Here is a 56,107-nt window from a genome sequence, read left to right as displayed (position 1 = left end):
CGCGCGAGATCGTGAAGACCGGCGACATCGTCAAGGTCAAGGTGCTCGAGGTGGACGTGGCGCGCAAGCGCATCAGCCTGACGATGAAACTGGGCGAGGCGCCGGCGCGCCGCGATGGCCCGCGCGAGAACCGCTTCGAACATGCCGGCCAGGGCCAGCGTGCCGGCCGGCAGGGCGCTCGGCAGGAGGCCGCTGCACCTTCGGCCATGGCCTCTGCCTTCGCCAAGCTGCAGGCTGCCAGGCGCTGAGGGCAGGGCTTCGCGCGCGGCACCCGTGGACACCATGGAACTCGACGTCCTGCTGTCACGCGAGCCGCAGCTGCCCAGTCTGCCCAAGGTGGTGGCCCTGCTGCTGAGCGAACTGGCGCGGCCACAGCCGGACCTGCGCAAGCTCCAGCAGTTGTTCAGCGCCGACCCGGCCCTGGCCATGCGGCTGCTGCGCCTGGCCAACCAGGACGCTGGGCCTGACGGTGGCGGCGTGACCAGCATCGCGCAGGCCCTGGCCATGCTCGAGGCGGGCGCTCTGCGAGAGCCCGCCTCGGCGGCGGCTCGGGATGGTGCCAGCCGCCAGCTGCCGTTGACGCAGTTCTGGCGCTACAGCGTGCACGTGGCCAAGCTGTCGCGCGCACTGGCCGCCAGCGTGCGGCAGAACCAGGCCACGGCGTTCACGACCGGCCTGGTGCATGCGATCGGCGAGCTCCTTCTTTACGCCGGCGCATCGGAGGACATGGCGTCGCTGGACCTGATGTCCAGCCCGGTCGATCTGCGTCGCGCCAGGCTGGAGCAGCGCATGTTCGGCTACTGCTACGCCGACGTCGGCGCGGCACTGGCCCAGCAATGGCAGTTCCCGGCGCCGGTGGTCGATGCCTTGCGCCACCAGACGGCGCCATTCGACAACGAGGTCTACGAGCCGCTGGCCGGCGTCGTGCACCTGGCGACCTGGCGTGCGCGTGCGCACGAGGCCGGACTGAACGAGCGCGCGCTGGCCACAAGCTTTCCCGGTGAGGTCGGCCTGGCGCTGGGCCTGGACATCGACATGGTGCTGCAGCAAGACCCCATCGACTGGAGCGCCCGCGCCGAACCCCACCATCTCTTGTGATGCAGCCAGACCCCACAACCCTGCTGACACCGGCCATGCGCGGCGTCATCGACCGCATGGTGCGCGCCGGCCACCCGCCGCTGTACACGCTGGCACCGCCCATGGCGCGCAAAGCCTACGAGGCCGGCGCCGGCGTGCTGGAAATCCCGAGCCGCGCACTGGCGCGCACCGAAGACTTCACGCTGCCCGCACGCGACGGCTACGCCATTCCGGTGCGGCTGGTCGCGCCGGCATCGGCAGCGCCGCTCCCGGTCCTGGTCTACTTCCACGGCGGGGGCTTCACCATCGGCAGCATCGCCACGCACGACACGCTGTGCCGCGAGCTGGCGCATCTGGCAGGTTGCGCCGTGCTGTCGGTGGACTACCGGCTGGCACCGGAGCACCGGTTCCCGACCGCGCAGCACGATGCCTGGGATGCGCTGCAGGGCCTGGCCGAGCGGGCCGGCTCGCTGGGCCTGGACGCGACACGGCTCGCGGTCGGCGGCGACAGCGCGGGCGGCACCCTGGCGGCCGTGTGTGCGCTGCTGGCGCGCGAGGCGGGCCTGCCGCTCGCGCTGCAGCTGCTGTTCTACCCGGGTTGCACAGCGCACCAGGACACGCCGTCGCACCAACGCTTCGCCGAAGGCTTCGTGCTGGACGCGGCCAGCATCCGCTGGTTCTTCGACCAGGTGCAACCCGATGTGCTGGCACGGGCCGACTGGCGCTTCGCGCCGCTGAACGCAGACGAGGTGGACGGCGTGGCACCGGCCTGGATCGGCCTGGCCGAATGCGATCCGCTGGTGGACGAAGGCGTGCTGTACGCCGACAAGCTGCGCGCTGCCGGCGTGGCGGTCGATCTGGAGATCTACCGCGGCGTGGTGCACGAATTCATCAAGATGGGCCGCGCGATCCCGCAGGCGCGCACGGCCCATGCCGATGCGACGCGTGCCCTGGCGGCGGCGCTGCACATCCAAGGATCGACATGAAACGCCAGGACTTCCGCTTCTTTCACCGCCTGCGCGTGCGCTGGGCCGAGGTGGACATGCAAAAGATCGTGTTCAACGCCCATTACCTGGCGTACTTCGATGTCGCCGTTTCGGACTACTGGCGCGCGCTGGCCTTGCCGTACGAGGAAAGCTTCGCGCTGCTGGGCGGTGAGCTGTTCGTCAAGAAGGCTACCGTCGAGTACCACGGCTCGGCGCGCAACGACGACCAGCTCGACGTGGCACTCAAGTGCGAACATCTGGGCCGCTCGTCCATGCGCTTTGCCGGCGCGATCTTTCGTGGCGACACCTTGCTGATCACAGGCGAATTGGTCTACGTGTTTGCCGACCCTGTGCAGCAGACCTCCAAACCCATCCCCGATGCACTGCGCACGCTGCTGCAGGACTTCGAGGCCGGTGGCAGCGCCACGCGCATGCAGCTGGGCGCGTGGTCGGCGCTGCAGGCCGCTGCATCGCAGGTGCGCACCGAGGTGTTCGTGCAGGAGCAGGGGATCGCACGCGAAGACGAGTGGGACGAGGCCGATGCCACGGCCGTGCACGCCGTGCTGTTCAACCGGCTCGACCAACCGATTGCCACCGGCCGGCTGCTGCAGCACGCACCGGGCGTGGCCAAGATCGGCCGCATGGCCGTTCGGCGTGCCGTGCGCGGCTCACAGCACGGCGGCCAGATCCTGCAGGCCCTGGTGCAAGCCGCGGCCGCGCGCGGCGATGGCGAAGTGCTGCTGCATGCGCAGCGCAGTGCCGAGGGCTTTTACCGGCGCATGGGCTTTGCCGTGCGGGGCGAACCATTCGACGAGGTGGGCATCGCCCATGTCGAAATGGTGCTGCCGCTTCAGATGTCCTCGAGCAAGGGGTAGGGCAGGGCCAGCAGCGACAGGGCCGGGCCGATGGCGCTGCCGGCATGCAGGCCGCCTTCGGCCGCCGCGGCGATCTGCAGCGAGACGATGGCATCGACGCCACCGTCCGGATGCGCGGCGGCCTGCACCACGACGCCGCAAGGCTGCTCCGCATCGGCGGCCTGGAACACCTCCTGCCCGGCGGACAGGTCTGCGTCGGCATGCACAAGGTATGCGCGCCGCTTGAGCGTGCCGCGGAACTGGCTGCGTGCCACGATTTCCTGGCCCGGGTAGCAGCCCTTCTTGAAGCTCACGCCGCCAACCGATTCGTAGTTCAGCATCTGTGGCACCAGTGCCTCGAACAACGGCAGGCCGATCAGCGCCACACCGCTGCGCACCTCGGTCCACTGCCAGATCGCCTGCGAAAGCGCCGGGCCGGCCGGCGGGGGAGCATCGGCCGGCAGGACCAGCAGCGCGCGGGCATGGCCGTCGGCGGGGTACAGGCTGACCGCGTAGCCTCCATCGCGCTCGTGTCGATGCCATGGTGCCGGCGGCGCAGACTGCCCCTGCAAGGCCGCATCGCCGATGAGGCCCAGCAGCTGGAATTGCGCCGTGGCGTCACGCAGCTTGGCCTTGGCCCGCAGCACGAACATCGACAAGCGCTTGAGCGTCTGCGCGAGCAGGTCGCGTTCGCAAACCAGCAACACCTGGTCAGCCGACCAGCGCAAACCGATGAAGCTCGCCTGCATGCGGCCCTTGGGCGAGCAGAAGGCCGCCAGGCGGGCCTGGTCGGGCGCCATCAGCACGAAGTCCTGCGTCAGCTGCCCATGCAGGAATTGCGCTGCCTCCTCGCCCTGCACGGCGATGACGCCGAGATGCGCCAGCGGGGCGATGCCATTGAGTGTGGGTTCCATGTGCTGAATTATCATGGCCGGCTGTTTGTCTTCCGGGTTGTAGGGCTGTGCGTCGTTGGCTGATAGTGTTGGTGTTGGCAGCCTGCGGCGGTGCGGCCGCCGCATGGTGGTGGCTGGACCAACCGCTCGCCCTGGCAGCATCGCCGGCGGACGTGACGATCGCGCCTGGCACCAGTGCCCGCGGAGTCGCGCGTGCGGTCGAACAGGCTGGCGTTCGCGCGCCGGACTGGGCCCTGTTTTGGTGGTTCAGGCTGTCCGGCGACTCTCGCCAGATCAAGGCCGGCAGCTACGAGTTCGCCGCCGGCACCACGCCGCGTTCGCTGCTGGACAAGCTGGTGCGCGGTGAACAGGCGCTGCGCAGCGTCACGCTCGTGGAAGGCTGGACCTTGCGCCAGGTGCGTGAAGCGCTCGCCAAAGCCGATCACCTCAAGCCCGACAGCCGCGCCATGAGCGCCTCCGCCCTCATGGCAGCGCTGGGGCGCCCGGGGGTTGCGGGCGAGGGCCGCTTCTTTCCGGACACCTATGCCTACCCCAAGGGCAGCAGCGACCTCGTCGTGCTCAAGCAGGCCCTGCTCGCCATGGACAAGCAGCTCGACGCGGCCTGGGCGCAGCGGTTGCCCACCGTGGCGCTGCAGACACCCGAGCAGGCCCTGACGCTGGCCAGCATCGTCGAGAAGGAGACCGGTCGCGGCGACGACCGTGCGCAGATCTCCGGGGTGTTCCACAACCGCTTGCGCATCGGCATGCGGTTGCAGACCGACCCCACGGTGATCTACGGGCTCGGTGAAGCGTTCGACGGCAACCTGCGCCGGCGCGACCTGCAGGCCGACACGCCATTCAACACCTATACGCGCGCCGGCCTGCCGCCCACGCCGATCGCGATGCCGGGGCTGCAGTCGCTGCTGGCCGCAGTGCAGCCGGCGTCCACGCAGGCGCTGTACTTCGTCGCGCGTGGCGATGGCAGCAGCCATTTCAGTCCGACGCTGGACGAGCACAACCGCGCGGTCAACCGCTACCAGCGCGCACCCTGAGACACTGACGCCATGCAGCCACGCGGACTCTTCATCAGCTTCGAGGGCATCGACGGCGCCGGCAAGTCCAGCCACATCGCAGCGCTGGCCGATGCCTTCCGTGCACAGGGCCGCAGCGTCACGCAAACGCGCGAGCCTGGCGGCACGGCCATGGCCGAGCAACTGCGCGCACTGGTGCTGCACGAGGACATGGATGCGCTGACCGAGGCATTGCTGGTGTTCGCCGGGCGCCGCGACCATCTGCGCCGCGTGATCGAGCCGGCAATGGCGCGCGGCGAGGTCGTGCTGTGCGACCGCTTCACCGATGCGACCTTCGCCTACCAGGGCAGGGGGCGCGGCTTCGACGAGGAGGTGTTGCGCACGCTGGAGCGCTGGGTGCAGGCATCGCCCGCGCTGGCCGAAGACGCACTTCGCCAGCCGGACATGACGTTGTGGTTCGACCTGCCGCCCGCAGTGGCAGCCGAGCGGCTCGCCGCGACGCGCGCGCCCGACCGTTTCGAGTCGGAGCCAGCGGCATTCTTCGGCCGCGTCTCCGAGGGCTATGCCGCGCGTGCGGCCGAGCACCCGCAGCGCTTCGTGCGCATCGATGCCGAGCGCACGCGCCACCAGGTCTGGCAGCAGATCACGCAGGCCATGGTGCGCCGCGGCTGGCTGGCCATCATGGTCGCGGCGCAGGGTGGGCCGGCATGAAGCCCGCCCGGCCGCCCGACGAGACTCAGCACCGCAGCGCGCCACCAGCGAGCACGCCGGCCGTGGCGCCCTGGTTGCGCCAGCAGCGCACCGACTTGCTGGCCCAGCGCGGCCATGCCTGGTTGCTGCATGGGCCTTCGGGGCTGGGGCAATACGACCTGGCGCTGGAGCTCGTGCGGGCCTGGCTGTGCGAGCGGCCGGGCGAGCAGGGCGCTTGTGGAACCTGCGCAAGTTGCCATGCCATCGACGTGCGCACGCATGCCGACCTGTGCGTGCTGCTGCCCGAAACCAGCATGCTGGCCCTGGGCTGGCCGCTGGACGAAAAGGCACAGGCGGAGGTCGACGACAAGAAGCGCAAGCCCAGCCGCGAGATACGTGTGGAGGCCATGCGCGATGCCGTGGAGTTCGTGCAGCGCACGAGTGCGCGCGGCCGCGGCAAGGCCGTGCTGGTGTACCCGGCCGAGCGCATGAACCACATCAGCGCGAACGCGTTGCTCAAGACGCTGGAGGAGCCACCCGGCAACGTGCGTTTCGTGCTGGCCACGGGCGCTGCGCACCTGCTGTTGCCTACGATCCGCAGCCGCTGCATGGGCCATCCCATGGCCTGGCCCGCGCAGCACGAGGCGGCGGCCTGGCTTGCTACGCACGCAGGCATTGCCCAGGACGACATCGCCGTGCTGTTGGCCGCGGCCGGTGGCCGCCCCGATGAAGCACTGCGCATGGCACAGGCCGGCCGTACGGCGCGCAGCTGGTCTGCTTTGCCGGCCGCCATGGTGCGTGGCGACGTGACAGCCGTCAGCGACTGGTCGCCGGCCGACTTGATCGATGCGTTGCAAAAGCTCTGCCACGACTTGGTGACCGCGGGGAGCGGTGCCGCGCCACGCTTCTTCGCGGCGACCGATTTGGCCGGCACGGCTGGCATCGACGCTCTGCTGCGCTGGGGCCGCAAACTGCAGGACAGTGCCCGTATCGCAGAGCATCCGTTGAACGGCGGGCTCATGTTGGAGGCGCTTGTGGCTCAGGCGAAATCCACCCTAAACTCCCGCCCATGAGCAGCCCCCCGTCCTCCCCGAGGCCCAGCGTGATCCAGCTGGCGATCAAGGAAAAATCCGCCTTGTACGCCGCCTACATTCCGCTGTTCTCCGAAGGCGGAATGTTCATTCCGACTTCGCGCGAATACCAGTTGGGCGACGACGTCTATGTTCTGTTGTCATTGCCCGAGGATCCGCAGCGTTACCCGGTCGCCGGGCGTGTGGCCTGGGTCACGCCACCCCGGGCCGCCGGCAATCGCACGCAGGGTGTCGGCATCCAGTTTCCCAAGGACGAGAAGGCCCGGCAGCTCAAGGCCAAGATCGAAGAATTGCTGGGCCCCCATCTCGCGTCCGACCGGCCGACGCAGACCATCTGACGCGCCATAGTGCGCGCTCGACCGCGCAGCATCGCGGGCACTTTCCGATCCAAGCCCATGTTCACCGACTCGCATTGCCATCTCAGCGACTCCGATCTGCTCGCGCGCCTGCCGCAGATCCTCGAGGACATGGAGGCAGCCAAGGTGCACCGCGCCATGTGCATCTGCACGACGCTGGAAGAGTTCGACACGGTGCATGGCATCGCCATGGCCCATCCGCACATCTGGGCCACAGTGGGCGTGCATCCGGACAACGAGGACGTGCAAGAGCCCAGCCTGCATGACTTGGTGCATCGCTCGCGCCTTCCCAAGGTGCTGGCCATCGGCGAGACCGGCCTGGACTACTACCGCCTGGGCGATCGCGCGGTGGCCGACATGCACTGGCAGCGCGAGCGCTTTCGCACGCACATTCGCGCCGCACGGCAGGCGCGCAAGCCGCTGGTCATCCACACGCGCAGCGCTTCGGACGACACATTGGCGATCCTAAAAGAGGAGGGCGAGGAGGGCTCGCCAGGCGCGGCAGGTGGTGTCTTTCACTGCTTCACCGAGACCGAGGCGGTGGCCCGCGCCGCGCTGGACTTGGGTTTCTACATCTCTTTGTCTGGCATCCTGACCTTCAAGAACGCGCAGGACCTGCGCGACATTGCAGCATTCGTCCCGCTGGACCGTTTGCTGATTGAGACCGACAGCCCGTACCTTGCGCCGGTGCCGCACCGCGGCAAGACCAACAACCCATCCTATGTGCCGTTCGTGGCGCAACAGGTAGCGGCCGTGCGGCACGTGGCGGTAGAGGTTGTGGCCCGACAGACCGACGCCAATTTCGACATCTTGTTTCACCCCTCGACGCCATGAAAGTTCAACGCCGCTCGTTCTGTCTGTCGCTCGCGCTATGGACTGCCGTCACTGCGCACGCCGGGTCCTATGAGGACTTTTTTGCCGCCATCAAGCAGGACGATGCCTCCGGGCTCACAGCATTGTTGCGGCGAGGCTTCGATCCCAACACGCGTGCGCCAGATGGCCAGCATGGCTTGTACCTGGCCATCCGCGAGCCCTCGCCACGCGCGTTCCAGGTGCTCGTCGACTGGCCGAAGACAGAGGTCGAGTCATTGAACGACGCCGGCGAAAGCCCGTTGATGATGGCCGCATTGGGTGGGCGGCTGGATTGGTGCCGGAAGTTAATCGCCCGCGGCGCCGCCGTCAACAAAACCGGCTGGGCGCCACTGCATTACGCGGCGACCAAAGGGCATCTCGACGTAATGCGCCTGCTGCTCGAGGAGCACGCCTTTATCGACGCGGAGTCGCCGAACCGGACGACTCCCTTGATGATGGCCGCGCGCTATGGCAGCCTGGATGCGGTCAAGTTGCTGCTCGACGAGGGCGCCGATTTGATGATGAAGAACGATCAGAAGATGACGGCCATCGATTTTGCGAATTCGGTCCAGCGTGCGGATGTGGCCGAGCTGATCGGCAAAACAGTCCGGCAGCGCCAACCCCGCGGCAAGTGGTGAGACGGAGCCAGGTGTGTCAAGAAGCTACATTTTTCCAATGCAGTGTGAATCGTTATCAATTTGTGCTCGCCCAATTTATTGACATGGTCGTATAGTCACGCGCGCCGAATTGCGCGCAAGATTTTTGGGGACAACATTGGAAGCGATCGACCATCACCTGCCAGCCGTCTACGCCGTCGTCCTGGTGGTGGTGTTGCCGGGGCTCCTTGCCCTGATGTTCAGGTATTTCGCCAAGCGCAAGCAACGCCTGGCGCGGGAGGCGATGCTGCGGGGCAACCGCCTGCATCGTAAGTGGCTGGAGCAGAGCAAGGAGATGCACGAGCCTTGATCGCCACGCTTAACCCGCGACGGGCCACGACGTCTATTTCATACGATGATTATTCTCTGATTCGAGATAATTAATCGGGAATTGGTTCGGTAGAGCCAGGTAATCCGATTAATGGCCTTTAACGGCCATGGCCTTCAAGCATTCTAACTCTTGCTGAATTTGGTTAATCCAATTCAGCGGAGTTTCGTATGTTGACGTTTACAGTCGTCGCCCCTAAGGGCGGCGTGGGCAAGACCACACTTTCGGCAAACATCGGTGGTCTGCTACGCGATTTCGGCTTTCGCGTTCTCTTGATTGATGCGGACGTCCAACCGTCCCTCTCGAAGTACTTCGACCTCGCGCAGGTAGCCCCCTACGGGCTGACGAAACTCGTGTCCGAAGGGTTTCTGACACCCGACTGCGTTTCGACGGTGCAACTGCCGTTCGGCGAAGCAGGGTTCAAGGGTGCACACCTTCTGAACCCGACGCCAGCCCTGGACATCGTGTTGTCAGACACGAGGGAGGGCAAGCTGCAGGACTGGCTGGCACAGCGGTTGGACCGCCTGGTCCGCATCTCGATGGCGCTGAACCAGGATGCCATCGCAACCCTGTACGACTTCGTCATCATCGATACCCAGGGCGCTCTTGGCCATCTGCAAGACGCTGCCGTCAACGCGGCCGACATCCTGATTTCCCCAGTCACGCCGGACGTTCTGTCCGCGCGTGAGTTCATCGATGGGACAAGGCATCTGATCGCCAGGCACGAAGAGGCGGCCAACATGGGGTTCAAGGTGCCGGCCATGAAAGCCGTCATCAACCGCACCGAGAACACGCGTGACAGCCGCGAGATGTCCAGCCTCATTCGTGAGGCCTACCTGCATCTGCGTGGACGCGTCAGCACCGTCCAGACGGCAGTGCACAGCGCGGTAGCGTTCCGCAAAGCGGCGACCGCGAAAGTTCCTGTCCACTGGATCGACCCCCTGCGCGCGGCCGACGCCATGCACATGCTCTTGTGGGAGCTGGTGCCGTCCCTGCAGGGGCAATACGCCCCGAACCACCGAAATTTCGGTAACCCTGATGCCGTCCTCGACGGCTTCGGCCCCGACTCGCACGACCCGGACGGGCAGTGAGGGGGGCGCCATGCGTACCCCCGAGACCCTCACTGCCGCGCAGCGAGCTGCACGGCTGCGGGATCAGGCACCCGACGGTGATTCGGCCCCTACCTCATCCCCACACGAACCCCACCCCGTGACCCCAAAGCCCACCAGCCTGGACAAGGCGCGCGCCTCGCTCATGTCGCCGTTGTCCCAGCGCCCCAGCGCTTCCGCCAATCTGGACCCACGGGCCGAAATCGAGGGCTCGATCTCGCTGCTGTCGATCGACGACATCGAGTTCTACGACCACAACCCGCGCGTTGGCGACAACCCCAAGTACGCCGAGATTCGTGATTCGGTGATTGCTGACGGCATTACCAACATCCTGACCGTCACGCGACGCCCGGGTGGACTCAAGTACTTTCCATACGGTGGTGGCAACACCCGTCTCAAGGTCGCGAAGGAACTGCATGCGCAGGGCGACCCTCGGTTTGCGCAACTCCGCGTGGTGATCAAGGCGTGGAAAACCGAGTTCGACGTCATCGCCGCGCACCTCGTCGAGAACGAAAACCGTGGCGATACGAGCTTCTGGGAAAAAGCGCTCGGCGTTGCCACTTTCAAACGGGAGTACGAGCGCGAGTTCGCGGAACATTCTCTGATCGGCACCGAGTTGAACCGCGAGCTGGGCAAGCGGGGAATGAATTTCGGGGTCAAGATGATCCAGAACTTTCTGTTCTCGGTGGAATATCTATCGCCTGTGGGCCCCTGGTTGCGGACGCATGACGTCAACACCGTACTACGCCCCAAGCTGGCCGAGTTCCTCGACCTCACAGGGCGATTCGACAAGATCGAGGAGGCTGGCGATCTCGTTCGCAGCTACCTGGAACGCACGGCCAACGGACTGCGGAGCCTGATCGAGCGCAACGGTCTGCGCGATCCCTCCGAGCATGTCGCAGTCGAGCTGGACGCACAGCGGGTGGTCCAGGACATGGCACAGGCCCTGGCCGACCTGCTCGGCCTGGAACGCGAGCGCTTCGTGCTCCTGAGCGCTGCGCTGGCGTCCGATCCACGGCTGCAAGCGAAGGACCTGCAGGCTCTGAAAGCCCAGCGAACGGAAGCACCAACCGCAGCCCGCTCCCCAGCTTCGGGAGCGTTTCCTGGAACCTATCAGGTGTCACAGCCGGACACTGGGTCGCGCCATTCGACGATGGGCGGCGACTCGCCACCGTCGAGCCCCCCTGCGCAACGTTCCCTCGGCCCGATGGCCGGCGTGGTGGGAGGCACTGCGAGCGGCATGCCTGGCCCCTCAGAGACGTCCGATGGCTCGCCGCCGCATGCCGTGCACGGCGAGCCATCGGACGCCTTCCAGGACGGCGCCGACGGCACCGATGGCGAGTTCACATCGACCGACGTGCGCCGCAAGCGCCTACGCGATCAGATGGTCAGCACGATCACGCAGATCAACAGCTTCGTGCCGATCCACGACTTCATGAAGGGGATCGACGCCATGCCGTTTGGCTTCTTCGTCGACCTTCCCGACAGCCTGGCTGAGATCGACGGCCAGGATGTCTCGGTGCACGCAGAGGACCGCGGAATGCTGTGGCAATTCCTGGCCTCTGTGTCGGGTCAGCTCCACGAACTGCACTGGCAACAGGTGGCCGATGAACCCTACATGCAAGGCACGCGCTGGGCCGAAGTGCGCAGCCAGGGGGCAGCCCACTTTGTCCACACCGTCGCCCACGCGGTGTACGGGAACTGCCAGATGGCCGACCCCACACGCGGCATCTTCGAGTTGTACCTGCCGTCCGGTGCGCTGTGGACCTTGTTGAGCGACAGCCGTCTGGCGCAGTTGCTAGGGCGTGTCATCGAAATCCGGCGATTGCTGCAGCAGTTGGAGCCGGAAATGCACCACGAGCGCGGCATGCAGTTGCGCTTCTCACCCACCGACAGCGGGAGCCGCCCATGATCACAGTCTCCGTCAAGGACGACAGCTTCGTCAGTGCGGCTTTGCAGTACGTCGTCAAAGTGATCGACACCGAGGCCGGGCTGGACGGATTGCTGCTGCAGGGGTGTTCCGCAAGCCTGCTGGACGATCTACGGCAGCGCAAGGCGCGCGACTTGGTCGAAGTGGCGTCGCAAGTGCAGTCCGTGCAGATCTGGCTGTCTGAGCCCGAGATCAGGGGCGCACTGCACCGCTTGGACCGCAGGCGGGAAGACCAGGAACTGTTCGAGTATTTCATCCGCCACGGGGCCAGCCTCAAGATGATCTGCGACCTTTGGAAGCGGACGCACGAGGAAGTGGCGCTGACGCGCAAGTCCCTGCTGCCCGACGCCGGCACCGGTGCGGGACGGACGCCCTTGCCCAAGGACCAGGCCGTGCGCGAGGCCATCCATGTGGCCTGGGACGAGATTCTCAAAGCCGACCCTGGCGCCCAGAAACGCCAGTGCGTGCATGCGCTGCATCAGCGGTTCCCTGACTACACGATCAGCACGCTGATGTCCACGCTCGGGGAGTTCGAGCAGCCTGACCGGCCTCGATCGAGGCGCGACGTCGCACAGGGGGAGATCGACGCTCTGAAATCCCGGTCCGGGCCCTTCCGGTTTGCGTCCTGATGGGACCACGTATGGAGCGAGCCATCATCAAGTCGGGCAGTCAGGTACGTGCGTTCCTGCCCCGGGCAACAGAACCGCAGGGCAGCGATCCGCAGCAGGACGATGGCCTGCAGGAAGAAGCCCGGTTCCTTCACTGGTTCGGTCAGGAAACGATCGCGTTCAACCGTGGCTATGTCGAGATCACCGGCAACGTGGTCACCGCGCTTTGGCTGTCCTACGTGCTGGAGAGGATGCCCCAGCAGGTACGGGCTGGCCGAGCCAGCCTGACGGACGAGCGCTACAGCTTCACGATGACGGGCAGCGAGTGCGAGGAGGCGACCGGAATCACCCGTGCACAGCAGGCCAGCAGCCGTCGCCACCTGGTAGAGCTGGGATTGCTGGAGGTCGCCGCCACGCGCGGCAAGGTCGTCACGTACGTCGTGCACCTGGACCGCCTGCGTGAACGCATGAACGAGCATTCGCAGCCGCTACTGGCTGCCTTGCGTCAGGCGCGTCTCAACCCCGCGGCCCTGCCTGTCGCTCTGCGCGGACGGTGACGAGCATGCACGGCGCGATGTCCCAGCCATCACGATCCACGTGGGACTCGGCCGCCGAAGCCGACGGCCCGGTGCCCGAGACGGCCTCCAGGACGTCGCTGGCGGCAGACAACGAACAGGTGCTGCAGCATCTCAACGCCCGTGGATTTGTGCCGTTCCATCCGGCGCTGGCCCAGCACCTCGGTCACAAGGCAGCCTTGTTCCTGGGCCTGTGCCTGTACTGGACACGGCACAGCGCACGCCACAACCCACACCGACAAGGTTGGATCCACCTGTCAGCCGTGGAGATCCTGGATGCCACGACGCTCACACGACGCGAGCAGGACACCGTGCGCGCCATGCTGGCCTCCACTGGCCTCTTGGAACAACAGTTGGCGGGCAGGCCCGCCAAGATGCATTTCAGGCTGAATCTGCGGCTGCTGGCCAACCGGCTGGAGATCATCGACGCGGCCACCGCGACGGTGGAGACGGCCTGGGCTTGGTTCGAGAAGAGCGTGAGCTTTTACCGTCCGCTGGGCGACCTGGCTGGCAGCGCTGCGGGCGGGTTGTACCTCTCGTTTGCTCTGCGCCAACAGCGCAAGGCGTTGCTGGCTGGGCATCTGGCCGAGTTCGTGCAGTTGCAGCCGGAGGAGATCGAGCGCACGCTGTGTCTCTCTCCGAAGGTGCAGCGCACCGTGCGCGATCGTCTGCGTCGACTGGGATTGTTGATCGCTCCTCCCACTGCGGCGATGCAGGCCCGCATCAACATCCAGGCCATCCTGGCCTGCGTGCGAGGCCAAGGGATTGCGGTACTTCCGACGGCAACACCTGCGACTGTGCAGCGGGCCGTCGTCGGTGCGCGGCGCGCGCCGTCCGAGCGGCGTGCGGCGTCCGTACCCACACGGTCCACGCTCCTGATCGACCAGCCGGACCTCCTGATGTCGGCTGGCAAGGACCAACCGGCCGGATCTGGCACGAGGTACGACCGGAGCATGCAGTTGTTGAGGGTGGTCGCGGGTGCTCGTCTCGCCGTCCCAGATCCACCTTCGGCTCAGGGGCAGGTTGCGGATTTCCAGCAACTTCACGATCTGGCGGAATCTCCCGTTACTGGCGAAGCAACGGCGACTGTGCCCAGCAACGCCAGTGCCCAAAGCGCCAAACTGGTCGACGGCCCGGTTGCCCAAACCGCCAAACTTGAATCCTTTTCCAGTGCCCAAACCGCCAAACTAGAACGGGCTGGAAGTGCCCAAAGCGCCAAACTTGAGGTGCCCAAAGCGCCAATCTATATACAAACTGAATTTACAAACACAACAACGACAAACAGGCGCGCGATCGATCCGCAGCGCGATCGGTCAGCAGCTTGTCGTCGTCGTGATGTGGAGATATCAGCCAATGCCGTTGGCGACGCCGTCGCATCGATCCAGCCGGAGGTCGACGATCCAGATGGCATGGCCAGCTTGATCTACCCCGGCGCACTTGCACCGACGGTTCTGCCCGGACTGCGCGATGCGCTGCGACAAGCCCCGGCCGCCCAACGCCAGCAGCTGCTGGACGAGTTGCACGGCCAGTTGCAAAACCCCGTCAAGACGATTCACAACCCCGTCGGCTGGATGCTGGGGTTGATCCGCAAGTGCCGCGAAGGCGCGGTGTTGGCGCTCGCCGAGCAGGTGGCACGGGATCGTGATCGCCGGACAGCGGTGCAGCAGCAGGTGCAGGCCGCGATGCCGACGCACGACACCCAGGTAGCCAACCCGCAAGCACGAGAGGAAGCGCGGGCGCGCTTGCTCGCTTTGCGTCAAGAACTTATTCGGAAAGGAGCGCGCTCATGACGACAAGAACTCAGGACATGGGACAAAACGACCCACCTGGCACGGCGTGCCTTGTGGATCAAAACGAGCCACGTGGTATGCCATACCGTGTGGATCAAAACGAGCCACGCCGCGTAGCCGGTGCTATTCAGGGAGCGTGGGCATGAACGGCTCCGACCTCTTTGTCCATCTCGTCCTGCGACTGCGGCACTACCCGAATGCTGCAGTGTTATGGGTTCTGTTGAAGGAGCGGGCAGACATCAAGGAGTTCAAGACGACGTCGATGCTGCTGTCGTATATCCAACTGTCCGGGACCATAGATCGAAACGCAGCGAAGCGGGCCATCAAGAGCCTGGAGGCGTTGGGCCTGATCAACGTCCGCATGCATAGCAAGACCGCCACACAGGTCACCGTCAACCGCGAGGCTGTCCTCGATCTGCTGGATTCGGAGCTGGAAGAACGGCTGCCGGGTCTGAGCAAGAAGGTGTTCCCGTTCCTCGAAGCGTGGACCCTGGACCAGCAGCGCAGGACTGCGGCGCGCGTGTCGGGTGGCATGGCAGCCAATGCCCGCGGCCCGGCCGACGAACAAGCCGACAACGAGTCGGACGACGACGCCAGCCCTGCTGGCATGCCCCCCCGGCGTTCTCGCCACTGAGCACCGACAACGGCGCCCAAATCCCTCTTCAACAGGAGATTCCCATGGCTACCGCATCCGCATCTGCCAAGAAGTCAGTTCCCAAGTCCGCCATCAAGCTGACGTCGCCGGTTCCAGTGGCGATCCCGGTCCCGCCTGCGCTTCTCGGCGAGCCCAAGCCGCCTGCGTTCCTGACCGAGCCGGGCTCGCCGTTCGCAGACGGCTACTCCATCGCCAAGGAACGGGAGTTCCTGGCACCTCACATCGCGGAGGGTTTGGAAGAAAAAGCCTTCGGTGCGATGTATGACCGGTACATCGAGTTGATGGACCGTGAGGACCGGCTGGAGACGATGAAGCGGGAGTACGAGCAGAAGATGGGGGCCGATCACGAAACGTCGCGTGATGAGGCCATCGGCATGCGGCAGATCGGGCGCCTGGTCGATGACGAAGTGGACCAGATGCAGGTCCACACGTTGGAGGCGTACCGGCTGTTCCTGGGTCGTCGGCGCGAGCCTGGTACGGAGGCGGCGCCGATCATCGGCGGCAAGAAGATGGGTGCCGTGCTCCGCTCGCTATGGCTTCTGACCGGGCGCGACAACCCCTACGCCGATTGGGCGCTGGTGCGGCATGAGCATGCGATGAAGGAAGTTCATGCGCTGCTGCGCAAGGAGGTCGAAAGCGCCAAGAAGGTGCTGGATGACTACAAGCAGCGCGGCATGAGCTTGTCGATCCTGCGGTCGGAGCAGCCCATGCTGCTGAATCTGGGCTTTCGGTCGCCCTACGGCTACGGCGTGGTGCAGTTGGTCAGCGAGTACGACTGGTTCATTCGGCTGATGAAGACGCTGGAGCGCAAGTCGCTGCGGACCGACGATGCCGTACGCCACTCGATCAACGATGTGAACCGGATGATTCGCAGGATCTGGTACGACACCGCACGCTTTGATCGCTGGCTCAGCCGGGATGAAGTGACGTCCTTGTGCCGCAGCGATTTCGCCGAGGGCGTGACCGAGGATGGCGCAAAGCGTGCCCAGTTCGCGCTGGAGGTGTTCGGTGCGGTGCCGAGCGATGTGTTCGGATGCGTCATCAAGCCGACGCACTCGCGTCGGCATCTGCGCGAATCGCCCGAGGAGCGCAAGTTCCTGGCGCACATGCGGCTGCAACTGGCCAAGGCTGAGACGGGCGAGCCGGATGCTGCGGCAGATGGTGGCGGCGCCGCAGGCGCGGCCTGATCGTGGTCATGGAGCTGGAGCAGTGCGGACCATGCAGGACGCTGGAACAACCGTGATGGAAAGGCAGGTTGTGAAAGGGCAACCGCCCCGTGTCAACGTGAAGCAATGGGCAATCGAGTCCGTGGCGCAACCCGCGTGTCAAGAACGAGTTGACACAAAGGCCTTTACGGGTAGGGGCAGCTTGCATGAGCTGCGCCACTATGTTGACAAGCTCCAGCGTGTCGAACGGGATATGGGTGAGCTGAGCAAGCTGTCCAAGACTTGTGGCCTGGACATCTACGTGATGGTGCACCGCCGGGCCAAGACGGGCTATGTGTTCCTGCGCTGGCGTGAGGTGGGTGGCGCAAAGCGGCACTTGTCCTGGAACGTGATCGAGGAGCGGACCGCCGGTCTTCATGACCAGCTCCGGGTGTGGGTCCGGCAGGCGACACAGCGGGCGCAGCAGCTCAACGAGCGGCATTTGAGCGCACGTGAGGCGCTGATGCGCTTGCGCCGTGAAATCGACTCCACAGAGCGACACGTCTTCTTGCGCGGAGTGCGACATGGCGGCCGATGACGTTTGCACCTTGCCTTTCTGGTTCGTCGATTGCTGCGATGGATCTGGAGCATCCTTTATTCCAAGGAATGGGTCATGAGTGTCGACTTGTGGATCGTGGCAGTTTCGGTTGCGCCGTTTCTGTCCTTGATGGTGCTTTTGCTACTCCGCGAGACACCGCTCTATGCGTTGTGGAGGCGCCGGCCGGCATGGAGCTGGCGGTTGTCTAAACTACCTGCCGTCGTGCGTCAACAGCTTCTGAATCGAGGCCGCATGGTGACGAATGGGGATGTGATCGATGTGCTCGACGAGTACTTTCTCGATCAAGCCAATCAGCAGCGGCGGTTGCGGTCCCAGGATGCGGACCGGGTGGAGCAAGCGCGTGCTATGGCCCTGGCGGCTGCACATCGCCGCATCGCAAAGCGCCAGCGGCGGGCGATGGGCGTTATCAGAGGAGATCGATATGAAAGCTGTGCTGTTGATGGCGTTCGAAGCACGCGTGGTGCTCGGCAATGCTGCGAGGAATCGGCTCCAGGCCGTGCCTTGCAACTCGTGCACGTGCGGAGGTCATGATGACTAATCGTGGATTTTTTGCCTGGATTGTTAGTTTTTTTGCAGTAATGGTCGCGGGCGTGTTGATGCCCGATGCTGTACCAGAGCAATTTGGAGAGCTGTACGTGCTTACCTGCGTTGCTTCCCATGTCGGGATCTTGGTGACATCCATCATTTACAACTACCGCCCCGCTTCGGCAAAGCGGCTCGCCTCGCTCCCCGATCCCATCCGCAATCGTCTGTGTTGGGCGGACGGACCGCTCAAAAACATCGACGTCACCGAAGCGATCCAGCAGTACCGGAGCAATCTGAGCAACGAACGGTGGGAGGAGCGGCAGGCCATTCGGCGAGCGAAGCAAGCTGCTGCCGATGGCGCGGTCTCTGCACGTCAGCGCGAAGCTCTGTCGCACCAGCAGGGATCAAAACGCTGATGTCATCCAACACATCATGGGCGCGTGGTGCCGTGCCCATGCTGATCTCAACCGCACCACGGAGAGTAACGATGCAGAACCTTTTCATCGGCAAAGGCAACCTAGCCAAGTCGCCCGTCGGGCAAAACATCAGGCGCAAGGATGGGACAGGCGACTTCTTCGTTGCCACCATGCGCGTGATGTTCGGCCGCTACAGCCGCACCGACGAAGGTGGCGTGGAGCAAGTCGGTGGCTTTTGGCGTGAGGTCGAGATCTACGGGCAGAAGGGCCAGGACATCTGCAAGCACTTGCGCAAGGGTGCGCGGGTGCTGGTTATCGGCGAGGAGCGTGAGTTCACCGCCACGGACGACGAAGGCAATGAGATCCAGGTCATCAAGGTGGTGGCCGAGGACGTGGCGCTGCAGCTGACGCGCATCGACTCGATCACCTTCTCGCCGGCGCGCGAGCGCCAAGAGCAACAGGAAGAGGAACCCGTCTGACCGGCGCCTTGGTCCACTAGTCAAAGCCGGACTGCCTTGTGACAACGAAGTACCGCCAGTACCAACAACGCAAGGAGATCGGAATGCACAACGTCGTGATCGGCACCCCTGCCGCACCGAGCGTGCCGAGGGATGCCACGAGAGAAGACGTGCTGGCCAAGCTGCTACAGCACGGGATGGAGACGCTGGAGAGCCTGTCCCGGATCACGGGATGGGGAGAGCGCGACACGCAACGTGCGCTGCTGTCGCTGATCGCCGAAGGACGCGCTGATTGCAAGAGCCGCAACGGGCGTCGGATGTATGCGGCCAAGTCACGGGCGGCCAGGGGAGACGTTCATGCTTGACAAGAGCGCGGCCGTCACCCGCCCGGCCCTTCGCTACCACGGCGGAAAGTTTCGGCTCGCCCCTTGGCTCATGCAGTTCTTTCCGCCGCACGGCTGCTATGTCGAGCCATACGGTGGTGCTGCTGGCGTGCTGCTGCGCAAGCCGCGCGCCTACGCCGAGGTGTACAACGACCTGGACGGCGACGTGGTGAACTTCTTCCGCGTGCTGCGCGACCCGCTGCAGCGTGCGGACTTGATCGAGGCCTGCCGGCTGACGCCTTACGCCCGCGAAGAATTCGAAGTCGCCTATGAGCCGACCGATGACCCCCTGGAGCGTGCGCGGCGGACCTGCGTACGCGCCGCCATGGGATTCGGCAGTGCCGGCGCGACCAAGGGCAGCACGGGCTTTCGGATCGACACGCGGCGCAAGTACGGCACGGCCCAGCACAACTGGGCCGACTACCCCGACGCCCTGGCCAGCATCGGCGAGCGCCTGGCTGGTGTGCTGATCGAGAACCGCGACGCGATCGACGTCATGCAGTCGCACGACGGCCCCGACACGCTGCACTTCGTGGATCCGCCGTACACGCACGACACGCGGCACATGCGCAACAAGGGCGGCTATCGGCACGAGCTGGACATCGATGGCCACAGCCGCCTGATCGACGCCGTCCGCGCCGTCGACGGCATGGTGGTGCTCTGCGGCTATGACAACCCTTTGTACCGCAGACTGCTGGCTGAGTGGCAGGTGCACACGACCACGGCGCGCATCTCGGGCGGCCGCGGCACTTCCCTGCGCACCGAGGGCGTCTGGATCAACCAGGCCTGCGCAGCACGGCTCGATGACACGCGCGGCGACCTGTTTACAGAGGCTCGCCACAGATGGGAATCAATGAACATGGTGTCCCTGTGATCGCAATCCGCGACACGCTGTGAGACCAGCGGGATGAGCTTCGAAGACATCAATCCGGTTGCTCTCGCACCAGTGCGGCTTCGGCCGCCCGAGTTGCTGGTCAAAGCGGTGGCCGACGGACGGCGCGTTGGCCTGCAGTTGCTGCATATCCCGGGCGTGAAGAAGCCGCTGGCGGCGGCGGGTGGCTGGTGGTGCGCGCCGCGGCGCATGTCGGTTCTGCGCGCGCAAGGCGCGGACACGATCGTCTCTGCGCTCCGGTCCGTATACCACGGCCACCACGTGGACCTGGAAGAAGTGCCGGGCACCATCGCCGCTGCGCTGCGCGACCTGCAGGCCGATTACTTCAGCCAGTTGCTCGACGTGCAGATCTTCCCGCTGCGTGGAAGCGAGTTGTCGCGGGGACGCTATGCGGTGAGCTTTCTGTACGACGGTCCGTGTGTGGCTGCGATGCGTTCGCTCAATGGCCTGTTTCACACGCATGCCGCCGCCTGGCAAGTGCAAGCCGATCCGGAGCAGATCATCGAGCGTTTGCAGGGCGTTGCGGGTGTGAGTCGGGAGTTCGTGTTCGTGCACGAGCATCCCGTGCTGATCGAGCAGTTGTCATCGTCGTCTTCTGGCCATGTGCCGATCTCCGTGCCGGCCATGGCCCCGGAGCGCGGTGTGCAGCGCCCAGACGCGCCCGAAGATGGGACGGGGTACTTCTCCACCGAGTTGGACCGCGTAACCGATTTGGGCTTCGACTCCGATGCGCTCAACGGTCTCGTAGCCTCTGGCACTTTGCGGGACTACCAGGCCGTCGGCGTGCGCCATTTGCTGGGGCAGACGGGTAGTTGCCTGGGCGACGACATGGGCCTGGGCAAAAGCCGCCAGGTGGTGGTCAGCACCCGCATGATCGCGGGTTCGGGCCGCGTGCTGATCGTCTGCCCGGCCACACTGCGTATGAACTGGCTGCGCGAGATCCAGTTGGTCTACCCGCAGGCGGTCGTTGGCATTGTTGGTGAGGCCGCGCACGAGACGCTGCAGAGCTGCGAATGGGTGGTCGCCAACTACGAGCGGCTGGGCGGCCTGGTGCGTGATGTCGCCCTGGGCTTTGCCGTCATGGCGGTGGATGAGGCGCATTACCTGAAGGAGTACGACTCGGGCCGGACCCGGAACATGTTCCTGCTGGCCGCCCGCATTCCACGCCGCTACGTCGTGACCGGTACGCCCCTGCTCAGCCGCGAGGTCGAGATGCACACGCTGCTGCGCATGACGGGCCACGACCTGGGCAACCTGACGCTCAAGGAGTTCGCCAAGGAATACGCCGGCACCAGCGAGAAGCGCGCGCGCCTGGCCTCGGCCCTCAAAGGCTGGATGCTCCGGCGCAGCAAGGACGTGCTCACGGAGCTTGGCGAAAAGTCACGCCAGGTGGTCCACATTTCTCCGCCCGAAGGCCTGGGGGCCTACCAGGAAATTTGGAACGACACCAGCCTGCCGGCCATGTCGAAGATCGTGAAGCTGCGCCAGACACTTGAAGCCTTGAAGATCGGCTTCTTGGTGGAGATGGTCGAGGGCCTGTCGGCGGGCGACAAGCTGATCATCTTCTGTGAGTACATCCCGACCGTCGACGCGCTTAGCGAGGCGCTGCAGGCCATCGGCGTGCGTTGTGTGACCCTGGTGGGCAAGGACAGTCTGAAAGCCCGCCAGCGGGCGATTGATGCGTTCCAGCAGGACGATGGTGTCACGGTGTTCATCGGCACGACGTCCGCAGCTGGCGTTGGCATCACGCTGACGGCGGCCAACTACGTGGCATTCGCATCGTTGCCCTGGACGCCGGCTTTGATGCGTCAGGCAGAAGACCGTGCCTATCGCCTGGGACAGAGGCGCAACGTCGTCGTGAAGGTGCCTCTGGTTCCCAAGACGATCGATGCACAGGTGTGGGAAGTCCTGCAGAGCAAGCGGGAAACCGAGGTCGAGGTCGTGGAGGCAGTGAGGTCTTCGTTGCTGGAGCCACAGGCATGACGTATCGAATGGCGTACCGACTGACTGACCTTTGGATCGTGTCCGTCCGTTGGGCTACGTGCAGGATCAACTGGCGCACCGCGCTGCACCGCATTCGCTGCCGTCCCATCGCCTTGTTTGGCCGACGTGACAGCCACGTGGTCAAACGTGATTTCGAATGCTAGCTGTGAGGATTGGAAGATGGTCTTGATCGGATTGTTGATGGCCTTGACGGGAAGCTGCGGGTTCCTTATGAGCATAATTTTTTTCGACGTGTGGCAGCGTGCATCGGCCCTGCTGGTGGGCTCTTGCGTGCTGTTCATTGGGGGTCTAGGCCTTGTGGATTTCTTGGTTGGTTGAGTGCCGTCAATCGCTCGAACAACCCGCTGATTTCTGCTAGATTTCGAACGTGACCGCTCCATGAGCACCACGCAGCCGCTCAGCTCTTGAAAGCGGCACGGCAAGCCTCCCAATGGCTTGTCTGGGGCATTTTTTCATCCACCCACCCGGGAACCTCTTCCCGGTCGGGTAGGTGGTTCCCATTTTTTTGGAGACCACCATGCAACAGTCCTCTTCCCCGAAGTCCCCAGCATTTAATCCGCGCAGCGTCGATGCGCGGCATTTGCATCAGCTGTTCGAGCGTGTCGACGACGTTGTCGTTGCCCGCCTCCTCGTTGATCGCTTCGAGTCCGATCTCGACTTGTGCAAGGCCTTCCCAGGCGCGCACCTGCGGGCGTTGGAGACGGTCAAGCGCTCGCACATCCGCTACGCCAAGGCGCGCCGCTACGGCGTGCTGGCCAGGACGTGCGGTGGCATTGCGATCGATCTGGTCGGCACTGTCGTGTCGGCCGCGCTGCGCATCGGCCGAGCTACGTCTGCTCACGTTCGCGCTGTGAGGCGCCGCGCGGCATACGTCAAGTCCGTTCGAAATGAAGCGAAGGTGATCTGCTTGCCCGACGCACGCAGATCTGCATCCAACGACGCAGAGCCCCGCATCCGCAGGGTGGCCTGAGCGTGTCGGCGAAGGCTGGCACTTTTCGTTCACCCTTTGGAGCGACGTATGAAAAACATCACTGATCCGCGGCACTACGACATCAACGCCAACTTCACGATCACGCTGCCGCGCGATGACCGCAGGGGCACGAAGGACGTGGTCCAGTGGCTCGAAAGCTGTCTGAACGCGCAGCCGGATGCGGAGGTGGAAATTACCCTGGCAACAGGCCGCCTGTGCTGGGCGGACTTTATTGATGCACCGATGTTCGGCCCAGAGGATCCCGACTATTCCGCGGCAGTGGAGCTGCTCAACAAGGTCGAGGCCTGGTTAACGCTGGATCGGAAGGCACTCATCTTTGCACTGATCCAGCAGAAATGTGAGATCGATCGACTACAACGCGCGCAGGCTACAACCGCTGCGCAGGCCGGCTAGGCCACCAGGGCGCCTGGGCCGAACGCAAGTTCGGCCCAGCGCATCCCTCAAGCAGCACGAGCTACTTTCACTACAGCGCTCCCGAAGGAGCGCTGCATTGAACGCAGCAACAACCAAGGAGAAAACCAATGCGAACTCACTCGATCCTCTTGCCCCTGCTGGCCGTGGTACTGGCCGGCTGCGCTGCAACGTCCGTCACGCCGCAGGGCGCCGCCGTCGAGCTGGTGAACGCTCGTCCCGCTGGTTGCAAGCCGCTCGGCGAGGTGATCGGCAAGCAGGGTAACGTGTTCAGTGGTGACTTCACCACGAACGAGAACCTCATGATGGGCGCGCGCAATGACATGCGCAATCGCGCAGCCGCGATGGGCGGCAATGTGGTCCACATGCAGGACACACTGAACAGCACGCACCCGTATAGCGCTGGTGCCGTCAGCACCACGATCGTCGGCAGCGTTTTCGCATGCGCACGTCGCTGACATGTTGACGAATGCGATCCGATGCAGGCATACTTCATCGCAATCGGTATCGCGCTTTGATGCTCTTTGGATGGTGGTGCTGAGAGGTTTCACCATCCACGCCCATACGGGAGCTATCCATGAGCGCACGTGAGCAGCAGTTCACCGGTCTTCGGCATGAAGGCCATCCACCGATCCCCTTCGACCCTTGCCTCCAGTCTGCGTTGGCGCGCGATGCGATTCTGCAGCGATGGGCTGTTCGAGTGATCGACCGGAGCAGCGGTCGTGAGCGCATCGATGACTACTTGGCCGCGACCGCCGACGACGCGGAGGTGGCCGCCCACCACGATGCGTTGGAGGCGAATCCACTCGGCGTTTACGCCGTCCGGTCCTTGTGTATCACGGCACGACGCGCGCTGTGGGACGTCCGCCTGCATGGGCGTGCGCAACTGCGCGAGGCCCTGCCGGCTGACAAACCCCTGTTGGTGGGCCGCGTTGTGGCCATCACCATGGCCGAGGCGCGCGCGCGCGCTCTGGCTGTCTTCGCGCCCGGCGGCGCTGCGGCATCTGCGGAGTCGTGGCGCTATGTGCAGGCCGACGACCATTTTTCGGTCGTGCGTTGCTGAGGAGGGCGCCATGGACCATCCTGTTTTGACCGGACCCGTCGACTGGCGTGTCACGTTCCGTGACGCCGAGACGGACGAACGCATCTGCGTGAGGATGTCGGCCGATGGCTCGGACGCCGCCATCCGCGCAGCACTGCGCATGGTCGACCAAGGCGACGTGGGGCAGGGCCGCACGTGGCTGTGCTTCGACAGCTGCGAAACCCTGCCTGATCGGGGCTGGGCCGCCAGTAGCGGTCGCCTCGGCTACCTGCAGCGCGCGCTGCGGCGTCCCGACGCCGAACTGCACGGGCGCCGGGACGGCTACCTCGGTGTGGCGCGACAGGTGGCAGCCGACATCATCGACAGGGGGGTCTGACCATGGATCTGGACCGCGAACCGGCCGCTGATGAAGCGCTCGGCATGGCCTGGTGGAATGGCCTGACGGTAGTCGAGCGGGCGAACTGGCTGCAGCGCGCAGGCACGAGCGTTGTGGCCGAAGCCTGGGCGTTCTTCAAGCAGCAGCACGACGACACCGACGACGATGACCGCACATTGGATTCGTCGTTCTGGTTCGACGAGTTCACCATCCCGCAGTACGACTACCTCGTGGCGCGGGGCCGCATCACGCAAGAGGAGGCGGACCAATACCGAAAGCTGCGCGCCGACATGGGCCTGCCCATGGATTTCGGCGAGCTGAGGTCCCGGCCTGACCCGCAATTCGAGTGGATCTACCGGCTTGGAGGTCCCTCGCTCGGCGTCGGCTGCGATGTCGAGCTGGAAGGCCTGCACTGGTCGGCGTACGCCTACGGGGAGCACGGACTGCTGAGGTTCGTGACGACAGAGGTACCGGGTGGTTACCTGGCCCGCGAGGTGCATCGGCCTCATGACGGCCAGGGGGCAAGCTGGAGCGCAACGTACAAGGTGCCTGGTGCTGAGGGGGTGTACGCCCGGGCGAGCGGCAAGTCGGACAACTTCGCTGATGCGGTACGCGCGTCGACCGAGTTCGACTTCGAGCCGATCTTGCTGGGTGGGCTGCAGTTCTACCGCAGCGGCTGGAACACCCAGAGTTTGGTCGCAGCCTTCGACGGCCAAGAGTTGCAGATCTACCCCGGGACCACGGGCGACGCCCCAAGCTTCCGGTGGGAACGGTCACTGCCGGACAAGTCGTCGATGTACAGGTTAGCCAGCCTCTTCGGATCGACAACACTTCGCGGCCATGCATCGACCGCCGAAGCCGCAGCGAGTGATGCCATCGCTGCGATGAGCCGCGCAATGGCGCTGTGCGGTGAGATGGTCGGAAGCGAACCCTTCGTGGCTGGGCTGCAGGCTGGCAAGGCTTCGGTCCGCGCGGACCTGGCGGCGTTCCTTCTCGAACGCGCCTAAGAAATCATCCGGAAGGGTCGCGGCTCGCAGCATCTGGGACCGTTTCCGACACGGCTGGGCATGACGGCGTTCGCGTCGCTGGGCCAGCACCGTGCTCGACCTGGCTTCACGCCCTCGAAACTCTTTGCATGGTGATGTCGGGAAGGGTTGTCTATCCGCTCCATCCAAGGAGGAACACCATGAGCGGCAAATCTCAATCCCCACCTGCAAGGGCCGGCTGGGCTGGCCCGGGTGCTGCCGGCGCGGCCGTCACGCCCGGCGCAGCTACAGCGTCGAAGTGCTGCAGCGCGATCGAGGCGCACGCGGCGCCGATCGCTTGCCACGTGGCCGGTCTGCCGGATGGCATCGACCGGCAGTCGCTTGCCCGCTTGACCGTTGACCTGAACCAGCCCGCCACCTGTGCCGGCTGCGGCTGCACTGACAGCCAGGCCTGCCCCGAGGGTTGCTTCTGGCTGGCGGTCGACCGCTCCGGCCGCAGCGGCATCTGCAGCGGCTGCCCCGACGCGCTCGACGGCTGGCTCAAGCGCTTTTGCATCCCAGTCGGAGGTGCAGCGTGAACCAGGTCGTCCAACACTTTCACGTCTGCGGTGGCTCCGGCAGCGGCGCGGCCGGCTTCAACGACGCCGATCCGAGCATCGGTCCGGTCAAGGGCACTATGCGGTGCATCGGTGGCGTCGACGTCGACCCGCGCGCCTGTCGCGACTTCAGGATGATGACCGGCGTGCCGCAGGCCTGCCTGGATCTCTTCACCGTGGGCATGTACCGCCGGTACTGGGGCCGCATGCCGCCGCTGGGATGGCGTGAGGCCACGCCGCAGGACTTCCGCGATGCGGCCCACGGCCTGTTCCCCGACATCGTCTTCACCTCGATGCCGTGCAAGGGCTTCTCCGGTCTCCTGAGCGCGCAGAAGTCCACCAGCGACCGCTACCGCGCCCTGAACGAGCTGGTGCCGCGCGGCATGATGCTGACGATGGAGGCTTTCGCCGACAATTTGCCCGGCCTGTTCATCTTCGAGAACGTCCCGCGGATCGCGAGCCGCGGCCGGCCGTTGCTCGACGAGGTCGACAAGCTCATGAACTACTACGGCTATGTCGGCGCCGAGACCGTGCACGATTGCGGCGAGCTGGGCGACGGCTTGGCCCAGAGCCGCCGCCGCATGCTCAAGGTGTTCCGGCACCGCAAGAAGGTACCGCCGTTCCTGTACGAGCCGCATAAGCGGCGCCTGCACGCCGTGGGCGACGTGCTGCGGCACATGCCGTTGCCGGGCGACGCCGCCGGCGGGCCGATGCACCGCATCCCGGCATTGCATTGGAAAACCTGGGTGAGGCTCGCATTCGTGGAAGCCGGCTCCGACTGGCGGTCGCTGAACAAGCTGGCCATCGAGGACGGCAAGCTGCGCGACTACCTGGTGGTCCCTGAGGGCACCAACTGGCACCCCAATGTCATGGGCGTGCATCGCTGGGAAGAGACGATCGGGACGGTGACAGCGCAGTCCCGACCGACCAATGGCGCGTTCTCCGTTGCAGATGTGCGCTTCACTCAGTCCGCGCACTGGCAAGATGGCCAGGCGCTTGGTGTGCGCCGCTGGACCGAGCACACGGGCACGGTCGCTGGCCAGACCGGCCCGCTCCAAGGCGCTTACAGCGTCGCCGATGTGCGCCACAACGGTCCTGCGAAGCACTCGAATCAATTCCGCGTAGTGCAGTGGGAGAAGGCCGCGCAAGCCGTGACCAGCGCCCATGGCAGCGGGCAGTCGGTGGCGGATCCTCGGCCAGTCCGCCCTAATCGGCTGTTCTCGAAGTACCCGGTGACCTCCTGGGTGAGCCCGACCGGCACGGTGATCGGCGGCGACGACATGGGCGCCTATGCCGTGGCCGATGTGCGCCGGGACGGCCCAGCGTTCGCGAAGTACGCTGTCACCGCGTTTGCCGAACCGACAGGCACCGTCATCGCTGGCAGCACGACGGGGCAGGGCGCCTTCGCGGTAGCCGACGTCCGCACCGGGATGCAGCGCTCCAAAGGCGACCACTACCTCACAGGTGGGCACTACGGCGTGATGCGGTGGAAAGACAGCAGTGGGGCCGTCAGTGCCTCTGCCTGCCACGATAACGGGCCCTGGAGCGTCGCGGACCCGCGCAGTGAGGGGCAGGCCGCCCAATCCGTTGAAGCGCTTCCTGAGCCCAACGAGAAACTGGTCTGCAGAATCATGTCGTTGGACGGAACGTGGCACAGGCCATTCACGACGCTCGAACTGGCATCGCTCCAGAGCCTGGTCGATCCCGAAGAGTGGTTCGCGCCTGGTGGACCTGGTCACCAAGGCCGTCACTTCGTGCTCGATGGGCAAAGCGACCAGCGCTGGCGTGAGGCCATCGGCAACGCGGTGCCACGCAAAGCTGCGAAGGCGATCGGAACAGTGATGGGTCAGACGATCCTGCTGGCCCGCAACGGCGAAACGTTCGTGCTGGGCAGCACGCCGATCTGGGTGCGGCCGCTGGCAGTCGCGGTCAGCGTCGCCCAGGAAGGAGGTCTTGCGTGAACGCCCAAACTACCTCTGCACACACAGAGCAGCCTTTGCCGGTCGGCGCAGCAGAAAATATCAACTGCCTTGGAGAACATCATGTCTAGTCGTCATACGAACAACACGTCAGCACTCGCAATATTGTTGGGAATTTTTGTCGGAGGCCCATTCTTCGCAGGATTCGTCGCATTGGTGCTCCATTCGATCTCCGTCGGCTTGTCGGCCATGGTTGGGGCGCTCCCCGTGTGGGCGATGATCGTGGCGCTTGGCTGCGCCGCTGTTGCAAGCTTTCGAGCCTGGAAGCATGGAGACTTGCGGCGACTGAAGCAGCATGGGGTCTTCCTGTTGTGCTTGCCGTTTGTTTGGGGTGGGGGCTCCATGTTCCTGTCCGCTACACCCGGCAATACCGAGCACATCACGCAGAATTTGGAGACGATCTGGCTCGCATTTCCGTCGATGATGGGGTGGGTGACCGTGGTCTTGTGCGTAGGGTTTGCCATCTGCCCGCCAGACATACCGGACAGCACTGCAGGGGCCAAGCGGGCCGAGGAGTTGTGATGTTGTTTTTGTTCGCGGTGTTGCTGATCCTGCTGAGTACGTTTTTGCTGCGGTCGGACCGCGATGACAAACCCTGGCAGTTCAATCTCTCGCTCGTCGCATTCCACGCTCTGCTGGCTTGGACCATCGCAAGACTGGTCAACATCGTGCCGGTCCCGTTCGAAGCTGAGGACGGCGGAGGTGCTGTGGTGCTGGTGCTCGTCACGGGCATGTCCGCCGTCGCACTCTGCATCTGGGGCCTCGCCCTGTCCCGCCTGCCGGCCTGGCGGCACCTGGGGGCCGGCCTGGCCGGCGTGGTAGGCGGCCTCGCGCTTAGCGCAATGGCGGCCGACCACTGGTGGTTCTTCCGGGACGGTGCCGAGACCGGCTGGACCTCACCGGTGGCCGTTGGCGCGACCGACGTGCCTTGCCAGATGGCTTTGGTGCGGATCGAGGAGTCCGATGTCGAGTACCGGTGCGCGGGCGCGGTGGTGTTCAACGCACTCGGCGAGCAACCGTTCGTTCCCTGGCCAGGGTACGAGACTGGGCGCAGCGTTGATCTCAAGTTCGCCCTCAAGAGCCTCCACGACCGCACAGTCAAGATCGGCAATTGACGGCTGTCGCTTTCAAGTGATGTGAGGAACGAACCGTGACGTTAGATTGGATCTGGTGCGGACTTTCACTACTGATTGCGATCGCGGTGTGGGCGCGAGCGGTCTATGTCAAGAAGGTCCTGGTATTTGTCGCGGCGTTATTCGTCTTGTTACTGTCGATCCTTATGTCGCCGGAGCCGACGATCACCTACAGCGTTGCATATTATTTGGATCACCCAATTGATCGCACCGTAATGCTCAATCGTTGCAATGATCGGCTTTCTGGCGTTCCAGACTGCATCAACGCGACTGAGGCACATGTGCTCTCCCTTGGCGGTTGGGGAGAAGCTCGGTCGAACTCAACGACCCGGGCGAAGAACTGATCATTGAGAGCACACCAGAACCACCAGCTCCTGAGGGGCGGTCCTAGCCAAACACCCGCTCGATCGCATCGCGTCGACGCCGTTGCTGTGCGCGATAGTAGATCGCAGTGGTCCGAGGGTCGGCTTGACCAAGGTTGGCCTGCAGCACGTCGATTGGGACGGCCGCTTCGGCCGCCCGTGTCGCGTGCGTGTGCCGCAGCCAATGGGCCGTGGCGCGGGCTGCGTGGGCACGCTGTGCCTCGGTCAGCGCCGACGAAGCAAGTGCCGTCACAACGAATCGCCGGAAGACTGCCTGCAGCGTGGAGTAAGTGATGCCACCGCGCGCTGCGTGTTCGGCCCGCGCCAGCGCGGCGGGGTCGATCTGGTCATCAGGCGGATCGAATGCAAGTGTGAGGTTGTCGCCTGGCAACCTCGGCTCGGTCAAGCCAGCCAGGAGCGGCGTCCTGCCATGCGCAGCACCCAGTTCCAGGCCACGTGCCCTGAAATACCGCTCGGTCGCCTTGAGGGCTGCCAGGGGCACCGGCACCGAGCGATTTTTGCCTCCCTTGCCGTGTACATGCAGCCAGGTGCCGTCGTCTTGCTCGTAGAGGTCCGAGCACCTTGCCCCTAGCAGTTCGGCCGAGCGCAGCCCGGTCGCCTGCACGAAGCACAGGAGCCACTGCATCCGCTGGCCAGCAGGCCCGGCCAAGCCGTCAGCGTGCGCGACCAAAGCGGCCCAGGCCTCGACGGAAAACGCGCGTGACGCTTCTTGTGGAATCGCAGCGGGATCGTCCCTCAGCCTTCGGTTCACCGACAGCCAAGCGTTGCGCGACACACGGCTGTCGGCGGTCATCCAGGCGAAGAACGACTCCAGGACCGTCAGGGTGAAGCGCTGGCTGGTGACCGAGGGTTGCCCAGCGAAGGGCGCCCAATCGGCCGAGGCCCGCACAGCACGCTGCCGACTGATCCAATCGCGCGGCACCGCTGCCAGAAAGGCGATGAAGGCTGCGCAGTCATCTGCCGTCGTCGTCACCAGGTCACGCTCGCGCTCGACGCGCAGCCACACGACGAATCGTTCAGCCTCGCGGCGGTAGGCCCGCGCGGTGGCGGGTGATTGCGTACGGTGCCGAATCCAGGTACCGATGGTTTCGGCCGCGTCGGATGGCAGTACGGCCAGGTCCTGCCAGGAATGGCTCGTCGCGGCCCCAGCCGACCCTGCAGGCGCACTGCGCACGATGGAGGACGGTCCCATCAGGGCATGCAGGTCCTCGGCCAGGCGGGCCGCCTTGGTCGGCCCGAATGCTGGGATCTTGCGCCACCAGCGACCGCGCAGCGCGATCTCCTCGCGCAGCTGTCCCAGAGTGGTGAAGCCGGCGGCATCGAGGCGCGTGGCCAGGTCCATCGAGAACCAGCCACCGACCGGGTCCGAAGGTCGCGGTGCCTCGGTCGTGAAGGCGGCCAGCCTGTCCAGCAGCGCCATGCGTGCCTGGCGCAACCTTTCGAGCTGGGCGATCTTGCGCCGGTGGCCGGGCGACTTGTCCAGCGCAAAGGCTTCGGCGTACAGCACCTCAAGCTCTGCTGCTGGCCAGTCCTCCAGCCCGCCGTCAGCGGCCCAGTCATCGATCGACGGCGGCTCAGGCATGCCAGCCGCCGTTCCATTGGGTGCCGGTTGCGCCGTGAGGTCCAGACGCAGCAGCCGCGACCTTGGTCCAAGCCCGGCCCGTCGGGCGATCATGATGGCGGACTGTGCTGCGGCCTCGTGCGCGGCGCCGGCCCCATCCTCGTCGACGGCGAGGTAGTTTCGAGCGGCGGCAATAGGTGAGACCCCTTCAGCCACGGCCTTCAGGTGCGCGAGAACGTGGCGACCCAATCGGAGTTGGGCTGGGCTGGAAGATGAGCACGTCATAAAACCTGAGCATCAGCAACGACTTATCCAAGATCGTAGCGTCGGACTCGATGAGCAGCAAGAAAAAACTAGCGAAGATAAGTACAGTTATCAACGCCAAAGATTCCTGACTGAGTCTTCAGACCATCCGTTGTTGGTACCGCTACTGTTGCGGGAGCTCTAGCGCCAATGGCACAGGCAGGCGTTCTAAATGGAAGCTCTGTGTATCAGGCCCCTTTCATGACGCTAAGTCGTCTTTCTTTCCAAGCGTGGCGCTGCGCCGGTGTGACGTAGCGGATACTGCTGCGCCGATGGTCGTGGTTGTACCAATGCATGAAGACGCCAGCCACTTACGGGCCGCGTGCAGATCGGCGAAGCACCGCTCGGGGTACGACCTGCACCGCGCTCATGTCCTGGCGCGCAGGCGCCTGCTCCAGGCAGAGCTGGATGTGAGGCCTGCGCCTCGTGGCGAGACTGGGTGCCATCGTGAGGCGCAGCCGGGCTTCTTCGAAGATGCGAGTCTTGCGTTGGCGCCGGTATAGATCCGCCGCTATTCGCTGGCGAGGTGTTGGTTTTGCAGTTCGTGGGGCCCACAAGCGCCGATGGTCCCGCGAGGGGTTATCGGCTTGTTGATGTCGCGGTTCGCTCAGAACGGCTCGTCCGGGTCGAACTCGGGCGGCGTGCCCGGCATGAGTTGCTCGCGCCAGGCCTGCTGCACCTGCAGACCGTAGGCCAGCCACCTGTCACGCGAACCCGAACGACTCCAGTGCAGCGGTTGCCGCCGTTGCCACCTGCAAAGGCAACGAGTGGTCCGGCTCAGCCTGCGGTCGTTGAGGCCTCCGTAGTTCGCGTGGCTCGAACGACGGCACTTGAGTGCGCTGCGGTCATCCCGGTCATCGTCGCTCGACCATCTTCACAATGTGGCAGCTCAATGACCGCTCTCGGCTGTGACGAACTGGTGCTGTGCGCCCAAACCTGCCAGCCGGCTTGCTCCGAAGCAGCCGGACGGCGAGCCATCGCTTTTCATGTTTCGCTTCTACGAAGCGGCCGTTCGTAATCTCACACACTCGGCCAGAAGCAGACATCATGCTTCCTGATGTTTATGGCTCGCACCCATGCGATCGTCGGCGTCAGAGGCTCTTTCCCCGTAAGTGCTTTGCCCTCAACGACTGCATGGGCCGGATGACGTCGCGCAGCGTTTGCATGAACACCTCGGTGCTGGGCGCAAGCGTGCGACCCCTCACGCGAAACATGCCGACGGGAATCCCCGACGGCAGATCGATCGGGAGAACGCGGAAGGACGCGGGAAAGTTGCCGAATCGCAGGATCGAGCCGTACATCACGGTGAGGAATGAATGGGTCGCAACCAACTCACTGCGGACCAGCATAGACATCGTTGTGACCGCAGGGTCTGGCAGGCTCAGGCCCTGCAGGCGGAACTGTGCCTCGAGTTGCGCAGTGACGGCCCCGTTCGCCGATGGCAGCACCCAGGGGTGGAGCCCAGTCTCCTCCAGACTGACAGACCTTCTACTGGCTAAGGGATGCTGCGCGCCCGCGACGATGAAAAGGTGATCATCGAACAGCCGCTCGAACGTCAGGTCGCCGCCGCTTCCCTCAACGTGCTCGCGTCCTATCCCGAAATCAACGGATCGACCCGCGACTTCGCTTGCCAACTTGCCTGAATCCAGTTCGGCGACATGAAAGCGGAATCCAGGGCGGTTACTCCGAACCGCACCTATCGCGTGCGGCAAGAGTCCAGCGCACACCGCCGGCGTGCCGCCTAGACGCAGTTCGCCGCGGGCTGCATCGGCCAGGGACTGCAGTTCGTCCACAGCTTGACGGAGTTCTTCGAAAACACCCGTGGCGCGTCGCAGCAGGATCTCGCCCTGCGGCGTCACGCTGACGCCGCGGTTGTTGCGATCGAATAGCCGGACCCCGAACGTAGCCTCGAGCTCCCGAATGGACTTCGACAGGGCAGGCTGCGTCAGGCCGATCTCGCTCGCGGCCTTCAGGATGCTGCCCGATCGCGCCACTGCCTGCAGCAGCCGCAACTCACGCAACGTCACTCGCCTGAGCACCAACTCTAAAGTGTCCATAGATATAACAGAATGTTGATACCAAGATCGACAAATGCGATACCGGAAGCATAGCAAAGTGCGTAATGTATGGCTCTTGCAGGCAGACCACCGCAAAGGAAGCGTGATGAACAAGTTGCTCACCCTATTTGCCGTCCTGATGGCGCCCACCGTGGTAGGTAGCCAATCCCTCGCCGGCGCGAACGGAGTGCGGTCCGGCATTACGGCGGCAGCGCGCCATGTGTTTGACGACGCGACCATGCCGGGAAAGGAGTTCCGTGTTCTACACACCACCTACGCGCCCGGTGGTCAGAACCCGAAGCATTACCATCCCTCGCACGTCGTGTTTTACGTGCTCGAGGGATCGGGCGTGTGGCAGGAGGAAGGAAAGGATCCGGTGACGCTCAAACCAGGCGAAAGCCTGCACGTGCGCCCGGGGATGGTTCACGCGCATCGCAATGCCAGCACGACGGAGCAGTTGGTGTTTCTGGAGTTCGTCATCGTGGACAAGGGGCAGCGCAGCACCGTCCCGATGCGATAGGCGCAGGTACAAGCCGCGCGGCGCTCGCGCGCGGCCAGCGCCGGTCGGATGCGCGATCTCACCGCCGGAAAGCTGACGCCCAAGTTGAGCGACCGGATAGCCGACGTCCGCGGTCGGCAGTGGCCGACCCGTATGCGACATTGACGAAGTGAAGAGCGGTCGCTCAACCGCCTAATGTGCTCGAGGCGCGGTTCGTATCAGGTTCACCTCGACACCTTGTGAGCGTCCCGCCTGGAAGCGGCGTCGCTTCGTCTGCCGCGGCCACTGAACCGCCACGCCGTCATCAACGCTGCAGGCGATGCGCCTGCCGAAATGCCTCGGGCGTCGTGCCTACGAGCCGCCGAAAGAACTTGACGAAGTTGGTCGGCTCGTCGAAGCCGAGAAGCTCGCCGATCGCGACCGACGTCGCGGTGGTGTGCACGAGGAGGCGCTGGGCTTCGAGGGCGACGCGCCGGTCCACCTCCTCCTTGGCCGAATGGCCCAACACGTCCTGGCAGGCGCGCGCCAAAGTGCTCGTCGACACCCCCACGCTGCGGGCCAGCAGTGCCACGGATGGACGAGCGTGGACCCGTTCTTCCAGCGCGCGCCGCAGACGCCGGATCAGCGTGGCCTGCGCCGTCGGCGCCGACGGATGACCTGCCGCCGATCGACTGATGCCGAGCATCAGGCACAGGATCAACTCGCGCGCCATCGCGGCCGACAGCTCGTCCAAGATGGGCTGATCGAGTTCGCGACGGAGCATCGCGGACAGCGATCTCCAGGCGGCCAGACCGTCGGCGCCCATCCTGAAGTGGACCGGCCACTCCTCCAGGCGCAGCAGCGACATGGTCGCCTGCCGGGAGGTCGACGCGGTCGGCTGCACAACGGCCGGATCGAGCAGCAGCACATCGGCTTCGAAGCCGTTCGCCGGCTGCCACTGCTGCACCTGGCCGGGCCTTACGAAGACGACGTGACCGGCGCGCAGCGAGAAGCGCTCGAAGTCGACCAGATGCCCTCCACGCCCTCCGGTCGCCACGAGAACCATGAAGAACTCGACGCGCTCGGTCTGGAGCAACTGCGTCGCGGGCACGCGGCCGCGGAGTTCCGCCAGGCTCATCAACTCCGCGCCGATGGGGTCAAGCCGCTCGTTCTTGAAGCGAGTCTGGCGCAGTGCCTTGCGGGGTGGGGACACGAAAACTCCTTTCGGCGCGCCTACGGCGCGTCTGCGCGATTTCTACCATCACTTGCCCGACGCTGACCTTGGCGTCAAGGCTGGGTGCCGGCAAAGTCCGTGCTGCAAACCAACCCAGAACCCCGCCCCAATGCTCTCCTTTCCCTCCCGCCCACGGCGTGCCTTCGCGCTGACCCTTCTCTCGGTCGTCGCTGGCTGCGCGTCGAACAGCTACTCGTCCAAAGGAACCCCCATGTCCTCCGATCCCAAGGCGCAGGTTGTCGCGCTGCTCAAGTCCATCGAAACGGGCGAAGCGGCCCCAGTGGCCGTGGTCAACCCGGCCAAGTACATCCAGCACAACCTCGCCGTAGGCGACGGCCTGGCTGGCTTCGGCGCAGTCCTGCAGGCGCTGCCGAAGGGTTCGGCCAAGGTGAACACGGTGCGGGTGTTCCAGGACGGCGAGTTCGTCTTCGCGCACACCGAGTACAACTTTTTCGGCCCGAAGATCGGCTTCGACATCTTCCGCTTCGAGGGCGGCAAGATCGTCGAACACTGGGACAACCTGCAGGAGACGCCGGCCAAGCCCAACCCGAGCGGTCGCACGATGATCGACGGGCCGGCTGTGGCGGCAGACTTGGACAAGACCGCGGCCAACAAGAAGCTGGTGGCGGCGTTTGTCGACGACATCCTGGTTAACGGTCGCCTGGACCGACTGGCGGGCTACTACGACGGCGACAACTACCACCAGCACAACCCGCAGATCGCCGATGGACTGTCCGGCCTCGGAGCGGCGCTGCAGGCGATGGCCAAGGCGGGCGTGACGATGAAGTACCACAAGGTCCACAAGGTCCTGGGCGAAGGCAACTTCGTGCTCGTCGCCAGCGAGGGTGAGTTCGCCGGCAAGCCGAGCGCGTTCTACGACCTGTTCAGGGTGGCCAACGGCAAGATTGCCGAGCACTGGGACACGATCGAGACCATCCCGCCACGCGCGGAATGGAAGAACGCGAACGGCAAGTTCTGAGGCGCGGAGGACTGTGAGCCCCTGGAAGTTCGTGCTCTACGGCGCCCTGCCGGCCACGGTCGCGGTCCAGACGGCCCTGGCCGGCCAGGTCGTCGAAGTCGTCACGCTCAAGCTCAGGGCCGGCGTCGCTGCGGCCGAGTTCGCTCCGATCGACAAGGCAGTGGAGCGTGAACACGTCGCCAAGCAGCCGGGCTTCGTTTCGCGCGAGAGCGCGCATGGCGCGGACGGCGAGCGGCAGGTGATCGTCCACTGGCGATCGGCGTTTTTCGCCGACGCATCGATGGCGAGCTTCCAGAAGGCGCCCGCCGCCGCGCAGTACATGTTGAGGATCGAGGCCTCGACGATGAGCATGAAGCGCGACCAAGGGTAGCGTTCGGGATGGCCGGCAACGAGGCCACGCTCAAGACCGGCGCGGACCTCCGTGCTCCGGCAGCAGGCCCATCTCCTTCGTGGCCGCGGCCCAGCGCGCACTCGCTGCGCAAGAAGCTGCCCGCCGCGCCGACGTCCCGGTTGACGCGGTCTCCCGCATGTGTCCGCTTTGAGGTGAGTCAGCAATAGACCGCTCCTGGCCGGGACTGTGACTTCGAGGGAGCGCCATGAAGCTGACTTTGGGTTCGCTGGCCTCTGCCGGCCAATGTCAGCTTGCAGCGACCCAAGGGGGAAACCTGTTATCGGCCATCAGCAGTCGTTGCGCCCGCGGCGGCGAACGTCGGGTCAAGACTGGCTGCTGACGTTGGACTTTCATCGCTGGGTGACCGCCGCGTGCGAAACCCGCCAGTCGCGATCGACCGGCGCGTCGGTCCGCTGTACTACCGACACCGGTCAGTCAGAGCCGACCATCGGCTCAACCCTAATGAGCGAATGCTCTTAGCGGGGATGGATTGGCGCTCTGCGCCCTCAGCTGTCGGTCGCGTGGCGAAGTTGAACGGCGGCAGAGCAGCGAGACCGGGCATTCTTGACTTCAGCTCAACTCACACCGTTGCCAAAGAGCGGTCTAGCAGGAACGTCTGCTTGCAGGCGGAGTGCTCTCCAAGCTCCCAGGAGCGGGCAAGCTTTGAGTCAAGGAGGGCATCAATTGTCGCGCGTCCCGCCCGAATTCAGCGGGCAATCAGCATGACTGCGTCGCGCATCGAGTGCATGCAAGAGTTTGAAATAAAAAGGAGCATGCGCGAGACGCTGCGGGCTATGCCGGTACGGAGTGAGCAATACTGAACCGGGCAAATCCCCGCGTTTGGGCGACACGAGGCAGGTAGGCGGCGCAGTGGAAGCCCTCGTTGCCACCTTCTAGGGGCGCGCAGGTCGCTGAACGGCGTTTGGAAGACCGCAGCTCGCGTCAGGACTGGGCTGCAGTGGCTCGGCTCTCGGCGCTGCCCCGTCAGCTCTCACCGGCAGAGCTGTAGTCGGGTGTTCACCACTGCGTCGCGCTCAGAGTTCATTCGAATGGGGGACCTTAAAGTCACGCAACATGAAGTGCACCAATGCGAGCGGCGCAAGCCGCTGATCCTGGCGGCGCAGCCAAGTGTGGTAGCTCTCGTCCCGCTCGCGCCTCGATGAGCCACCGATCCGCAGAAGGCGCCAGGCCGAGGCGGGGCAGTCGAGGTTCGGCGAATCGGCGGCAATCTGCAGCTCGGCTTGGCCGAGCACCTGTTGCAGGCAGTCCAAGTTCGTAGTGGCATCGATGAGCAGCAGCACCCGCGACAGTGGCACCCGGTCCAGCAGGAGACCGAGTTCGTACGCGCAGCCCATGTCCTCGGGGCCTAGGTCCGAGAGGTCCATCAGCACCGCGTCCGTGCGATCGAGCAGGGAGCGGATTGCAGTTCGCCAGATTGCGTCGGAGCACTGAAACGAATGGCGCCGATAGCGGCCGTTGTCGTCCGCTCCGGATGGCAGCGCAGCCAGGCGCCGCGCGAGATCCTCCGGAGAATGCACCAGCACCGTGTCAATGCGGTCAAGCGCCAGAGCTTCACGGACCTCAGCGGAGCGGCCCACCGAGTCGTAGCCTTCAAGGTGCGCCACCGGCCCGCACAGGAGCCAGGGCCGCACCAGCTCCAGAAGGTCGTCGAACGACGGGCTCCCAAAGACGCGCAGCAGCACCAATCGCACGCCAACCGGCGCTGAGGCGGTGCTCGGAGCGTTGCGCTGACGCAGAAACCAGCCATAGGTCGCGGCCAGCGCCAACAGGGCTGCGCCAGCGACCTCGTCCGTGCCGTTGCCGGTGTTGCGGCCCGCAGCCAGGAGCGCAATTCCGAGCAAGCCCGTGGCGATGGCGAGGACGTGAGGTGATCGGCCCAGAGGAGCCGCAAGGTTGAGCGTTTCATCGCTCCAAAAACTTGGCTCCTCGGCCACACGCCAGCGCAGCACACGACCGGCCTCGGCCAAGCTGCCGGTTCCCGCCCTTGGAAGCAGGGCTGCCAGGCTGCGGAGCAGAAGCGCTATAGGGCCGGGGGCAACTGCCCACGTCTCGGACCTGGGCGCATGCACGACCTGCAGGAGCCGGGCAGGAAAATCCTGCAGGCAGAAAAGCCAGGTCATGGCGCCGAGCACAATCAGCTCTGGAATGGTCGTCCGGCCGACCAGAATCGTTGTGATCGCAACAACGGTCAAGCCGCCAACGAACAAGCCAAAAGCAAACATATGGCGGCGGATCGCCACCCGCGCGAGCTGCCGGCGCCGGTCAGTTAGCGCCAACGCCGCGGCCGTCGGTGGCGGCAAGTCGTCAGGCTCGAGCCAATGCTGCCGGCGAGCCCGCGCACCCATGCTCGTCCGAGCCGCGGGGGCCTCTGGGAATGGGTCCATGCTCGCGCGCACGTCGGCGGCTGAAAGCTCTTGCGATCGCCTGGCAACGGCGAGCTCCACTTCGCGGGCCGAAGGCATGAGCAGCTGCACGCGGTACCACTGACGCGAACTCCACGAAACGAAGCCGAAGGCGAGTGCTAGGACCACTACGCCGATCGGTGTGATGTACGTTGTCAGCACGTAGACCAATGCTCCCATGAGCACCGACGTCAGCAGCCGAACGGGTAGAGGTGGCGGCAGGCGCGGGCGCGCCAGGCGGCGCCGACGGCGTGCCGCAAATGCCTCTTCCTCGCCTGGGCCACCCGGGGGCGGCAACGGCTCGTCCGGCCAACTGCGGCGGGCCTTTAAGAAGCGCCCGACCGCCGCCGCGACAGCGAACAACGGTGCCCAGCCCCACCAACGGAGCGCTGGCATGGGATCCCAATCGGGCGCTAGAAACCGCACCATCGCGATTGGCCCAACGATGAGCATCGCGCCCGCGAGTGCGGAGGTCCTGAGTGCGGCAATGGGAATCGGCGCGCTGGGGCTGCCAAACCTGTCGACACCAGCATCGGCGCGCGGGTCGACCAACGACTGTTGTGCTGGTGCCGGCGTCGGGGGGGCAAGCATTCCCTCTTCGATGCTCGCTGTGAGGCTGCGCCAAAGGGCTGGCCGATCGGTGGGGCAGGTCTCCACCTGCGGAGCGGGTAAGCCCTTCGCGAGCGCCGCTTGCGTCCCCGGCGTCGGGACCAATGCCCGACCTCTGTGCGTTGCAAGCTCATGAAGAACACCGCGCCGCACGGCCATGTTCTCCAGTGTTTCCATCACGTCGCCTGCGCCGCCATGCCAATCGGCCACCAGCCGCGCGACAAGCATGGAGCGCCGGCGCAGCAAGGTCGACTCAATTGCCTCCGCCGGCCACGGCATGGTGGCGTCGAGCGGGTCAGCGCGGAGGCCGTCAGCCGCTTCCGTCAGAAGCAGCAGTCCAGCGCGCTCGTTTGCCAGCAGCGCCTCGGCGATCATCAGAAGCTCCAGTCTGGCGGGGTCGGCTTTGGCCGTCGGGCCCCCTCGGCTCTTTACCGCGCGCCACGCCGGCCCCCAAGCGACTACCAGCGTGCCGGCGAAGATGGCCAGCACGGCCGTCGCCCAGGAGGGCAGCTGGTATTTCTGACCGAAGGCCAGCGCCGCTGCAAGGGCAAGCAACAGCGCCAAGGGGCCTAGGCCCAGCTGCGGAGGCGCCAGCCGGCGACGCCGCGGGGCGAGGCGATTCGCCTCGAGCAGCACCGTGTCCGTCGGCACGAGGAAAGGTGCTGGAGCTTCTGCAGGGGTACTGCGCATGGCATCTCCCGGTTGCCACAGAAAGGAGGCGGTTCGCAGTCTACGGGGCGACGCCGGGCTGGGTGTAGAGCCGCTCGACAGAGCAGACTGTCAAAGATATCGTGGAATCGCTGGCCTACCGGTCAAGGGCAGGCCAGGGTTGCTCCGAGAAGTGACGATTAGCTGGCGTAAGGGAAGCCCGCCCGGCAGGAACGCCGGCTGCCGCCGGACTGACCTGTGGTGGATACTGCTTTCGCGTCCAACTCAGAGAATCAATTCATACTGGTTGCGACCTCAGCCGGGCCACGGTATCTCGGCACATTTTTTGGGGGCGAACATGCCATCGCGTGTAAGCATTGCCCACAGGATGCACGTGTCGTTGTGGGTCAGCGCACGTTCTTTTGCCCGCCGACGCGCTCTTTAGGTTGCGCCAGCCACCGGCTGATGCGGTGGGTGCGTTTGCCGGCGCTCATCACAGCTGGGCCTCAGTTGCTGCCGTGGCCTTCTCGTTGAGCTTGAACGACAACTTAGTGCACCAACGGCGCGGCCGCGGTGCGCGAAAGATGCCAGGCATCGCAGCAAAGGCAGCTGCCGGGGCCACGCTTCAGTTCATCGTCTTGTCCCCCGTTCTCCCCGGCCCGCCACCGCGTCAGCCACGTCGTGGGGCATCAGCCCGGTCGAGAACGGCCAAAACCTGACGCCCGCACCCTGAGAACGAGGCCGCGCGGCTCCGACCATGGAGCCGCGCTCGACGCACAGGGCAGCGGCAGCCTGCCACCCTGCACAACCAACACTCCATCTTTTTTTCACGCCTGCGGAATAAAAGGCCTGAGCGTGCCGTCTGCCCCGATGTGAGCAACATCTCACCCACGCTGCCCGATCCGCCACCACTTCCACGGAGCTTCCCATGTTCAAAACCCTCGCCATCGCCGCATCTGCGGCAACGTTTCTGGTCACTGCCGGCTGTGCCAACCTGGCTGAGCCGCCTGCCAAGGCGCCCGCCATGCTGTCTGGCGGCGCACTCGTCACACCCGGCGGCATGACCCTCTACACGTTCGACCAGGACGTGGCGAACAGCGGCAAGAGCACCTGCAACGGCGGCTGCGCCGTGCTCTGGCCGCCGATGATGGCCAGCGCCACCGACCGGACCGCGGGTGCCTACAGCATCGTCACTCGCGACGATGGGTCACGCCAGTGGGCCTACAAGGGCAAGCCGGTGTACACCTACAAGGCTGACCAGAAGGCCGGCGACCGCAGCGGAGACAACTTCAAACAGGTCTGGCACATCATCAAGGAATGACGCCTGTTCACCCGTCTGTTCAACCGCCTGTACACCCAGCTTCGCGCGGGCTCGACCCATCGTCAACATCTTGATGAACGACGACCATCAACTGCTGAGCTGGGTGCCGCGCCTGCGCCGCTATTCGCGCGCGCTGGTGAACAACCGTGACGACGCCGACGACCTGGTGCAGGACACGCTGGAGCGGGCCTGGGCCAAGTCGGGCCTGTGGGGCGGTGTGGCCGACATGCGCGCCTGGCTCTTCAGCATCATGCACAACCTGCACGTCGATGGCGTGCGCCGGCCCAGGCTGCACACCGTGACCATGGACGACGACACGCCTGAAGTGCCGGTGGTGCCAACGCAAAGTGACCGCCTGGCGGTGATGGACCTGCAGGCCGCGCTAGACCTGCTACCCGTCGAGCAGAAGGAAGTGCTGCTGCTGGTGGCGCTGGAAGACATGGCCTATGCCGATGTGGCGCAGGCCCTGGGCATCCCCATCGGCACCGTGATGTCGCGCCTGTCGCGTGGGCGTGAGCGCCTGCGCTGCCTGATGGAAGGCAGGGAAGGCCGCGCCGAACCAGTGCGGCTGAAGGTCGTCAAATGAATGCATTGCGAAGCACCCCATGAACACGGACCGTCCGCCACCGCCCACCCCTCCGGTCAATGAGGCCGAATTGCAGGCCTTCGTCGATGGCCGCCTGCCCGTTGAGCGCCAAGTCGAGATCGCCGCTTACCTGGCCGAACGCCCCGACGACGCGCAGCGCCTGGAGGCCTACCGGGAGCAAAAGCGCGAACTGCACGCCTTGTTCGACCCCGTGCTGGATGAACAGCCGCCGCAGCGCCTGCTGAAGTCGGCGCGCCCGCGCGCGGTGCCGCAGACGCCCTGGTATTTGCAGCGCCTCGCCGCCGGGCTCGCCATCGCCGTCATCAGCGGCGCGACTGGCTGGGGCTTGCGGGGCGGCCTGCCCGCGGGGGGCGACGATGCCGGCCGCACGGCCGCCGCGGCACCCGCCGAGCGCGGCCTGACGCTGGTGTCAGCGGGCAGCTTCGCGCAGCGCGCGGCGGTGGCCCATGCGGTGTACAGCCCCGACGCGCGCCGCCCGGTCGAGGTGGACGCGGCGCACGAAGACCAGCTCGTGGCCTGGCTGTCCAAGCGCATGGGCGCGCCGATGAAGCCGCCGCACCTGCAGGCCCAGGGCTACACGCTCGAAGGCGGCCGCCTGTTGCCGGGCGGCCAGGGGCCGGTGGCGCAGTTCATGTACCGCAACGAACTCGGCAGCAAGCTGACGCTCTACGTATCCAACGATGTCGCCGACGTGGGCAGCGCAGCAGGCCCGGGCGCAGCCACCAAGCCGGGGGCGAAGAACACCGACACCGCCTTCCGCTTCGCGCGGGAAGGCACGGTCAATGTCTTCTACTGGGTCGACGGGCCTTTCGGCTACGCGCTCTCATCAGACGCCGACCGCAGCGTGCTGGCGCAGGTGTCGGCCGAGGTCTATCGGCAACTGGGCGCCCCGCGCTGAAGGCAGGGCGGCGTCAGCGCGACGCGCTGTCGGCAGGCGCCAGGGAATGAAACGGCCCGCGCCGCGCTCTTGATGTGAACCAAGCGCTGGGCTGCCGTGCCCGACTGTTCGTACGACTGCCCAGCGCACAGACATCTTCGGTCGATGCCGACAGCCTAGCCCGCGACACCACCGATCACCCCATCCCGACTACGAAAGCACCCATGACCACCCAACGCCGCGACATCCTCAAATTCTCACTGGCCGCCGCGGCAGCCAGCGCGCTGCCCGCAGCACAAGCCCAGGCACCGGCCGCCAGCACAAGCACCAGCACGACCGCGCCTGGCCCCGGCATCGACCCGCGCGACCGCGTCTTCATCACCAACGAAGACTCCAACACGCTCGTCGTCATCGATCCCAAGACCAACATCGTCGAGAGCACGATCAACCTGACCAGCTTCGACGAAGACCCGCGGCCGCCGTTCCGCTACGTCACCGCCGGCGTGGCGCCCACGCACGCGGCGATGATCCACAAGCCGCTGTACCACGGCTGCATCGACGCCCACGGCGCGGTGCCGTCGCCCGACGGCCGCCTGCTGGCCACCAGCGGGCGCGGCTCGAGCAACATCTACCTCATCGACGCCGAGCAGCGCCGCGTCATCGGCAACACGCCGAACCCGGCTGCCGGCCCCACCACCAACCCCGAACGCCTGAGCAGCGGCCTGCTGCTGGGCCGCGAACCGCACGAGCCCACCTTCACGCGCAACGGCAAAGAGCTGTGGGTCACGCTGCGCGGTGAAGACCGCATCGCCATCCTCGGCGTGGACCAGGCGGTGCGTCAGTTGAAGGGCGCCGACAGCTCGGGTTCGACCGCCATCCGGGAGTTTTTGCCGACGATCAACGGCCCGGCGCAGGTGTGGTTCAACCGCGAGGGTTCGCTCGCCTTCGTGGCCAGCCAGAAGGTGTCGCAAGTCGACGTGTTCCGCGTCAACCCGGGCGCCGACGGCCACAGCCGGCCGCAGCGCGTGACGACCCTGGACATCAGCGCACAGGACAAGCCCGGCTTCACGCCCTTCATGAAGACCACGCCCGACGGCGCCGAAGTGTGGTTCTCGCACAAGCTGGCCGATGCGCTGTCGTGTCGCTCGACGCGGGGCGGCTTCGACCTCATCGACAGCGTGCCGCTGGGCATGGGCGCGCGGCCCAACCACGTCGAGTTCGTCAGCAATGCGCGCGGCAGCGTGGTCTACGCCAGCCTGGCGCGCATTGACGACGGCGGCCCCGGCGGCGTGGCGTCCAGCCCCATCGCCATCATCGACCGCAGTGCGCTCGCCGGGCAGCGCAAGGTGGTGGGCAGCTTCTTCACCCACGGGCGCGAGTCGCACGGGCTGTGGACCAACCCCGAGAACACCCTGCTGTACGTGGCGCACGAGCAGGACGAGCTGCCCGGTACGCCCAACGCCGGCCAGACGGTGTGTAGCGCCTTCGACGTCAGCGACCCATTGAAGCCGGCCTTCATCGCGCAGATCCCGCTGGGCAATCTGGCCTTGCCTTCGGGCGCGCTGCGCAACAAGAAGAGCATTAACCTCGTCTACGTGCGCGTGGGTGCGAAGGGGCAGACCGCATGAACGCCGCGGGGGCCAGCGCCTTCGAGCGCGAGATGGACGCGTCGATGGCGCGGATGATGCAAGACATGCATAGTCCGGGTTACGTGGGCCATGCCGACATCGACTTCTTGGCGATGATGATTCCGCACCATGCCGGCGCCGTCGACATGGCACGGCTGGTGCTGCAGCACGGCCGCGACCCCGCCACGCGGCAACTGGCGGAAGAAATCATCGCCGGGCAGACCATCGAGATCGAGAGCATGACGCGGCGGCTGACGGCCTTGCGACAAGGCCGCAGCGCGGGTTCGGCGGCGGAATTCCCGTCGCTGGGCGGCACGCGCGGCCCCTGACCGTCCGCGCCACGGGTAACTACCGATGATCGGCATGGAATGAGCGGCCGCCCCTGGCGCTCTTGATCACCATGCTCTTCCAGTCGGCCGAGTCCCGCTACAACCAATGGGTGCGTGAGCACTACCGCTTCCTGCTGCGCAGCGCGTGGGCGCTGACGGGCTCGCGCGCGATGGCCGAAGACGTGGTGCAGGACTGCTTTGCCAACGCATGGAAACACCGCGAGCAGTTGCGCGATGCCACATTGGCGCGGGCCTGGCTGTTCCAGATCATGCGCCGCGCCGCCTTCCGCCAGGCCACGCCGGGCATGCAGTCGCTGGACGATGACGAGCAGCCCGAGCAGGCCGCGCCCGACGCCGGGCTGGACGACAAGCTCGACGTCGTCAAGGCCCTGGCGCGCTTGGCGCCGATGCACCGCGAGGTGCTGGTGCTGTTCTATTTCGACGACATGCCCACCGCGCAGATGGCCGAGGCGCTGGAGATCGCGCCGGGCACGGTGCTGTCGCGTCTGGCCCGCGCGCGCGATGCGCTCAAGCGCGTGATGGGCGTGCCCGTGCAGGCGCCGTCAAGCGCCCGCGTGACGGCACTGCGAAAGACCCCCACATGAAGCACCGAGCCCCCACCACCGAACCCGAAGACAGCGCCTTCGACCTGCGCGCCCGCGCCGAGCTCGCGCTGGCCTTCGACGCCACCGACGCCCCGCCGCACCTGTACCGCAAGGCGCAGCCGCTGCTGGCGCGGCGCGGCTTCCAGCGCGCCATGCTGGGCCTGCTGCTGGTCGGCAGCGGCAGCGGCGCCGTGCTGGCGATGCGCCCGCCGGAGCTGGTGCGTGGTGCCATCGAGCATGAATACTTCGAACGCACGCTGCGCGGAACTTTCATGGACCCTGCGCCCTTGCTGCAGCACCTGGGTCTGGGCGGCAAACAAGTGGTGCCCGGCTTCCCGCAATTGATGCGGCCCTGCGACATCGACGGCCACCTCGTCTATCACCTCACCACCTTCTTCGAGAAAGGCGGGATGGTCACCGTTTTCGCCTTCGACAAGGCCGTGGCGCTGAATGAAGGCGGTGGCTGGTGGGGCGACGTGCACTGGAGAGTCATCACCTCGCGCGATGGCAAGCCGCTGGTGCTGGTGGCGCAGAAGAAGCAAGCGCTGGCCGTGGCGCAGAACCAGTTCGGCACGACCGGCGACGCCCTGACCTCCCCATCTACCCCCACCCCCGCACCCACCCCCAAGGAGACACGATGAACAAGACCCTTGACTCGCTGCCGCGGCGCCAGATGCTGGCCGGCAGCGCCAGCGCCCTGGCCGCTGCCGGGCTGGCGACTTTCGCGCGCGGCGCCGCCGCTGCGGGCGAAACCCCGGTCGTGACAGTCTCTACGGCCGCACCGAAGCCGCTGCCCGCCTACGTGAACTGGAAAGACCCGGCCAGCGTCATCGTGCACAGCAGCACCACCATCGAGACCAAGCGCTCGGCCTTCGGCAGTGGCGTCATCACGCCGGCCGAGCAGCTCTACATCCGCAACAACCTGCCGGCGCCCGACGCCTCCATCGTGGCCGACCGCGACGCGTGGGAAGTGGCCATCGAAGGCGTGAAGGCCCCGCGCAAGCTGACGCTGCGCGAGCTGAAGACGATGGGCGTGGAGACCACCGCGATGGTGCTGCAGTGCTCGGGCAATGGCCGCGGCTACTTTCCCAGCAAGCCCAGCGGCACGCCCTGGCAGGTGGGCGCGGCCGGCTGCGTGATGTGGACCGGCGTGCCGGTGCGGGTGGTGGCCGAGGCGCTGGGCGGCATGGTGCCGGGTGCGGGCTTTCTGACCGGCACCGGCGGCGAGAAGCTGCCCGAGGGCCTGGACCCGCTGAGCATCATCGTCGAGCGCTCGGTGCCGGCCGCGGCCATCGCCGACGCGCTGCTGGCCTGGGAAATGAACGGCGTGCCGATCCCGCTGGCCCACGGCGGCCCGCTGCGCCTGATCGTGCCCGGCTACACCGGTGTGAACAACATCAAGTACATCAAGCGCCTGGCCTTCACGGCCAAGGAGACGGACGCGAAGATCATGTCGCACGGCTACCGCATCTCGCCGCCGGGCGGCAAGGGCGACCCGAGCCAGCCGTCGGTGCAGGAGATGACGGTCAAGTCGTGGATCAACTCCCCCGCACCCGACGCAGCCGGCGTGAGGGCCGGCCTGGTGCAGGTGCAGGGCGTGGCCTTCGGCGGGCTCAACGGCGTCAAGCGCGTAGAGGTGTCGATGGACGGCGGCAAGACCTGGAGCGACGCGCGGCTCACCGGGCCCGACCTCGGCCGCTATGCCTGGCGCCAGTTCGTGCTGCCGGCCAGGCTGCCGGCCGGCAGCCACACGCTGGCCAGCCGCGCCACCGACACGGCAGGCAACGTGCAACCCGAGCAGCGCATGGAAAACGCGGGCGGCTACAACAACACGAGCTGGGCCGACCACGCCGTGAAAGTGACGGTGGCCTGAGCATGCGCAGCACCATTCAGCAGCACTTCATGTTGCATGCCTTGAGGGTCACGGCGGTGCTTGTCGCCGGCTTGGCGCTGCTCGTTCTGCCTGCACTGGCGGCCGACGAGAGCGCGCAGCTCGCTCTGGGGAAGAAGCTGTTCCTGCAAGGCGTCGTCCCTTCGTGCGCCGTTTGCCACACCTTGCAGGCCGCGGGCGCCGAGGGCGCCGTCGGCCCGGTGCTCGACGAGTTGAAGCCCGACGCTGCGCGCGTGGCGAAGGCGCTGCGCAACGGGTTGGGCCAGATGCCTTCGTACAAGGACAAGCTCACCGATGCAGAAATCGCGGCTCTGGCGCTGTACGTGTCCAAGGCCAGCGGGGGTGCCAAGTGAGACTCTGGGCGGGTGGAATCTGCGGGTTAGCCCGCACCGATGAAGGCTCACCCGCGCGGGCCGCAAGAAACTGATCGACACCGAAACGCAGGGCATCTTCAGCGGTTGCCGCCGTCGAGGGCCTACCCGTCCTGGCAACCACGGGGTCACACCCCGCCAGGATTGAAGACGGCGTTTGTCGAGCCCTGCGTCTGCCCGGAATCAACAGGTGTCAAGCTACTGGGGCCCGCCTTCCCGGTCAAGTTCCGCTTCCCTGCAGTCCCGACGGTCAGCAACGGGTCGGGTGAACCAGTTCGCTGATCAGAGCAGCGGTCGTTCAACAGTCCTTGGGGCCCGATGTCCCCAGGGCACCAATCAGCGGTCATTGAGCGTGCCATCGACGGAGGCCGATGACTGCTTATTGGCGGTTACCGGGTATCCAGGCCGCCACGACGAGCGACCGCAATTGTTTCGGGTTGTGAGACACCTGCCCGGCACGCAGCTGAGCGTTGGTCAGGCAGGACTTGAGGGCATGTGTCGCACAAGCCTCGAGGGAGGAAACCGCGGACCAAGGCGCAGCGGTTGTGAGCCGCAGGGGTCTATGGGGATTCGAGAAGCACGGTGCGGTGGTGGACGGGCACGCCGTGGTGATGGACGAGGTCGCTGGGCTCGCCCACAGCCCAACCGCGGCGTGAAGGACCCCAACGCCCGGGCTCGTGCAGGCGGCCGCGGCTCTGTTTGAGCCACCACGTGCGTGCGTGTCCAGCCGATGCGAGCCACAGGCCGATCGACGCGAGGCGAAGCGCGTTGCGTGATCCGGGGGCGCCTCCGGCGGCCTGGCAGGGGCCTGATAAGACAAAACCAGAGCCCCAAAACATGCCCTGCGGGCACGCCGACAACGGCACGTCCGTGCCGCGCTTCAAACTGATCGTGGACGACTGAGATACATTGAACACCTCGCTTGCGCGCAACCCCCGCGCGTCTACGATGGCGCTGAAACGCCGTCCGCGATCAGCCTGAAACAGGCGTCCACGATCGCTGAAATGCGCACCGTTGTTTCTTGAATAACGGTTCTATCACAACTATTGCTGGAGGGCGAGGGTGGAGGTCGAGCAAGTCGTCCCTTTGCCGGAATCGGTGTCGTGGCATCGCGGTAAGTCTGGGGCAAGTCCTGTTTCGACGGAGGTTATGACCGTTCCTGGCCGGTGCGAAGCAAGGTGCGTCCTCCAAATGCACGACGCCATGCCGCGGCGATCTGTCCATAATCTTGGTTCGAGGCGGTGTCGTCGCCGGGATCGCATGTCGTCAAGACCTTTAGCCCTGGTCGGTGCCACAACCGTCTAACCCAGGATAGGGTCAGCGATGTGCGGTTTCTGCCAAGGTGAGCCGCTCAAGCGCCATGTTCGGAGATGCCATGAGCCTTGCCAAACGCTATCGCTCCGGTGAACTTGATGTGCCTTTGGCGGTGCTGCAGGTCTTGGTACTGCTGGCAGCAGCGGCGATGGTGCTGAACGTCGTCCTCGTCTATCGGCATTTCACAGACGACGCGTTGACGCCAACCGTCGACTACCTGCTATCGCTCAAGCTCGCGTTCCCTCCGATACTTGCCCTTGCAGCAACCTATCTCTACGCGTTCCTGACCGGGGAATCGCTGACGGATGCGCCGAAGAGCATGTGGCGCCATATCAAGAACTCGACCCTTCAGAACAAGAGGCAGCTGACGCTTTGCGTGCTCGCGACGACGGGGGCGAGCCTAGCAACCGCAGTAGTTCTCCACCTGCACACGCCTCCTGCCTATGGGAGGTTGGTGGCAACGCTATTGGGCGGTTCCAACGACGACCATCAGATCATCAAGGAGTCGATCGCCAACTTGCGCAAGTCCTCGCCCGTGCTTGCGGACAGGCTGTCGGTGGTCGCCAAAGTGTTCGACGAGCGTCGCCTTTGGAACAGCGAGAACAAGGCGACGAGCACGTTCCTGCCTCGGGTGCTCATCAGGCAGCTGCAGACGGCATCGGACGATGCCGCGTGGCAGGAGCATCCGCTCAGGAGGTTTGCGCTTGCTGAGGCCAGTTCGATGCTGGCCCAAGCACTCACAGAACTTCAGTCGGATGGCGCCAAAAAATCGATCGAGGTAAGCCGCGGGACTGCGATCCGCGAGTACCAGGCGGTCTTGGACGACAGGACGAATCGCACCACGTCCTTGATGCGGAGAAGCGCACGCCAGAACATCGGGAACGTTCACTACTACTCGGGCGACTGCAGAAGGGCGTCGGAGATTTACTCAAAACTGGCCGATGAGCAGATGAACGCGGGGACCCAGGCCAATCGAATCGCTGCGCTGGTCGGCTGCGGTGAGATCGCCGCGGCGGTTGATGTGGGAACGAGCGCCGTGGCCAAACTGCAGGACAAGCCGGAGATCCTGAATTCGATGCGGGACTTCGTCAACCTGCTGACCAACACGGGCTTCGCCAAGCTGATTGCGGGGAAGTACGCCGAAGGTTTCGAGGACATGCAGGCCGCGCACGACTTGATTCCCGATGCGATGGCCAAACAGAATCTCGCCCTGGCACAGATCGGGGCGTCACGGCACAAGGATGCGTTGTCCACCCTTGACAAGGACCTTGAGGCGCCTCTCGTGTCGATCGACAACCAACTTCAAGTGACCACGAGGAACAGCACCGGAAGCTGTTCGTACATCATCAGAGCCGTCGCACTCGCCGGCGCTGGCGAGAAGCCGGAGGCGATCTATGCCAACGTGCTTGCGTACGCGAAGCAGCCGAAGTCGTCCGATTTGATCGTGCAGCAAAGCGGGGCGTGGAAGGCGGAGGGATTGTCGGCCCTCAAGGCGGACCGACGACCGTGTGGCAACTTGGCCTATCTTCCGTTCGTATCTGGGTTGTTCAAGTGAGCAACCTTTGAGGCGTCACACCAATAAGTGCCCGCAGAGCGTCGTTCGGCTGCAGGCCCAGGGTGCCCGGGCGTGCCGTGGCATCTCGCTCGGGGCGCCAGGCTTGGCGACATCATGGGCATATGGCCGAAACCGTATGCTGAGATGAGCAGACTGGGCCACGACCCCACGTCGTGCTTGCGATCAATCACCGCGACGGACGCGGCAGCGCCGGAAAGATCACAGGCGCGGGATTCGGACGCTCGATGCAGAGACGTTCCGCAGAAGGTTGCTGAACAAGGCGGCGACTTCCGTGTGAAGCCAGCCTGCAGCTTGGCGCAGGGCACGTGTCTCGCAGTCAAGGTGGCCCGCCTGGTGTACGGAGCCAGGCTGGGGGACAGCCCATGGCCTTCGACCTGGTACCTTCCTCTGTGGCGACCCAGCGCCTCCAGGGCCTGATGCAAGGCGTTGACATGCGTCTGATCGGGCATAGATGCACCAGAACCGTATCCGTCCGCCCAAGTCATCTCCACATAAAGGTTGCGCATCACTTGGTTCTGCGGCGGATGCGTTAGAGCTTTGCGATGGAGATCTTTCAAAGCTCGATATCCTGCAAAGGACATTAGCGGCTCAAGCCATAGACTTTGGCAAAGCGCCACCTGCACTATCAGACAAGGCGCTCGAACGAATCAAGGAAATAGCGAGCAAGCTTCCGACAACGGCAAAATAAACGCCGACCTCATGCCATTTCGCCCAGAGACCCGATTCTAAAATCAGTTGCACCCCTATTTCTTCGAAAACCACCCTAACTGGTTGGTAAAGCCGACACCCACAAGCTCCGCTTGCGGGTGCCCGCCGTGCTCCGCACTCCGTGGCGGCTTACCGCGAGCGTTAGTCCTTGCGAGCGGGGAACAGCAAACCACGCAATAATTGGGTATTTGCGCCAACTAAGGAGGAGTTGAAATGATCGAGATGGCATCGCCGGTCAAGTGGCTCATAGATGTTCTGAAGGACTTCGACAAACGACGCATCGCGAACAATGAGGAAAGATTTCGTTTGTTCTTTGAAACGACCTATCTAGATCTTCTGGCAATTCACCGGAATCACATCGAGATGCTTCGGAAGTGCGAGACTGAATTGCCCGCTTTTCTTTCGCTCAATGGAAAGGCACATACATGGTACGCAGGAATGAATGCCGAGATCCTCTCACGAGAGGAGGTTCCTGAGCAGGTAGAAAGGGTAAAGCGGCTTTGGCAATCTGCGAGGGAGGAGTCCGGGGGAGACAGAGTGAAGCTCCGTGCGCTGTCATCCGAGCTAATCAAGATAGTCGACCACCCAAGTGAGCGCCGATACATCTTTGGGGTGATCAACTACTTTATTCATCCCGAGCGCATGTACATCGACGCTCCAGGAATAGACAGAAAGATTAAGTCCCTCATAGATCAGGGGCCAGACGCGATCTTGGATTCACCTAGTCTGACAGTTTGGGAGCAAATTAGGAGCGAAGAAGATCCCGACAAGATCAGACATGTCTTCGGAATAACCAGGGGCCATCTCCTCGCAAGGTGGTCCGAAGTGAGTGAGCGATATGCTGAAGTGTTCACGAGTCACATCTCAGTAAAGGCCTAATTCTTCCATCGGCAGGACGGCAAACCATGGCCCGGCAAAGCCCTTTTGTTTATTTTCCGCCTTGCCGGGCTATACTTTCGGTGGCCTCTTATGTCAAACGTTCGGCCGAACATGGTCAGTCTTCGATATCGCGGTAAGTACAACGCTGCTCTTTACGCCTTAGCTGTGCGAGAGGGAGATGTTCGTCAAAGACTGCGTGGCGCTTACAGAGAACTTCGGGTGCTGCGCGAGGATGAGGTGCCAGAGAGCCACCGAGAGGAATGGGTTCTTATCCTGAGCATGTTGGTCAAGCGCGGCCCTCTGCGCCGATCTGATGGAGAGGTGTATAAAAGCGCTTTGGACCATACGCTTGACCAAATGAGGAATAGCAGTGGCCGCAAGATCGCGGAGCGCATTTATTCACTTGTTCGTTGTATCGATTGATCTAGCTAGGATTTGCGCAGTGCGGCCAAAAAATTTATTCAAACCGACGCCGCTTCGCGGCGCGACTTAATTCAGGCGTTAGGCCTCTTATCTTGCTCCAGCCGTTAACATCAGAGTTCGGTCAACACATTGCGCTGACGATCACGTGGTTAAATGACAACCAAGGGTTGGTCAGCGTAGTCATATTCATCCTTACACTTTTCTTGGGCTGGGCCAGTGGCATATTCTCGGCCCTGCGGCGCAAACCGAAGTTCATTGCTGAGCTCATTCCAGGTCCGACCTTTGTCTGCGTTTTCCCTACAGGCGAGAAGTCCACCGGCCACGATGTGCACCGCATCGGGTTTGCGCTTTACCTGTCTGTCGCTAACTGCGGCTCGTCGGCCTCGAGCCTTCATGCTGTCCACGTTGGCTACCGCTGGAACGTGGTTCCGTTTTCCAAAAGCTGGTTTTGCAACACGCTATTTCGACACTGGCTTCAACATCGTACTGCCTCGCTCTCGGACTTCCAGGTGGCCATTGGCGAAAGCCTCAATGTATACCCGTTCATGTTTCAACGAAACTCTCTGTCACCGGTACAGCAAGAAACCTATCTCCAGCCCGGACAGTCGGTGGTAGGCGTTGTCTACTTTGAGCAGTCCGACAGTTGGGGTGGGTGCCAGCCACGCGTCTTGAACGGCCAGATTCGACTGTCCGTACGATTGCTGGATGTCTTCGGAGGGCGACACACGAAAAGCTTCTGGATTCCTGCAGTAACGCTGGAGGAGGCGCGGAGGTTCAACCCATCGTTCGGCCGCACACTTGCAGAACTCCATGGCAAGGCACTCCCGGGCGAAGACGCCTAGTCCTTCGTCGAGGCGAGGCCCAACGGCAAGCCACAAGCCCAGCTCCAGGCGCGGCCTATCATTTTTCCACCGGGCTTGGTGTCTCACCGTCGGCCCCGTCGCACCTCGAACGTTACGTGCGGAGGCTGCGTCCCGCCAATCCTTCCCGCCGCCGCACAGGTCGCCGCAGCGGACGGCTTCGCAGCCCGCTGACCTTCGGCGTTGAGAGTCAACTTTCGTTCTTCGATTCGAGCATCTCCGATGACCGTTCAGGGCGCAGAGCGCCAACTCACCCAACTGCGCAAGCAGCCGTTCGCGCGATCTTGCGACGAGTTGTCGCTGATGACCGGTTCCGGCTCTAAAGCGGACCGACGCGCTTTTCGAACGTGAATGGCAGGTTTCGCGAGCGGCGGTCACTCAGCTCAAAAAGCTCAAGGTCAGCAGCCAGTCTGCAGCGGTCGTTCGTTGCAATGCGACGGGTGACTGCTGATGGCCGGCAAGTGACCGTCAAAGTGGCACTCGTCTACCGGCCGCTGTCCGATTTTAGGTCTGCATGCGTACCGTTTCACGCCCTTGCGACCGGCACCTCGGCCCAGCGGGTCGTGTAGTTCGGCGTCCTGCGTTCCTGGCGCATGCCCCACGCTCTGTTGGCATCGTCGAGGCCTGTGCTGGCCGAGTGGACGGTACCCCGTCCGTACCGCCCGTTGAGCGTGTCCATGGCACGCATCAGGCGCGCGCGGCCATGGTCGGGTGCATCGTCTTCCAGACTCAGTTCGTGCTGGACCCGACTTGCTGGCGTCAGGTCCAACAGGATCACGCCCGCCTTGATTAGGGCATAGCCCGGCTGGAAGAGCTGGTGCACGCCCGCAACTGCGGCGCGCACAAGAGCCGGTGTGTCAGCGCTGGGCCTGCGCAACGGCACGATGACACTGCGATGAAACCGCGGCCCGGGCCGATGCGGTGATGTGTGCGCGAAGACAAGTACCTGGCCAGCTTGGCCATCCTGCTTGCGCAGCTTCTCGGCTGCACGGCCAGCGAACTCGCTCACCGCCTCGATCAGCGGCACCAGGTCGGTGAGCGGCCTGCCGAAGGAGCGCGTGCACGCGATCTCTTTCTTGGGTGCTGGCGCATCGTCCAGACCGATGCACGGCAGGCCCTGCAGCTCGCGCACCGTGCGCTCCAGCACCACGCCCCAGCGCCGACGAATCGTAGCGGGGTCGCTTCGCACCAGGTCCAGCACCGTGCGCACGCCGGCGTCGTTCAGCTGCGCGCCGATCTTGCGGCCGACGCCCCAAACCTCGCCCACCTCGGTTGCGGCCAGCACCGCGTCAAGCTCCTCTGGCGGCAGGGCCGACAGGTCGCAGACCTGAGCCAACTCGGACGGATAACTGCCCGGTTTGCGCTCGGCCGTCTTGGCGATGTGGTTGGCCAGCTTGGCCAACGTCTTGGTCGATCCAATGCCAATGCCGCAGGGGATGCCGGTCCACACCAGGATCCGTGCGCGTATGCGGTGCGCTCGCTCTACGAGGTTGCCGCGCACGCCGTCCAGACCAACGAACGACTCGTCGATGGAGTAAATCTCCTGGGTCGGCCCCAAGCCTGCGGCCAGGCCCATCATCCGGTCGGACATGTCGCCGTAGAGGCAGAAGTTAGCCGACAAGGCGACGAGCCCGGCTTCTTCCTCCAGGTGGCGAATCTGGAACCAGGGCGACCCCATCTTGATGCCCAACGCCTTGGCCTCATTCGATCTGGCGATCGCGCAGCCATCGTTGTTGGACAGCACGATCACCGGCCGTCCTTGCAGGCTGGGTCGGAACACCCGTTCGCACGAGACGTAGAAGTTGTTCCCGTCGATCAGCGCATACACAGCAACCTCACGTGAAGCGCTTGATGCTGGCCGTGACGACGCCCCAGACCTCCAGCAGCTGGCCCTCGTGGGGCGTGATCTCCGGGAACGTCGGGTTGGCAGGGCGCAACTTCACGCGGCCAGCCCGCTGGTACAGGTACTTCACGGTGAACTCGCCGTCGACGACTGCGACAACGACATGTCCATGTCGCGGTTTGATGGCCTTGTCCACCACCAGCATGTCACCGTCGAAAATGCCGGCGTCGCGCATGGACTCGCCCGAGACCCGCAGCAGGAACGTCGCCTGCGGGTGCGTGATCAGTTCCTGCGTCAGATCGATGCGCTGCACCAGGAAATCTTCCGCTGGGCTCGGAAAGCCGGCCACAACCGGCCACCCGGCCACTGGCA

At 64.8% G+C, this 56,107-nt stretch carries 58 protein-coding genes (2 of these 58 running past the window's edge); 50 read left to right on the top strand and 8 right to left on the bottom strand.

Translation table 11 applies throughout. From position 1 onward, the window contains the following. The 4 genes in view from ASF43_RS18155 to ASF43_RS18140 are tightly spaced (at most 34 nt apart) and all read left to right on the top strand, a layout consistent with a single transcriptional unit that may run on beyond the window. Positions 1 to 248 carry the final stretch of a Tex family protein gene (locus ASF43_RS18155; RefSeq protein ID WP_056183980.1) on the top strand. The gene continues 2,128 nt to the left of window position 1, outside the view, so the window shows 248 of its 2,376 coding nt (coding positions 2,129–2,376); its start codon lies off the left edge, out of view; it ends in the stop codon at positions 246 to 248. A 34-nt stretch (positions 249 to 282) separates the two neighbouring features. Further along, a complete protein-coding gene (locus ASF43_RS18150; protein WP_056184567.1) occupies positions 283 to 1,098 on the top strand; it encodes an HDOD domain-containing protein in 816 nt (271 codons plus the stop codon). Continuing rightward, positions 1,098 to 2,063, top strand: a complete 966-nt coding sequence (locus ASF43_RS18145) for an alpha/beta hydrolase (protein WP_056184565.1) — start codon at positions 1,098 to 1,100, stop codon at positions 2,061 to 2,063. Before ASF43_RS18150 ends, ASF43_RS18145 begins: the two co-directional genes overlap by 1 nt. After that, entirely contained in the window at positions 2,060 to 2,938 is an 879-nt protein-coding gene (locus tag ASF43_RS18140) for a YbgC/FadM family acyl-CoA thioesterase (protein WP_056183978.1), read from the top strand. Before ASF43_RS18145 ends, ASF43_RS18140 begins: the two co-directional genes overlap by 4 nt. Here ASF43_RS18140 and ASF43_RS18135 read toward each other — a convergent pair. Then, on the bottom strand, positions 2,914 to 3,831 hold the full coding sequence (locus ASF43_RS18135; RefSeq protein WP_056183976.1) for a folate-binding protein YgfZ: 918 nt from the start codon (positions 3,829 to 3,831) through the stop codon (positions 2,914 to 2,916). The two genes, ASF43_RS18140 and ASF43_RS18135, sit on opposite strands and share 25 nt — an antisense overlap. 47 nt (positions 3,832 to 3,878) lie before the next feature. On the opposite strand from ASF43_RS18135, the gene mltG reads away from it, so the two are divergent. From mltG to ASF43_RS18060, 15 genes are all read left to right on the top strand, one after another. Further along, on the top strand, positions 3,879 to 4,862 hold the full coding sequence (gene mltG, locus ASF43_RS18130) for an endolytic transglycosylase MltG (RefSeq protein ID WP_056183974.1): 984 nt from the start codon (positions 3,879 to 3,881) through the stop codon (positions 4,860 to 4,862). Between the two features lie 12 nt (positions 4,863 to 4,874). Beyond that, positions 4,875 to 5,552 carry a dTMP kinase gene (tmk, locus tag ASF43_RS18125; protein WP_056183972.1) on the top strand — a complete coding sequence of 226 codons (678 nt, stop codon included), beginning with the start codon at positions 4,875 to 4,877 and terminating at the stop codon, positions 5,550 to 5,552. Then, positions 5,549 to 6,604, top strand: a complete 1,056-nt coding sequence (locus tag ASF43_RS18120) for a DNA polymerase III subunit delta' (protein WP_082497956.1) — start codon at positions 5,549 to 5,551, stop codon at positions 6,602 to 6,604. Before tmk ends, ASF43_RS18120 begins: the two co-directional genes overlap by 4 nt. Next, positions 6,601 to 6,960: a PilZ domain-containing protein gene (locus ASF43_RS18115; RefSeq protein ID WP_056183969.1), complete on the top strand. Its 360-nt coding sequence runs from the start codon at positions 6,601 to 6,603 to the stop codon at positions 6,958 to 6,960. Before ASF43_RS18120 ends, ASF43_RS18115 begins: the two co-directional genes overlap by 4 nt. 57 nt (positions 6,961 to 7,017) lie before the next feature. Continuing rightward, the gene (locus tag ASF43_RS18110; RefSeq protein ID WP_056183967.1) at positions 7,018 to 7,812 is read left to right on the top strand and encodes a TatD family hydrolase; all 795 of its coding nucleotides are present in this window, start codon (positions 7,018 to 7,020) and stop codon (positions 7,810 to 7,812) included. Then, positions 7,809 to 8,468, top strand: a complete 660-nt coding sequence (locus ASF43_RS18105) for an ankyrin repeat domain-containing protein (protein ID WP_056183964.1) — start codon at positions 7,809 to 7,811, stop codon at positions 8,466 to 8,468. Before ASF43_RS18110 ends, ASF43_RS18105 begins: the two co-directional genes overlap by 4 nt. A 136-nt stretch (positions 8,469 to 8,604) precedes the next feature. Continuing rightward, positions 8,605 to 8,796, top strand: coding sequence for a hypothetical protein (locus ASF43_RS18100; protein WP_056183963.1), 192 nt, complete (start codon positions 8,605 to 8,607; stop codon positions 8,794 to 8,796). 188 nt (positions 8,797 to 8,984) lie between these two features. Then, entirely contained in the window at positions 8,985 to 9,905 is a 921-nt protein-coding gene (locus tag ASF43_RS18095) for a ParA family protein (RefSeq protein WP_056183961.1), read from the top strand. 118 nt (positions 9,906 to 10,023) lie between these two features. Continuing rightward, entirely contained in the window at positions 10,024 to 11,835 is a 1,812-nt protein-coding gene (locus ASF43_RS18090; protein ID WP_056183958.1) for a hypothetical protein, read from the top strand. Next, positions 11,832 to 12,482: an STY4526/YPO1902 family pathogenicity island replication protein gene (locus ASF43_RS18085; protein WP_056183957.1), complete on the top strand. Its 651-nt coding sequence runs from the start codon at positions 11,832 to 11,834 to the stop codon at positions 12,480 to 12,482. The genes ASF43_RS18090 and ASF43_RS18085 overlap by 4 nt, the downstream gene beginning before the upstream one ends. Positions 12,483 to 12,493: 11 nt before the next feature. After that, positions 12,494 to 13,018 (top strand): hypothetical protein, encoded by a 525-nt coding sequence (locus ASF43_RS18080; RefSeq protein ID WP_056183955.1) that lies wholly within the window; start codon positions 12,494 to 12,496, stop codon positions 13,016 to 13,018. A 5-nt stretch (positions 13,019 to 13,023) separates the two neighbouring features. Next, entirely contained in the window at positions 13,024 to 14,826 is a 1,803-nt protein-coding gene (locus tag ASF43_RS18075) for a hypothetical protein (protein ID WP_156373403.1), read from the top strand. A gap of 142 nt (positions 14,827 to 14,968) precedes the next feature. Continuing rightward, the gene (locus ASF43_RS18070) at positions 14,969 to 15,460 is read left to right on the top strand and encodes a hypothetical protein (RefSeq protein WP_156373402.1); all 492 of its coding nucleotides are present in this window, start codon (positions 14,969 to 14,971) and stop codon (positions 15,458 to 15,460) included. A 44-nt stretch (positions 15,461 to 15,504) separates the two neighbouring features. Beyond that, positions 15,505 to 16,668 (top strand): PFL_4669 family integrating conjugative element protein, encoded by a 1,164-nt coding sequence (locus ASF43_RS18065; protein ID WP_082497955.1) that lies wholly within the window; start codon positions 15,505 to 15,507, stop codon positions 16,666 to 16,668. Positions 16,669 to 16,699: 31 nt separating this feature from the next. Further along, the gene (locus ASF43_RS18060) at positions 16,700 to 17,224 is read left to right on the top strand and encodes a hypothetical protein (RefSeq protein WP_056183947.1); all 525 of its coding nucleotides are present in this window, start codon (positions 16,700 to 16,702) and stop codon (positions 17,222 to 17,224) included. Between the two features lie 210 nt (positions 17,225 to 17,434). Here the strand turns inward: ASF43_RS18060 and ASF43_RS30830 are convergent, their stop codons facing one another. Then, positions 17,435 to 17,761: a hypothetical protein gene (locus tag ASF43_RS30830; protein WP_156373401.1), complete on the bottom strand. Its 327-nt coding sequence runs from the start codon at positions 17,759 to 17,761 to the stop codon at positions 17,435 to 17,437. A 14-nt stretch (positions 17,762 to 17,775) separates the two neighbouring features. On the opposite strand from ASF43_RS30830, the gene ASF43_RS30825 reads away from it, so the two are divergent. The 16 genes from ASF43_RS30825 (at position 17,776) to ASF43_RS30815 (ending at position 29,781) form a co-directional block, all read left to right on the top strand. Next, on the top strand, positions 17,776 to 18,186 hold the full coding sequence (locus tag ASF43_RS30825) for a hypothetical protein (protein ID WP_156373400.1): 411 nt from the start codon (positions 17,776 to 17,778) through the stop codon (positions 18,184 to 18,186). Between the two features lie 38 nt (positions 18,187 to 18,224). Further along, complete coding sequence (locus tag ASF43_RS18055; RefSeq protein WP_235578294.1) at positions 18,225 to 18,665, top strand: single-stranded DNA-binding protein; 441 nt, start codon at positions 18,225 to 18,227, stop codon at positions 18,663 to 18,665. A gap of 83 nt (positions 18,666 to 18,748) precedes the next feature. Next, positions 18,749 to 19,009 carry a hypothetical protein gene (locus ASF43_RS18050; RefSeq protein ID WP_056183944.1) on the top strand — a complete coding sequence of 87 codons (261 nt, stop codon included), beginning with the start codon at positions 18,749 to 18,751 and terminating at the stop codon, positions 19,007 to 19,009. Beyond that, positions 19,002 to 19,901 (top strand): DNA adenine methylase, encoded by a 900-nt coding sequence (locus tag ASF43_RS18045; protein WP_056183942.1) that lies wholly within the window; start codon positions 19,002 to 19,004, stop codon positions 19,899 to 19,901. The genes ASF43_RS18050 and ASF43_RS18045 overlap by 8 nt, the downstream gene beginning before the upstream one ends. Before the next feature lie 33 nt (positions 19,902 to 19,934). Beyond that, positions 19,935 to 21,902: a DEAD/DEAH box helicase gene (locus ASF43_RS18040; RefSeq protein WP_056183940.1), complete on the top strand. Its 1,968-nt coding sequence runs from the start codon at positions 19,935 to 19,937 to the stop codon at positions 21,900 to 21,902. 538 nt (positions 21,903 to 22,440) lie between these two features. Beyond that, positions 22,441 to 22,893, top strand: coding sequence for a hypothetical protein (locus ASF43_RS18035; RefSeq protein WP_156373399.1), 453 nt, complete (start codon positions 22,441 to 22,443; stop codon positions 22,891 to 22,893). Between the two features lie 48 nt (positions 22,894 to 22,941). Next, positions 22,942 to 23,307 carry a hypothetical protein gene (locus tag ASF43_RS18030; RefSeq protein ID WP_056183935.1) on the top strand — a complete coding sequence of 122 codons (366 nt, stop codon included), beginning with the start codon at positions 22,942 to 22,944 and terminating at the stop codon, positions 23,305 to 23,307. Between the two features lie 149 nt (positions 23,308 to 23,456). Next, the gene (locus tag ASF43_RS18025) at positions 23,457 to 23,783 is read left to right on the top strand and encodes a DUF4156 domain-containing protein (RefSeq protein ID WP_200932568.1); all 327 of its coding nucleotides are present in this window, start codon (positions 23,457 to 23,459) and stop codon (positions 23,781 to 23,783) included. Between the two features lie 119 nt (positions 23,784 to 23,902). After that, positions 23,903 to 24,388 (top strand): hypothetical protein, encoded by a 486-nt coding sequence (locus tag ASF43_RS18020; RefSeq protein ID WP_056183932.1) that lies wholly within the window; start codon positions 23,903 to 23,905, stop codon positions 24,386 to 24,388. 10 nt (positions 24,389 to 24,398) lie between these two features. Next, a complete protein-coding gene (locus ASF43_RS18015) occupies positions 24,399 to 24,743 on the top strand; it encodes a hypothetical protein (protein WP_156373398.1) in 345 nt (114 codons plus the stop codon). A gap of 2 nt (positions 24,744 to 24,745) precedes the next feature. Then, complete coding sequence (locus ASF43_RS18010; protein ID WP_056183928.1) at positions 24,746 to 25,750, top strand: hypothetical protein; 1,005 nt, start codon at positions 24,746 to 24,748, stop codon at positions 25,748 to 25,750. Between the two features lie 179 nt (positions 25,751 to 25,929). Then, complete coding sequence (locus tag ASF43_RS30820) at positions 25,930 to 26,307, top strand: hypothetical protein (protein ID WP_156373397.1); 378 nt, start codon at positions 25,930 to 25,932, stop codon at positions 26,305 to 26,307. Continuing rightward, positions 26,304 to 28,286 (top strand): DNA cytosine methyltransferase, encoded by a 1,983-nt coding sequence (locus ASF43_RS18000; protein WP_056183924.1) that lies wholly within the window; start codon positions 26,304 to 26,306, stop codon positions 28,284 to 28,286. Before ASF43_RS30820 ends, ASF43_RS18000 begins: the two co-directional genes overlap by 4 nt. A gap of 69 nt (positions 28,287 to 28,355) precedes the next feature. Next, on the top strand, positions 28,356 to 28,826 hold the full coding sequence (locus tag ASF43_RS17995) for a hypothetical protein (RefSeq protein WP_235578293.1): 471 nt from the start codon (positions 28,356 to 28,358) through the stop codon (positions 28,824 to 28,826). After that, positions 28,826 to 29,419 (top strand): hypothetical protein, encoded by a 594-nt coding sequence (locus ASF43_RS17990; RefSeq protein ID WP_056183920.1) that lies wholly within the window; start codon positions 28,826 to 28,828, stop codon positions 29,417 to 29,419. The genes ASF43_RS17995 and ASF43_RS17990 overlap by 1 nt, the downstream gene beginning before the upstream one ends. 35 nt (positions 29,420 to 29,454) lie before the next feature. After that, the gene (locus ASF43_RS30815; RefSeq protein WP_156373395.1) at positions 29,455 to 29,781 is read left to right on the top strand and encodes a hypothetical protein; all 327 of its coding nucleotides are present in this window, start codon (positions 29,455 to 29,457) and stop codon (positions 29,779 to 29,781) included. A gap of 43 nt (positions 29,782 to 29,824) precedes the next feature. On the opposite strand, the gene ASF43_RS17985 is transcribed toward ASF43_RS30815, so the two are convergent. After that, the gene (locus tag ASF43_RS17985; protein ID WP_162241824.1) at positions 29,825 to 31,597 is read right to left on the bottom strand and encodes a tyrosine-type recombinase/integrase; all 1,773 of its coding nucleotides are present in this window, start codon (positions 31,595 to 31,597) and stop codon (positions 29,825 to 29,827) included. A gap of 1,178 nt (positions 31,598 to 32,775) precedes the next feature. Then, entirely contained in the window at positions 32,776 to 33,741 is a 966-nt protein-coding gene (locus tag ASF43_RS17980) for a LysR substrate-binding domain-containing protein (RefSeq protein ID WP_056183916.1), read from the bottom strand. 106 nt (positions 33,742 to 33,847) lie between these two features. Between ASF43_RS17980 and ASF43_RS17975 the strand changes: the two genes are divergently transcribed. Further along, positions 33,848 to 34,261 (top strand): dimethylsulfonioproprionate lyase family protein, encoded by a 414-nt coding sequence (locus ASF43_RS17975; protein WP_056183915.1) that lies wholly within the window; start codon positions 33,848 to 33,850, stop codon positions 34,259 to 34,261. Between the two features lie 283 nt (positions 34,262 to 34,544). Here the strand turns inward: ASF43_RS17975 and ASF43_RS17970 are convergent, their stop codons facing one another. Beyond that, positions 34,545 to 35,432, bottom strand: a complete 888-nt coding sequence (locus tag ASF43_RS17970; RefSeq protein ID WP_056183913.1) for a helix-turn-helix transcriptional regulator — start codon at positions 35,430 to 35,432, stop codon at positions 34,545 to 34,547. A 232-nt stretch (positions 35,433 to 35,664) separates the two neighbouring features. On the opposite strand from ASF43_RS17970, the gene ASF43_RS17965 reads away from it, so the two are divergent. Both ASF43_RS17965 and ASF43_RS17960 read left to right on the top strand, forming a co-directional pair. After that, entirely contained in the window at positions 35,665 to 36,432 is a 768-nt protein-coding gene (locus tag ASF43_RS17965; protein ID WP_056183911.1) for a nuclear transport factor 2 family protein, read from the top strand. Between the two features lie 13 nt (positions 36,433 to 36,445). After that, positions 36,446 to 36,802, top strand: a complete 357-nt coding sequence (locus ASF43_RS17960; protein WP_056183910.1) for an antibiotic biosynthesis monooxygenase — start codon at positions 36,446 to 36,448, stop codon at positions 36,800 to 36,802. A gap of 1,055 nt (positions 36,803 to 37,857) precedes the next feature. On the opposite strand, the gene ASF43_RS17955 is transcribed toward ASF43_RS17960, so the two are convergent. Continuing rightward, positions 37,858 to 40,545, bottom strand: coding sequence for a hypothetical protein (locus tag ASF43_RS17955; RefSeq protein WP_156373394.1), 2,688 nt, complete (start codon positions 40,543 to 40,545; stop codon positions 37,858 to 37,860). Positions 40,546 to 41,431: 886 nt separating this feature from the next. Here ASF43_RS17955 and ASF43_RS17950 point away from each other — a divergent pair. From ASF43_RS17950 to ASF43_RS29960, 12 genes are all read left to right on the top strand, one after another. After that, positions 41,432 to 41,824: a hypothetical protein gene (locus ASF43_RS17950; protein ID WP_056183906.1), complete on the top strand. Its 393-nt coding sequence runs from the start codon at positions 41,432 to 41,434 to the stop codon at positions 41,822 to 41,824. A 73-nt stretch (positions 41,825 to 41,897) separates the two neighbouring features. Then, positions 41,898 to 42,410, top strand: a complete 513-nt coding sequence (locus tag ASF43_RS17945) for an RNA polymerase sigma factor (protein WP_056183904.1) — start codon at positions 41,898 to 41,900, stop codon at positions 42,408 to 42,410. Positions 42,411 to 42,429: 19 nt separating this feature from the next. Continuing rightward, the gene (locus tag ASF43_RS17940; RefSeq protein ID WP_056183901.1) at positions 42,430 to 43,329 is read left to right on the top strand and encodes an anti-sigma factor; all 900 of its coding nucleotides are present in this window, start codon (positions 42,430 to 42,432) and stop codon (positions 43,327 to 43,329) included. 203 nt (positions 43,330 to 43,532) lie between these two features. Next, positions 43,533 to 44,936, top strand: a complete 1,404-nt coding sequence (locus tag ASF43_RS17935) for a YncE family protein (protein ID WP_056183899.1) — start codon at positions 43,533 to 43,535, stop codon at positions 44,934 to 44,936. Further along, the gene (locus ASF43_RS17930) at positions 44,933 to 45,265 is read left to right on the top strand and encodes a DUF305 domain-containing protein (protein WP_056183897.1); all 333 of its coding nucleotides are present in this window, start codon (positions 44,933 to 44,935) and stop codon (positions 45,263 to 45,265) included. The genes ASF43_RS17935 and ASF43_RS17930 overlap by 4 nt, the downstream gene beginning before the upstream one ends. A gap of 71 nt (positions 45,266 to 45,336) precedes the next feature. After that, positions 45,337 to 45,870 (top strand): RNA polymerase sigma factor, encoded by a 534-nt coding sequence (locus tag ASF43_RS17925; RefSeq protein WP_056184561.1) that lies wholly within the window; start codon positions 45,337 to 45,339, stop codon positions 45,868 to 45,870. Further along, the gene (locus ASF43_RS17920; RefSeq protein WP_056183894.1) at positions 45,867 to 46,511 is read left to right on the top strand and encodes a hypothetical protein; all 645 of its coding nucleotides are present in this window, start codon (positions 45,867 to 45,869) and stop codon (positions 46,509 to 46,511) included. The genes ASF43_RS17925 and ASF43_RS17920 overlap by 4 nt, the downstream gene beginning before the upstream one ends. After that, the gene (locus ASF43_RS17915; RefSeq protein ID WP_056183892.1) at positions 46,508 to 47,743 is read left to right on the top strand and encodes a sulfite oxidase; all 1,236 of its coding nucleotides are present in this window, start codon (positions 46,508 to 46,510) and stop codon (positions 47,741 to 47,743) included. The genes ASF43_RS17920 and ASF43_RS17915 overlap by 4 nt, the downstream gene beginning before the upstream one ends. Positions 47,744 to 47,745: 2 nt before the next feature. Beyond that, a complete protein-coding gene (locus ASF43_RS17910; protein ID WP_056183891.1) occupies positions 47,746 to 48,114 on the top strand; it encodes a cytochrome c in 369 nt (122 codons plus the stop codon). 1,393 nt (positions 48,115 to 49,507) lie between these two features. After that, positions 49,508 to 51,001: a hypothetical protein gene (locus ASF43_RS17900; RefSeq protein WP_156373393.1), complete on the top strand. Its 1,494-nt coding sequence runs from the start codon at positions 49,508 to 49,510 to the stop codon at positions 50,999 to 51,001. A gap of 942 nt (positions 51,002 to 51,943) precedes the next feature. Next, positions 51,944 to 52,609, top strand: coding sequence for a hypothetical protein (locus ASF43_RS30810; protein WP_156373392.1), 666 nt, complete (start codon positions 51,944 to 51,946; stop codon positions 52,607 to 52,609). A 515-nt stretch (positions 52,610 to 53,124) separates the two neighbouring features. Beyond that, positions 53,125 to 53,874 carry a hypothetical protein gene (locus tag ASF43_RS29960; protein ID WP_200932567.1) on the top strand — a complete coding sequence of 250 codons (750 nt, stop codon included), beginning with the start codon at positions 53,125 to 53,127 and terminating at the stop codon, positions 53,872 to 53,874. A 544-nt stretch (positions 53,875 to 54,418) separates the two neighbouring features. Here the strand turns inward: ASF43_RS29960 and ASF43_RS17890 are convergent. Both ASF43_RS17890 and ASF43_RS17885 read right to left on the bottom strand, forming a co-directional pair. Continuing rightward, positions 54,419 to 55,720 carry a Y-family DNA polymerase gene (locus ASF43_RS17890; protein WP_056183883.1) on the bottom strand — a complete coding sequence of 434 codons (1,302 nt, stop codon included), beginning with the start codon at positions 55,718 to 55,720 and terminating at the stop codon, positions 54,419 to 54,421. Between the two features lie 7 nt (positions 55,721 to 55,727). Further along, on the bottom strand, positions 55,728 to 56,107 hold the 3' portion of the coding sequence (locus ASF43_RS17885) for a LexA family transcriptional regulator (RefSeq protein ID WP_056183881.1). 4 nt of this gene lie beyond the right edge of the window; only the last 380 of its 384 coding nucleotides appear in the window; its start codon lies off the right edge, out of view — the gene reads right to left on this strand; the stop codon is at positions 55,728 to 55,730.

The sequence above is a fragment of the Pseudorhodoferax sp. Leaf267 genome, from assembly GCF_001422405.1.
Lineage (GTDB): Bacteria > Pseudomonadota > Gammaproteobacteria > Burkholderiales > Burkholderiaceae_C > Pseudorhodoferax.
This window is presented reverse-complemented; position numbering and strand designations above follow the sequence as displayed.

Excerpts from the sequence above, each read along its gene's own strand:
- ASF43_RS18145 (WP_056184565.1), top strand. The coding sequence starts at position 1,098 with ATGCAGCCAGACCCCACAACCCTGCTGACACCGGCCATGCGCGGCGTC.
- ASF43_RS18080 (WP_056183955.1), top strand. The coding sequence starts at position 12,494 with ATGGAGCGAGCCATCATCAAGTCGGGCAGTCAGGTACGTGCGTTCCTG.
- ASF43_RS18110 (WP_056183967.1), top strand. The coding sequence starts at position 7,018 with ATGTTCACCGACTCGCATTGCCATCTCAGCGACTCCGATCTGCTCGCG.
- ASF43_RS18015 (WP_156373398.1), top strand. The coding sequence starts at position 24,399 with ATGGACCATCCTGTTTTGACCGGACCCGTCGACTGGCGTGTCACGTTC.
- ASF43_RS18050 (WP_056183944.1), top strand. The coding sequence starts at position 18,749 with ATGCACAACGTCGTGATCGGCACCCCTGCCGCACCGAGCGTGCCGAGG.
- ASF43_RS30820 (WP_156373397.1), top strand. The coding sequence starts at position 25,930 with ATGAGCGGCAAATCTCAATCCCCACCTGCAAGGGCCGGCTGGGCTGGC.
- ASF43_RS17920 (WP_056183894.1), top strand. The coding sequence starts at position 45,867 with ATGAAGCACCGAGCCCCCACCACCGAACCCGAAGACAGCGCCTTCGAC.
- ASF43_RS18095 (WP_056183961.1), top strand. The coding sequence starts at position 8,985 with ATGTTGACGTTTACAGTCGTCGCCCCTAAGGGCGGCGTGGGCAAGACC.
- ASF43_RS18120 (WP_082497956.1), top strand. The coding sequence starts at position 5,549 with ATGAAGCCCGCCCGGCCGCCCGACGAGACTCAGCACCGCAGCGCGCCA.
- ASF43_RS17940 (WP_056183901.1), top strand. The coding sequence starts at position 42,430 with ATGAACACGGACCGTCCGCCACCGCCCACCCCTCCGGTCAATGAGGCC.
- ASF43_RS18060 (WP_056183947.1), top strand. The coding sequence starts at position 16,700 with ATGCAGGACGCTGGAACAACCGTGATGGAAAGGCAGGTTGTGAAAGGG.
- ASF43_RS18040 (WP_056183940.1), top strand. The coding sequence starts at position 19,935 with ATGAGCTTCGAAGACATCAATCCGGTTGCTCTCGCACCAGTGCGGCTT.
- ASF43_RS30825 (WP_156373400.1), top strand. The coding sequence starts at position 17,776 with ATGACTAATCGTGGATTTTTTGCCTGGATTGTTAGTTTTTTTGCAGTA.
- ASF43_RS18135 (WP_056183976.1), bottom strand. The coding sequence starts at position 3,831 with ATGGAACCCACACTCAATGGCATCGCCCCGCTGGCGCATCTCGGCGTC.
- ASF43_RS18030 (WP_056183935.1), top strand. The coding sequence starts at position 22,942 with ATGAAAAACATCACTGATCCGCGGCACTACGACATCAACGCCAACTTC.
- ASF43_RS17900 (WP_156373393.1), top strand. The coding sequence starts at position 49,508 with ATGAGCCTTGCCAAACGCTATCGCTCCGGTGAACTTGATGTGCCTTTG.
- tmk (WP_056183972.1), top strand. The coding sequence starts at position 4,875 with ATGCAGCCACGCGGACTCTTCATCAGCTTCGAGGGCATCGACGGCGCC.
- ASF43_RS18105 (WP_056183964.1), top strand. The coding sequence starts at position 7,809 with ATGAAAGTTCAACGCCGCTCGTTCTGTCTGTCGCTCGCGCTATGGACT.
- ASF43_RS18115 (WP_056183969.1), top strand. The coding sequence starts at position 6,601 with ATGAGCAGCCCCCCGTCCTCCCCGAGGCCCAGCGTGATCCAGCTGGCG.
- ASF43_RS18140 (WP_056183978.1), top strand. The coding sequence starts at position 2,060 with ATGAAACGCCAGGACTTCCGCTTCTTTCACCGCCTGCGCGTGCGCTGG.
- ASF43_RS17950 (WP_056183906.1), top strand. The coding sequence starts at position 41,432 with ATGTTCAAAACCCTCGCCATCGCCGCATCTGCGGCAACGTTTCTGGTC.
- ASF43_RS17990 (WP_056183920.1), top strand. The coding sequence starts at position 28,826 with ATGTTGTTTTTGTTCGCGGTGTTGCTGATCCTGCTGAGTACGTTTTTG.
- ASF43_RS18065 (WP_082497955.1), top strand. The coding sequence starts at position 15,505 with ATGGCTACCGCATCCGCATCTGCCAAGAAGTCAGTTCCCAAGTCCGCC.
- ASF43_RS17975 (WP_056183915.1), top strand. The coding sequence starts at position 33,848 with ATGAACAAGTTGCTCACCCTATTTGCCGTCCTGATGGCGCCCACCGTG.
- ASF43_RS17935 (WP_056183899.1), top strand. The coding sequence starts at position 43,533 with ATGACCACCCAACGCCGCGACATCCTCAAATTCTCACTGGCCGCCGCG.
- ASF43_RS30810 (WP_156373392.1), top strand. The coding sequence starts at position 51,944 with ATGATCGAGATGGCATCGCCGGTCAAGTGGCTCATAGATGTTCTGAAG.
- ASF43_RS18070 (WP_156373402.1), top strand. The coding sequence starts at position 14,969 with ATGAACGGCTCCGACCTCTTTGTCCATCTCGTCCTGCGACTGCGGCAC.
- ASF43_RS18045 (WP_056183942.1), top strand. The coding sequence starts at position 19,002 with ATGCTTGACAAGAGCGCGGCCGTCACCCGCCCGGCCCTTCGCTACCAC.
- ASF43_RS18020 (WP_056183932.1), top strand. The coding sequence starts at position 23,903 with ATGAGCGCACGTGAGCAGCAGTTCACCGGTCTTCGGCATGAAGGCCAT.
- ASF43_RS18010 (WP_056183928.1), top strand. The coding sequence starts at position 24,746 with ATGGATCTGGACCGCGAACCGGCCGCTGATGAAGCGCTCGGCATGGCC.
- ASF43_RS17930 (WP_056183897.1), top strand. The coding sequence starts at position 44,933 with ATGAACGCCGCGGGGGCCAGCGCCTTCGAGCGCGAGATGGACGCGTCG.
- ASF43_RS17980 (WP_056183916.1), bottom strand. The coding sequence starts at position 33,741 with ATGGACACTTTAGAGTTGGTGCTCAGGCGAGTGACGTTGCGTGAGTTG.
- ASF43_RS17965 (WP_056183911.1), top strand. The coding sequence starts at position 35,665 with ATGTCCTCCGATCCCAAGGCGCAGGTTGTCGCGCTGCTCAAGTCCATC.
- ASF43_RS17955 (WP_156373394.1), bottom strand. The coding sequence starts at position 40,545 with ATGCGCAGTACCCCTGCAGAAGCTCCAGCACCTTTCCTCGTGCCGACG.
- ASF43_RS17945 (WP_056183904.1), top strand. The coding sequence starts at position 41,898 with ATGAACGACGACCATCAACTGCTGAGCTGGGTGCCGCGCCTGCGCCGC.
- ASF43_RS17925 (WP_056184561.1), top strand. The coding sequence starts at position 45,337 with ATGCTCTTCCAGTCGGCCGAGTCCCGCTACAACCAATGGGTGCGTGAG.
- ASF43_RS18085 (WP_056183957.1), top strand. The coding sequence starts at position 11,832 with ATGATCACAGTCTCCGTCAAGGACGACAGCTTCGTCAGTGCGGCTTTG.
- ASF43_RS18055 (WP_235578294.1), top strand. The coding sequence starts at position 18,225 with ATGCTGATCTCAACCGCACCACGGAGAGTAACGATGCAGAACCTTTTC.
- ASF43_RS18075 (WP_156373403.1), top strand. The coding sequence starts at position 13,024 with ATGCACGGCGCGATGTCCCAGCCATCACGATCCACGTGGGACTCGGCC.
- ASF43_RS17915 (WP_056183892.1), top strand. The coding sequence starts at position 46,508 with ATGAACAAGACCCTTGACTCGCTGCCGCGGCGCCAGATGCTGGCCGGC.
- ASF43_RS18035 (WP_156373399.1), top strand. The coding sequence starts at position 22,441 with ATGCAACAGTCCTCTTCCCCGAAGTCCCCAGCATTTAATCCGCGCAGC.
- ASF43_RS18150 (WP_056184567.1), top strand. The coding sequence starts at position 283 with ATGGAACTCGACGTCCTGCTGTCACGCGAGCCGCAGCTGCCCAGTCTG.
- ASF43_RS17910 (WP_056183891.1), top strand. The coding sequence starts at position 47,746 with ATGCGCAGCACCATTCAGCAGCACTTCATGTTGCATGCCTTGAGGGTC.